Here is a 57,671-nt window from a genome sequence, read left to right as displayed (position 1 = left end):
ATCTGCACGCCAGCCTGCTACCGCTGGCCTTCCTCGTCGGGACCTGGCGGGGCGAGGGGGTCGGCGGCTACGAGGGCCTGGACGGATTCCACTACGGCCAGGAGATCACCTTCGCCGCGGACGGCCGCCCGGCGCTGGGATACGTGTCGCACACCTGGTGGGCGGACGAGCCCCGGGACGGCCGCGAGCCCGGCAGCCCRCTGGCGACCGAGACCGGGTTCTGGCGGGTCCAGCCCGGAGAGGACGGAAAGCCGGTCGTCGAGGTGATGCTGGCCCACCCGTTCGGCATCGCCGAGATCTACGTCGGCACGGTGACCGGCACCCGTATCGATCTCGATCACAACGTCCTGATCCGCACCGCCACCGCCCGTGACGTCACCCGGTCGGTGCGGCTCTACGGCCTGGTCGAGGGCTGCGATCTCGCCTATGCGATCGACATGGAGGCCGAGGGCAAGCCGATGCAGTCACACCTGTCCGCGCGCCTGCACCGCGTGTCCGACTGAGCCGACTCCGCGGAGGCGTCTCCAGCTGCCCGTCTACCAAGAGGTGCCCGTCCACCAAGAGTCACACTTCATTCACGGTATGACGGAGCCTTTGCGGAAGACATCGCACGCGCAACGACAGACCACGAACGGAACACGCGAAAACGTGTTCGGGCCTTCCCGGGATGCGCTTTCATGATCGCATGATGGCAGAGTCCGACGTACTCTTCGCGGTCGTCCTTTTCGCCGCCGCCGGCCAGCGTGCGGTCGACCGGATCATCGCGCCGTTCCCCGATCGGGGCTCCGCAGTGGCGTTTGCCCGCGACAACGGTCTGCACTGTTTCTCGATCGGCCCGATGGCCTTCGCCGTACCGACCACGGTTCCGCCACCGGCGACCACGGTTCCGCCACCGGCGAGCACCGTTTCGGCCGTCGTGTCACCGGCGGGAAACAACCGCGGTGGCCAGGTCCGGGCATGAGCACGGGGGCAACGTGAGCACGGGGGCAACGTGAGCACGGGGACAGCGGAAGAAACCCGCTGTCCCCGTCCGGCGAAGGAACGCGACGTCAGGCCGCGACCTCGACCTGGGTGTCGACCGGCTCACCCTGACGGGCGACGACCTTGCGCTCGCCGGTCGCGCCGGGGACAAGAGCCCGGACGGTCCACTGCCCCGGCCGCGCGAAGAAACGAAACTGACCCGTCGCGGACAACGGAACCTCGGCGGTGAAATCGCCGCCTTCGTCCAGCAGGCGGGCATAACCGGTCGAAACCGGCTCCCCGCCCTGCACCACGACCCCCTGGATCACGGTTTCCTTGGCCACGTCAATTCCCTCCACAGATGGTCCACCGCTGATGGCGCCGCACATGGCTCACGCGCCCTTCTCGATCGGCACGCCGACGAGCGAGCCGTACTCGGTCCACGAACCGTCGTAGTTTTTCACGTTCGGCAGGTCGAGCAACTCGTGCAGCGCGAACCAGGTGYGCGCCGAACGCTCGCCGATACGGCAGTAGGCGATGATGTCCCTGGACAGGTCGACCCCGGCCTCGGTGTAGAGGBCGGTCAGCTCGTCATTGCTCTTGAACGTGCCGTCCTCGTTCGCGGTCTTCGCCCACGGGATGTTCTTCGCCGTGGGGATGTGCCCGGCCCGCTGGGACTGCTCCTGCGGCAGGTGCGCGGGAGCGAGCAGCCTGCCGGAGAACTCGTCGGGCGACCGGACGTCCACCAGGGCCTTCTCACCGATCGCGGAGATGACCTCCTCACGGAAGGCCCGGATGTCGGTGCGCGGCTCCGGGGCGGTGTAGCTGGTGGGCTGGCGCGGGGTGGCCTCGGTGGTCAGCTCACGGCTGTCGAGCTCCMACTTCTTGCGACCACCGTCGAGCAGGCGGACGTCGGCGTGGCCGTAGAGGCTGAAGTACCAGTATGCGTATGCGGCGAACCAGTTGTTGTTCCCGCCGTAGAGCACGACGATGTCGTCGTTCGAGATCCCCTTCTCGGAGAGAAGCTTCTCGAACTGCTCCCTGTTGATGAAGTCACGAATGACCGGGTCCTGAAGCTCGGACTTCCAGTCGAGACGCACCGCCCCCGGGATGTGCCCCTTGTCGTACGCGGAGACGTCCTCGTCGACCTCGACCAGGACGACCTTCGGGTCGTTACGGTTCGCTTCGACCCACGAGGCGTCGACCAGCGCCTTCTCACGACTCATGTGCGTGCTCCTTTCACGGCTATCGAATGGAGAAAAAGATACAGCTGGCACCCGAGACAGAACTCGAACGCCGCATTGAGGAGGGCCGCCACGAAGGCCAGGGCCACCGCGACGTAACCGAGTGCCGGCATCCCCGCGAAGAATCCCACGAGACCCACGACGCCGAAGATCGCGCCGACCAGCTGGGCGAACCGGGGCGGCGCGGCGTCCTCGGTGGCGGCCGGCGGCCCCAGCCTCGGCCGGATCAGGGAACGGAACACCAGCCCGTAGGGCGCGTGCCGGACCCCGGCCACCGCCCCCACCCCGAACACCACGGTCTGCGCGAGCAGCAACCAGCGGCTGCCGGCGAGCAGTATCACGGCGAGCATGATCGTGGTGACGGCAGCGGCGAACCGCATCCCACGAGGATCTACCACGAGAGCCTTCTCCTGACTTCCGGCTTGGACTACCCGCTCGGACGTGGCGATGCACCGGGGCCAGCCGATCACGGCTGAGGAACATCAACCCACGATCAGGAAAGACAACACAGACAGCTGTGTACGCGGCACAGATCGACCGCGCGGCGCTTCACAAGCTGTATCTGGGACATGGTTCGTGTCACGGTAGCAGTGAACGTCACGTCTGTGTTAACCCGCCGACGATGAATCCGAAGGATCACCATCTGCCCGATTGATCCCACCGGAAACGATCTCTTCGAGAGTGGCGAACACCGCCGCACGCGTCGGCGGGGCACCGCTCGCGCGCCGCACCTCCCTGCCATGACCGTCAACGATCAGTACCGTCGGAGTCCGCCTGATCCCCAGCCGACGGACGAGGTCGAGATGCGCCTCCGCATCAACCTCGACATGGCGTACCCCGGGCACGACCTCGGCAACCCCTGCCAGCACCCGACGGGTGGACCGGCAGGGGGCRCAGAACGCCGTGGAGAACTGCAGCAGCGTCGCCCGCTCCCCCATCGTCTCGCCCAGCGACGCGAACTCGGCCCGCAGCCCGCCGTCTACCGGCCGGAACCGTCCGTCCCGGACCCGCATGAGCACCCCCAGCCCGAGAGCAGCCACGGTCGCCACCGACAACACCCACATTCCGGTCACGGCTTCTACAGCATCCGACAGGCCCCGGCTCTTCCCGTCCAGGCCCCGCCGCGGCCCGACGATCGACTCACGCGGGCAGATGCCGGCCGACGAAATACACCAGTGGCGCCGCGGAGGCCAGCGGCAGGATGGCGGTGAGCAGGACGTCCGCGACCAGYGCCGAGGTGGCGACCGGGCCGACCCGCGGCTCGGCGTCGCGGGCCCGCGCCAGCACCAAATCGATGACGGCGGCCACGGCCGCTCCCGCCGCGGCGATCGCGACGGCGGCCCCCACCGCCAGGCGATCGGGGTCGAGGGCACCGAAGCCGGCCCCCAGCGCCGCGCCGACCAGAACGCCGACCGCCCCGGCCGGCACCACCGGAACGCCCGCCCATCCCACCAGCCGGCCCGCCACGACCGTGCCACCCGCGCCGAGAAGGCCGGCGATGACCAGCAGATCGGCCGGATGGTGCGCGCCGGACCCGACACGCAGCGCAAGGTAACCGGCGAAAAGCGCGCAGAAGATGATTCCACTCAGCGCCGCGGCGAGATCCGCACCGACCCGCACGGCAGGACCGGGCGGCGGACTCGAACCGTTGGCAGACACCGGGCTCGAACCATTGGCAGACACCGAGCCTGCCCCGGATACGGGAGCTGACCGGCGTCGGGCGAGCTGGTAGAGGATCATGACCGCCACGGCGATCCCGACGACGCCGGCCAACGATCCGTAGCTGGGCCGGTCCGAGGCCAACAGGACCACGTCACCGAGGACACCCCAGGCCGCCACGAGCAGGGTGGTACCGGTCGACGCCCGGAGTATCCGGACCCAGGCCCAGGCAAACGCGATCTGTTCGACGATGAGGACCGCCGCGAGGGCTCCCGTGCCGAGGGCTGCGGCCGCCATCACCAGGCCGGTAGCCACCAGGGCCGCCAACGGCAAAGCACCCGGCGCCCATCGGGCTGCGGGGATGGACGCAGCCTCGTCCGGGACGAGGACGCCATGGGGCGTGCCGGGATCGCCTGCGCTCACCGGGCCATGCTGTCATGTCCGGCTCGGGCGGCTCACGTCGCGCCGTCCCAGCCGGGCGCGACCCCGGGCCGGGCGGCGAGGACCTCCGCGTCAACGGTCTCCCCAGCGGCGATAGCCTCCGGACCGACGATCTCCGGACCGACGACGAACAGCGTCATCCCCCGGCGAAGGGTGGGAGGGCCTCGACTACGCAACCGTCACGCAGGATGACCCCCGCCGGATCCCGCCGGCCCACGGGCTGGTCGTCGACGAGGTAGGAGCACCGTCGCAGCAGCGCCGGCAGGGTCCCGCCGTGGCGGGCCGCGACGACATCGAGCAGAGCGGCCAGCGTATCCGCGCCGATCTCCTCCTGGGACACCCCCGCGGCGTCCCTGGCGGCGGCCCAGTAGCGGACGGTCACCCGCGCGATCGACGCGGGCCGGCCCGCCCCTGCGGTCTCGTCCGTCACCGTCCTTCCGGCCCTTCGTCCGTCCTCGCGGCGGCGGTCCTCGCGGTCCTCGCGGTCCTCGCGGCGGCCAACGCGCGCGGATGTCTCAGCGTGAAATACCCGTCACGACAGCCGTGGACGATGAGCGGCGAGGTCGGTGCGACCGAACCAACTATCTTCACCGGAGAAGCGGGAATTGGTACGAACGCGTGGGGGCCGATACGCACCCGTAACAGGCGCCGTGCCACCATCCGGCCGGTGGGCCGCTCGGCCAGCCGATGGATCCGGCGCATCCGAGCGGTGTCCCGCACGAACCACCGGCTGGCCGCGCTCGCATTGGCTACCGCCTCCGGGGGATGCCGACGGCGATGGCTGTGGGCGGGCTCGCCCACCTGGATCAGCACGCCGTGCCGCGGCACGGCGGCACCGTCCACCGACCATCCCATCGACCATCCCGTGAGGCAGACCCGCTGGTAGCCGAGTCGACGGGCCGCGCCGGCAGCCACGCCGACGGCCGCACCGACATCCAGCACCTCGGGGTCACCGAAAGTGCACAGTCTGGTGGATCGGTCGTACGCTTGCAGATCCATGACCTGGACATCGGGATGTGGACGTAATCCGACCATCACTGTTTGCAGCGCCAGGCGTGACGTCGAACAGGAGAAGCCATGGGTGACCACTACAGCCAGATTGYGTGACGCACCGGGCACCCGACCGCTCCAGCGATCATGACTCGTGGTCGGGATCTCACCATCCGCCGTAGGTAGTGGCCCGTAGACGGTAGGAGCCGAGTAGGACACTCCGCTATCCTCCCCACATACCGGCCTTCGTTTCATGCCCATGACGGTCGTGAGACRCCCAGCGCCGGGCATCGAGTTACTCACCGGGTCGACGCTGCCCCACCACACACCACCTGGAGGAGTCGTCTTGAGCGTCGTCCTTTTGCTCACCAACGCCCCCGGTCCGTCCGCCGAGTCGTTTCCGTCGCTTGGGCTTCTCACCCACACCGTACGGGTCGCCCCGCTCGAGGCGAGCGCGCTGCTGGACGCCCCGCCGGTGGATGTGATCGTGGTGGATGGCCGCCGGGAGCTTGTGATCGCCCGCGGTCTGTGCCGGCTGCTACGCACCACCGGGCTCACCACGCCGCTGCTGGCGCTGGTGACCGAGGGTGGGCTGGCGGCGGTGTCCGCGGACTGGGGGGTTGACGACGTCGTCCTCGATTCCGCGGGTCCCGCCGAGGTCGAGGCCCGGTTGCGGCTGGCCATCGGTCGGGTCGCCGCCGCCGGCGGCACGGCCGAAGCCGGTGTCATCCGGTCCGGCGACCTGTCGGTCGACGAGACCACCTACTCGGCCAAGTTGCGGGGCCGGCCGCTCGAGCTCACCTTCAAGGAGTTCGAGCTGCTGAAGTACCTCGCGCAACACCCGGGCCGGGTCTTCACCCGCGCCCAGCTGTTGCAGGAGGTCTGGGGTTACGACTACTACGGCGGCACCCGCACGGTGGACGTCCACGTCCGGCGGCTGCGAGCGAAGCTCGGCCCCGAGCACGAAGCGATGATCGGTACTGTTCGGCACGTCGGGTACAAGTTCGTCGCGCCGCCCATCGCACCGCTGCCGGAGAACACCCCCGGGGAGGTCGGCCGGATCGGCCGTGACGAGTCCCGGACCCCCGAGCGGGTCTGACGTCACCGCGGACACCCGTCCGCCGCGTGGCATCCCGGCATCCCGGCACCCCGGGCACCGCCAGTAGGACGGCATCGCCGGCGCGAGGCCCAAATCCTGGCTCCAGGAGCCAGGATTYGGCCTCGCGTCCGGGGCCTCGCGACCGGGGCCTCCCGACCGCACCGTCGAGGGCCGCCCAGCGTCATACGGTCGTCCGGTGACCTCGCTGAGCTGGCAGCAGACCCTGAGCGCCATGGACGTGGACGACATCGTGAGCCTCCTCGCCGCCGCGGAGCGGGCGGACGGCACCGGGCCGGTGTCCGAGGACGTCCGGCTGGCCCTCCGGCCCGGACTGCGGATCGGCGCCGGCCGGCACCTGCTGGCCGTGTCGGCCGCCGCGGACACGAGCGGCCCGAATGTCCCGGACACCCCTGGTGACCAGAACGCCGCGGACACGTCGACCATGCCGGGCCGCGTCCCCGCCGGGCGGATCATCGGCTACGCCCATCTGGGCGGCGTGGACCAGGCACGGCAGGCCGAGGTGGTCGTCCATCCCGACCACCGCGGACGCGGCGTCGGCACGGCTCTGGTTGGCGGACTGACCGAGGCCCTCGCGGCGCCGTCGTCCCGCCTCGACATCTGGGCCCACGGCGACCTGCCGGCCGCCGCGGCACTGGCTACCCGGCTCACGTTCACTCGCACGAGGGTGCTGCTCCAGCTTCGGCGACCGCTGGCGGCCGGGACRCCCCTGCCGGACCCCCGGCTGCYGGCCGGTGTGACGGTCCGCACCTTCGTCCCCGACCAGGACGACCGGGCCTGGCTGGCCGTCAATGCGGCCGCCTTCGCTGATCATCCGGAGCAGGGCCGGTGGACCCTGGACGATCTGGCCCGGCGCCGGGCCGAGCCGTGGTTCGACCCGCGTGGCTTCTTCCTCGCCGAGCACGACGGCGCACTCGTCGGCTTCCACTGGACGAAGGTGCACGAGACCGACCAGACGCCGCCRCGGAACGCGCAGCCGGGGCCCATCGGCGAGGTCTACGTGGTGGGCGTGCTCCCGGGCGCGGGCGGCGCGGGACTCGGYCGGGCACTTACCCTGATCGGCCTGCGGCATCTGCAGGCCGAGGGGCTCGACTCGGTCCTGCTGTACGTGGACGAGGACAATGTCCGCGCCGTGCGGATGTACACCGGACTCGGCTTCATCACCTACGTCCRCGACGTCTCCTACCACTGGGAGAGGCCGTCCACGGGTTGATCCGGCCAGGGCCGGAAGGCCCCCGTGGCTCAGGCGCCCTGACGGGTCGCCAGGCCGCGCGCGGGGGCGGAGTCGCCGTGATCGACGTCTATCACGGCACTCAGGTTCGTGACATGCAGCAGGCGGTAGGCGTCCTCGTTGAGGTTACGCAGCACGAGACGGCCACCGGCCGAGCGCTGACGCTGGTGGGCGAACAGGATGACCGCCAACCCCTGCGAGTCGAGGAAGCTCACCTGCTCCAGATCMACGATGATCTCTTTTACTCCGGCGACCCGTGCGTCGAGCAGTGCCTCGCGCAGGGGATCCAGGGACGAATAGTCGATGTCGCCGGCCGGATGCACGACGATGGCATCACGGTCGGTCACCTCAACCCGCACGCTTGGCTCCATGGCTCCGCTTGCGACCGGACGGCGTGAGCGCCACGAGAAGCCGGCCGGGCTGCCTCCCGTGTCGCGCCGCGCCTTTGGGCAAGCGCGACCATGGCCCCGTACCCCGAYCGAGGTACTTCCACACGCGGCCGACCTCGCCAGGGGCGACTTCTCATCGCGCGTCCGTCAGCACGCTTGTCCGCGCCCCGCCCGTCGTCATCCGCCCGTCGTCATCCGCCCGTCCGTCCCGCATGCTCCCCGCCGCGCGGGATGGGATGACGAGCTGCCCGATGAGAGCGTCTACGCATGGACATCGACCCGCCCCGGACCCCGCCCCGGACCCCGCCCCGGACCCCGGATGACACTCCCCCGGACGTCATCACCTTCATCGGCCGGATCGACGGCACGGTCATCACCGTGGGAACGCAGCCCAGCGTCCCGCGGAGAACCCCGGTCGTCGTTCTCCGCACCCAGTCGGCCCTGCTCGACGTTCTCTGCGTCGCGCATCYCGTGCCGGACGAGGCGCACCGGCTCGCCGCTCTGTTGTCCAGCGCCGCGCTCTCCAGCGTGGGGCGCTCCGCGTCCCGGCCCTCCGGCGCTGCACCGCCGCCTGCCGACCTCGCCTGCGGGGTCCGCTCGCGGCACATCATCTCCGCTGAGGAAGGATCGAGCGCCGCGGAGCTCCGTCACGCGCTGGCTCTGCTACCGGCGGGGGCACGGCTCGTCGATTTCGTCTCCGACACCGACGTCGCCCTCATCTTCAGTGTCGACGATCCACCCTGGCCGACGATCAATCTGGGCGGGGGGCCGTCCGGGTGACCGAAGGTCCGAGGCCTGACCATGCGCCGCTTTGATCATCGAAAGGACGGCCAGAGCCGTGCGGGCAGCGGGCCGATCCTACAGGCACCCAGCAGGGGCAGACACCCAACAGGCCACGCCGCCGTCCCGGCCAGGTCCGGAATCCCACGAGGAGGAGCACTAGCTTCACCGAGAGTGATTGATCGTACAAGTCTGTTCGCATCCCCGGCCCAGGACAGCCCGACGACGCCGGTAGCGACACCGATGACGCTCGCCCGCGCCGCCACCGGACTGCGCCCAGTAATCAACGCTACCGGCGTCCTGCTCCACGGAGGGCTCGGCCGAGCTCCCCTGTCCGCGGCCGCCCGCGCGGCCCTCGACCTGGCAGCCGGCACGACCGACCTCGAGCTTGACCTCGGGACCGGACGGCGAGGACGACGAGGACGTACCACCCTGGCCGCGTTGGCAGCCGCGGTGCCCGCGGCGGCGGGCGTGCACATCGTCAACAACAACGCGGCAGGGCTGATCCTCGCGGTGACGGCGCTGGCCGGGCGGCGGGAGATCGTGGTGAGCCGCGGGGAGCTGGTGGAGACGGCGGACGGGTTCCGGCTGCCCGAACTGCTGGTCTGCACCGGGGCTCGACTGCGGGAGGTCGGCACCACCAACCGCACGACGCTCGGGGACTACGCCGACGCGATCGGGCCGGAGACCGGGCTCGTGCTGCACGTGCATCCGTCCAGCTATCAGGTGGTGGGGCTGACTGACACCCCTGCGATCAACGATCTTGCCGCGCTCTGCGCCGATTTCGAGATCCCCCTCGTCGGTGACTGCGGCTCCGGGCTGCTACACCCCGAGCCGCTCCTCGCCGATGAACCCGACGTCACGACCTGGCTCGGCTTCGGCGTCAACGTGGTCACGACCAGCGCGGACAAGCTGCTCGGCGGGCCTCAGTGCGGCCTGCTGCTGGGACGCGCCGACCTGATCGACCGGATACGTCGGCATCCGATGGCCCGGGCAATGCGGGTCGGAAAGCTCACACTCGCCGCGCTGGAAGCCACCCTCAGCCATCCCGACTCCCCGGTCAGGCAGGCGTTGCACGCCCGACCGGAACGGCTGACGACGCGGGCCGAGACGCTCGCCGCGTGGCTACGGCGTTCGGGCATCGCAGCCTCGGCTGTGGCGAGTCGTGCGGTCGTTGACGGTGGCGGGGGTGGATCGTCGCCGCTGCCGAACGACGCCGCATTCCGTCGATCGGGCGGCCACCGGCGCGAGGGCGCACGAGACGAAGACGGCATGGCCCCGGCGGGCCCGGAGAGTGGTCTGACGATCAGAGGGTTCGGCGGCTTCGGCCCGGAGCTGCCAAGCGCCGCGGTGGCCCTGGACGCAGTCATCGCCGCCCCCCTGCGCCAGGGCGAGCCGTCCGTGTTGGGCCGGGTGGAGCAGGGATGCTGCCTGCTCGATCTGCGGACCGTTCCGGTGGAACTCGATCCCGTCCTCGCCGCCGCCGTGCTGGCTGCCGCGGCCGAAGCCGGCGCGACCACGATCACCGACGCCCCGACCGAGCCGCACATCGCCGAGGATGCCGACGTCATGACGATCGAATCCATGGCCATCCCGCGCGCCACCGTGCCCGGCCGACGGGCGCCGTGAGCCTCGGCCGCCCCTACGACTCCCCGGCGTTCGCCGTCGCGGTGAGACGGCTGGGCTCGGTCGCCGCCGCGCCGACCCTGCTCTGCTACGGGCTCGTCCACCTGCTCGTCTGGCCCGGCGCACCCACGGGGACCCCGGATGAACGGTACCGGTGGAACGGGGAGTCCACGCTGCTCGACTCGTTCACGATCAGTGGACGGCCGATCCAGACCTCCACCTAACGCTAAAACAACGGAGAAATAAGCGATTCACGGTTCGCTCGGCGACGGCGGGGACCCGCATCGCTTCTTCGCACGTGGCGGGCCCGCCGACGGGCCCAGACATCAGGGCATTATAGCGCAAATGTTTCAAATCCGGCATATAACTCAAACTTCCGATTCAGGAATCTTGATTACCCATCGGCATCGATATACCGCTTACTGGGACCAGAGGCCGTAGAGGTGGTTCAGTACATCGTTGTGTACTGGTTGTGCTGATTGTGATCCTTTAAGGAGTGYGGCGGATGCAGTCGGCCACCTCGGATAGCGGCGTCCAAGGAGTCACGCAATGAGCGGGTACGACTATTCGGTTGCCATCCTCGGTAGCGGCATCGCCGGCTCGACGCTGGCCAATATCCTCGCCCGACACGGTCACCGCGTGGTTCTGATTGACAGTGGCACGCATCCACGTTTCGCGCTCGGGGAGTCGACCATCGGTGAGACGACCTATCTGCTGAAGTTGCTCGCCCAGCGGTTCGACGTCCCCGAGCTCGGCCATGTGAGCAGCTTMGAGGGCGTCCGCTCCCACGTCACCTCGGCCTGCGGAGTGAAGCGCAACTTCGGATTCGTCTACCACCACGAGGGTGCGCTCCAGAACCCCGAAGAGGTCACTCAGTGCAGCGTTTCGGAGTTTCCGAACGGCCCGGAAATGYACATGCACCGCCAGGACATCGATGCTTACCTCTTCTATACGGCCGTCCGTTACGGAGCCGAACCGCGGCAACGCACGATGGTGGAAAAAGTCGACTTCGCCGACGACGCCGCGACGCTGACGACAGGGGCCGGCGAACGGATCCGCGTTCGCTACGTCGTCGACGCCTCAGGACGCAACTCCGTGTTGGYGAACCAGTTCGCCCTGCGAGAGGATCCCTGCCGGTTCCGGACGAACTCCCGCACCCTGTTCACCCACATGGTGGGGGTCACCCCCTTCGACGAGGTGACCCTCMCGAGCGGGCAGCCGTCGCTGTGGCACCAAGGCACCCTGCACCATCTGTTCGACGGCGGCTGGCTGTGGGTGATCCCGTTCGACAATCACCAGCGGGCCACCAACCCACTGTGYAGCGTCGGGCTCAACCTCGACTCGCGACGCTTCCCCAGGGATCCCTCKGTACCCGCCGAGCAGGAATGGAACGCTTATCTTGAGCGGTTCCCCAGTATCGCGCGCCAGTTCGCCGGTGCMCGGCCCGCCTGGGACTGGATCTCCACCGGTCGCACCCAGTACTCCAGCTCGCGGACGGTCGGTGACCGCTGGGCGATGATGTCCCACGCAGCCGGGGCGATCGACGCGCTGTTCTCCCGTGGCATGGCCAACACCATGCAGGTCATCTACGCYCTCGCACCAACCCTGATAGAGGCCCTCGCCGACGACGACTTCTCGGCGGAACGCTTCGGCCACATCGACACGCTCAACCAGACGATCCTGGACGTCAATGACAAGCTCGTACACGGCTCCTATGTCTCGTTCCGCGACTTCGACCTGTGGCGGGCGTGGTCGAAGGTGTGGTTCCTGGGCTGGAACATGGGCATCTCCCGGATCGTCGGAACCTACTTCGGCTATCTGGAAAAGGGCGATCCGGCGCTGTTCGACCGCCTGCTCGACGCGCCACATCTGGGCACTTTCTGCCCCGATCTGCCGGAATTCCAGCCCTTCTTCGACTCGCTCAGCGCCGTGATGGACGAGGTCGAGGCCGGCCGGCTGGCCCCGGCCGCCGCCGTCGAACGGCTCGCCACTCTGCTGGGCGGCGCCGACTTCCTCCCCGCTCCGCTCCGGCTSGGCGATGTGCTGCGCCGCTGGCACGACGGCTCCTTCGAAGCCCAGCGCCGCATGTACGAGTGGGGGCGCACGAGTTCCCCCGAGCCGCTCCGCCGCTGGTACGAGTACGACCTCGACGACCTGCTCACCCGCACGGGTGGGGTGCCCACTCCGGCAACCCTCTAAAGGTCGGGCCGCTGAGGGTCGGGGCCATCCCGCCTCCATCCGCGACGGGATCGTCCTGATCGACGGCACCCGCGGAACGGCGAGAACAGCCCGCAGAACGGCGAGAGCAGGGAGGACGGAGGACGGCGATACGATCGGCGCCCTCGCCCTCTGCCTGGGCCAGGGGCATGGAGGGAGCCGCGGTGATGGAGACAATCATCCAGAATCGGGAGGACTGGATCCGGACGACGCCGGATCCGGCGTCGTCGTCCGTCCGCACCACGCCCCATTCACCGGCCTGCGCCCTGCTGGCGGCACGGGTCATCGAGGAGATGCTGGGCGAGCTGACGTTCCACCATCTCGGCATCCTCGTCGCGGACCTCGACGCTGCCCGGGAACGGTATGCCGTCTCCCTCGGGGTCGATGCGTGGGAGTCGCGGGTCGTCTCCGGCCCCGCCGTCTGGCGCGATCGACCGATCATGATCGAGGACGTCCGGATCGCGTTCGGYCGCTTCGGCAGCAGCCTGGTCGAGCTGGTGGAACCCGGCGAGCGGCCGTGGACAGGGCGGGAAATTCTCGACCAACGTGGCGAGGGGTTGTTCTCCATCGGCTACGAGGTCGACGACCTGCCGGCGTGCCTGCACCGGGCGGTCGCCGCGGGATGCCTGGTCGAGCAACTCCGGCCGGACGCTCGGAACCCGCGACGGGCCTATCTCGACGCGGGTTCCGGACTACTGATCGAACTCATCCCCGGGGGTGCCGGACAGAACGGTTGGTGATCACTGTCCGAAACCTGCCGTCCTCGCGGGCTTGTCCTGGCGGCCATCCAAATGTCATCATCAATCGAGRCCGCCCGGCACCCCCCGAGCCGGGCGGCCTCCCTGCAGGTACGGGCCTTCCGATGTTCCGCGGGCGCCGCTATGTTGCCGTGCGCATCTCCCCCGTCACTAGCAGCCAGCGTAAAGGCGAGAACCTCCAAACCGCCGGCGTCGAGAGATGAAGCATTAACAACACTCGTTGACAACATCCGTTGACAACACCCGTCACCCGTTCCTCGAACCAGAAAAGGCCAAGCCGTCAGGAGCCGTGAACGGCAATCCCGATGATCACACCGATGAGCGTCGTCGCGATGGCGACGAAGGTTGCAATCTTCCCCCGTCCGCTGCCCTGGTTCGGCCTGGTCACCGGTCCCGACCGGCAAGATGCTCCGCGACAAAGCGTTCCATGCCGGCGACGAAGGCACGCGCGTCCTCGGCGGGCCAGTCGTCGAGCATGCGCTGGAAGACGTCGGCCAGCCGACGCCGAGAGCGATCGATGGCGGCCCGGCCCTCGTCGGTGAGCGTCAGGCGGACCGCGCGGGCGTCATCGGGATCGGCCGAACGGCGCAGCAACCCGAGCGCCTCGAGACGATCACTGTGCCGGCTCACCACCGAACGGTCGATGCCGATCTCCATGCTCAGCTTGCGCGCCGTGGTCGGGCCCGTACGGGCCAGACCGTTGAGCACGGGGTAGACAGCCTCGTCGAGTCCGACGTCCGCCGAGGAGAGCAACTCCCCGAACAGACGCGTCCGGTTCGGCCGGGTCAGGAGAAGTCCGAGCGCTGTCGCGAGCCTCGCGCCGTCGTCTGAACCCACCACACGACCCTACTCTGCGTGCACCATGCACCAATTCGTGCGGGGTGCGGATCCACGCGGGGGCACCGACCCACGCGGGGCGTCGGTGGCGCRCGGGAGCGACGAAGACGCACGGAAGGAGGAAGTGCGATGGCTCACACCCGACCCGGCGGAAGGGTGCGACTGCCGGGCACGGCAGAATTGCCGGGGCGGCCCCGTGCAGAACCACCGCAAGGCACCAGGCAGGCGCCAGCACGCGACCGCGGATCCGGAAGGCACACCGTGACGGGCATGCTCACAGCACAGCGGACGAGTCCGATCGAGCAGATCACCGCCGATCATCGACGGGTCTCGGTGGACCTCGGCTCACGCAGCTATCCGATCGATATCGGTCCCGGGGTCCGCCGAATCCTKCCCGACATCGTCGCGCGGATCGGCGCCCGGCGGGCCGTCATCGTCTCGGCGCGGCCGCAGGACGCGGTTCCCGACCCGGGCGTGCCGGTACTGCGGCTGGCCGCACGGGACGGCGAGGCGGACAAGAACCTGTCGAACGTCGAGGCGCTCTGCGGCCGGTTCGCGGCTTTCGGGCTGACCCGGTCGGACGTCGTCATCTCCTGCGGCGGGGGAACCACCACGGACGTCGTCGGGCTCGCCGCGGCATTGTACCACCGCGGCGTGGCGGTGGTACACCTCCCGACATCCCTGCTCGCCCAGGTGGACGCGAGCGTCGGCGGGAAGACGGCGGTGAACCTGCCCGCCGGCAAGAACCTCCTCGGTGCCTACTGGCAACCCAGCGCCGTCCTCTGCGACACCGACCACCTGCGGACCCTGCCCCGGCGGGAGTGKATCAACGGCTACGGCGAGATCGCGCGGGCCCACTTCATCGGCACCKGGGACCTGCGCGGTCTGCCGGTGACGGAGCAGATCACCGCCAGCGTGGCGCTCAAGGCCGCCGTCGTCGCTCGGGACGAACGGGACTCAAGCCTGCGCCACATCCTCAACTACGGCCACACCCTGGGGCATGCCCTGGAGCGCGTCACCGACTTCGTGCTGCGCCACGGTGAGGCGGTGGCGATCGGCACCGTGTTCGCCGGCCGTCTCGCCGGGGAGCTCGGCCGGATCGGGGACGATCGGGTCCGCGAGCACCTGGACGTGGTCCGCGGCTACGGGCTGCCGACGGCCCTGCCCACCGAGGCGGACGCCGCCGAACTCGTCGCCGTGATGCGTCTGGACAAGAAGTCGACGAACACCGGCCTCACCTTCGTGCTCGACGGTGCGGACGGCCCACAGCTGGTGGGCGACATTCCGGAGGACCTGGTCATGAAGACGCTCGGCGACATGCCGCGCGGGCCGCTGGCCTGACGCCCGTGCCACCGGCCGCGCATGCTGTCACGGGCGCCACCCGTCTGTTCGCCGTCGTCGGGGATCCCGTCGAACAGGTACAGGCGCCGTCGTTACTCAATCCGCTGTTCGACGAACTCGGGCTTGACGCCGTCCTCGTACCGGTGCACGCCCGGCAGGCGGACTTCCCCGCCGTGCTCGATGGACTCCGGCGCATCGAGAACCTGGACGGCATCCTGATCACGATTCCGCACAAGGCCGCCGCCTGCGCCCTTGCCGACGAACGCAGTCCGGCGGCCGCGATCAGCGGGAGCGCCAACGCACTGCGCCGCGGCCCGTCCGGGCGCTGGCAGGCCGACAACTTCGACGGAGCGGGATTCGTCCGGGGACTGACGGCCGCCGGACGTCCGGTGGCCGGAACGCGGGTCTCGCTACTGGGCGCGGGCGGCGCCGGCAGCGCCATCGCGGCCGCGCTGCTCGACGCCGGCAGCACACGGCTGTCGATCTACGATCCGGATCGGGAGAAGCGCGACGGCCTGCTCGCCCGCCTCGACGAGCATTGGCCGGACCGCGCCGTCGGCGTCGCGACACCCCTGCTGCACGATGTCGATCTCGCGGTGAACGCCACGCCGCTCGGCCTGCGTCCGAACGATCCGCTCCCCTTCCCGCCGGATGGGCTCGCGGCGGGCTGCGTCGTGGCGGACATCATCATGAAACCGCCCRACACCCGCCTGCTGCGGGCCGCGGCCGCACTCGGCCTGCCGACCCATCCGGGCATCCACATGCTCGCCCACCAGATCGGCTTCTACCGCTCGTTCTTCGATCTCGTCCCGGCGGCACCCGCCTGACGACCTGCGAGGGCTCATGCGTGCACCATCCCCAACCGGCTGTCTGGGTATCGACGTGGGCGGCACCAAGGTCGCGCTGCGCATCGAGGCCGCACAGGCCGGGACGGCACAGGCCAGGACAGCACAGGCCAGGACAGCACAGGCCGGGGCCGCACAGGCCGGGACGAACCCGATGGGAGGCGACGAGCAGATCGGCCCGAGCAGGCCGAGCGGACCGGAGGGTCCCGTCAGGCCGGTGGAGACAACCTTCCAGTGGTCGCCGTCGGCGACCGCCACCCAGGACATCGACGATCTCGCCGCACACGTTGCCGCGCTGACTGCCCGATGGGGCGGTCGGGTTGACGCCGTCGGCGTGGCGATGCCCGCGACCATCGACGCCRCCGGCCGGGTCACAACATGGCCGGGCCGGCCGGCCTGGACCGGGCTCGACCTCGGCGCCGCGCTGCGGGATCTGCTGCCGGGCAGCACCGTGGTCTGCGGCGACGACGGCGATCTGGCCGCGCTCGCAGAGGCGGACGCGGCCGGCTGTGAGAACGTGGTCTACCTGGGAGTCGGGACGGGCGTCGGCGGCGGGATCGTGCTCGGCGGCCGGTCCTGCCCGGGGCCCGGTCGCGGCTCCAGCGAGATCGGACATCTGATCATCTCGTCCGACGGGCCCAGCTGCGACTGCGGCCGCCGCGGATGTGTGCAGGCAACCGCGTCCGGGCCGGCCACCCTGCGCCGGGCCACCCAGCGGCGTGGTGCGGAGGTGACCTTCGCCGAACTGCGCGCAGCCTGGCTCGCGGCCGACGCMTGGGCGGTGCGGACGGTGGGCGAGAGTGCCGCGGCGATCGCCACGGCCGTCATCGGGCTGACCGAACTGCTGCATCCCGCGATGGCGGTGGTCGGCGGCGGGTTCGCGGCCGGCCTGCCTGGATTTCCGCGGGCGGTCGCCGAGCACGCCCAGACCCTTGCCCGTCCGGGACATCCGCCCGCGCCCGTCCGCCCAGCGTTGCTGGGCGGCCTGTCCTCCCTGTTCGGAGCGCTCCTGGCGGCTCAGTCGCCGGCGAGGATCGGCCGGCTGGCCTGAGCCGCGGGGACACCGGCGGTGCCGGCGGGTTCGACCGGGTGCGGCCGGAGAAGGGACAGCAACTCCGCGGGCCGGCGCAGCACCGCGTCCGGCCCGGCCGCGACCAGCTCGGCGCCGTCCGCCTCGCCCCACAGCGCGGCCACCGCCATCACGCCGGCCGCACGCGCGCTCTCCAGGTCGGCGACCGCGTCCCCGATCATCATCGCCTCATTCGGCGCCACGCCCAACAGCTCAAGTGCCCGGTTCACGATGTCCGGCGCCGGCTTGGGACGGGCGATCTCATCAGAGCCGATGACATAATCGAAGATCGGCAGAATGTCGAGCTCACCCAGCAGGTGCCGGGCCCGTGGACCCGCCTTGCCGGTGGCGACCGCGAGCCCGAGGCCGCGCTCGTGCAGGCTCCGCAGCAGCGCGGCGACCCCTTCGAAGAGCACCACCTGGTGGGCCAGCCGATAGCTCTCGCGGACGAACGGCTCCTCCATCTCCAGCGGCAAATTCATAATCCGCATGATGTCCGGGAAGTAGCGTCCCAGGTGCCGGTTGTACTGCTCGAACGGGGGCTCGCCGGGACCCACGACCTCGGCGTAGGCGATCGTGAACGCCTGCCGCATCACTCCGAAGCTGTCGACCAGCACCCCGTCGAGATCGAAGATGACCGCACGTTTCCGTGTTCCGGACGCCGCACCGGTCCCGATGGTCGTCCCCGCACCGGTCCCGGTGGTGGTCATGGCCGACCAGGGTTTCAGCTCAGTTCCCACGTGCCCCCCCGGGCTCGACGTTGGGTGCCGTTCGATATTCGTGACACAGGTCGTGACACAGGTCGTGGATGCGTGACCTCAGCGAGTCGCGTGCGCGAGCGGCGCGACGGACCGGTGCGAGCGCGCGGAGTCGTAGAACCTCTCGATGGCGGCGATCGTCGGGCGGACCTCCTCGATCGCCCGCCCCCGGGACGCGGGATCCGCCAGCAGCGCGGGCAGTTCATCGAGCTGGCGGCGGTACTCCGTTCCGATCGGTTCGTCGGGCACAGGCACCGCCACGGTCTCGCCGGCCCGGGTGCGGGTCAGAACCGAACGATCCTGCCGGTTTGGACCGAAACCGAACGTGCAGCGCAGCGACGCGGTGCCCGCGGCACCCTCGACGTTGATCAGGGTGACGTCCCGGGCCTCGTGCGAGGCCCAGCTCGCCCGCAACGACACCGAGACCCCGTTCTCGGTGACCAGGAAGCCACGTGCGGTGTCCTCGACGTCACCGCCGACGCCGACAGCCGGCCCGGTGCCATCGTCGTGACGCCAGGAGGCCGCCCAGGAGCCGTCGCTGACGAAGTCGTCCGAGATCGTCCCGACCACCTGCTGGAAACGGACGCTGCCCAGCAGCGGGGTGAGGGTGTCGAGCAGGTGCCAGCCGAGGTCTACCAGGGCTCCGCCGCCGGAGAGGTCCCGCCGGGTGAACCAGCCACCGGCGTCGGGAATGCCCCGGGCCCGGATCCAGGCGAGATCGACGTGCCGGATGGCACCGAGCCCGTCGGCGAGCTCGTAGAGCCGGCTGACATCCGCCCGGTACCGCGCGGCGCTCCCAGCGAGCAGGATGGTGTCGCCCGCGCGCTCGGCCGCCGCGAGCCGGTCGGCCTCGGCCGAGCTCAGGCACACCGGCTTCTCCAGGAAAACCGGAATACCGGCGCTCAGCAGCCGGGCTGCGATCTCGGCGTGCCGGTGGTTGGGCACCGCCACGACCGCGAGGTCGACCTGAGTCCGGTCGATCTCGTCGACGTCGGCGAGCACGGCCAGGCCCGGGTCGGCCCCGGCCGCCGCCCGGCGGGCCCCGGAATCGGAATCGACGGCCGTGACCACGACGAACTCCGGGTGTTCTCGCAGCCGGGGAAGCCAGATCGACCGGCCGGCCCAGCCCAGCCCCACCACGGCGACCCGCAGCGGAGTCCGCGTGGGGTTGCCGGTCTCGCCTCGGCTCACAGCTCGGCCAGGGTCTCGGCCACGATGGCCGCGACCTGGTGCATCTGTTCTTCGGTGCCGAGCAACGTCCGATGGTGCAGCCAGACGCCGTCCGCGCTGATCGCCTCGGTGTTCGGGCAGCGCTTCGCGATCTCGTCCACCGTTTCGTCCGGGGCACCGGTCTCCCAGAAGCCGTTGGACCGGTAGATCGCCCGGAACGCGGCGAAAGCGGGCAGCCCGCGGTCCACAAGGGCGTCGACGAACGCGTTGCGGCGCTCCTCACTGAACCCGGGCAACCGGAACATCGCCATGTAGTGCGGATTGCGGTCACACCGGTCGTCGCGGCCCTGCGGGACGACACCCGGGATGTCGGCAAGCGCGCCCGCCAGCACCGGCCAGCGCTCCTCACGCGTGTCAATCTGGCCGGCCAGGCGGCCGAGYTGGGCACGCAGGACCGCGGCGGAGAACTCGTTGAGCCGGAAATTCGACCCGGAGGTCTGGTGGAGGTACCGGCGGTCCGTGCGTGGCCGCCCGCAACTGTGCCGCAGGAAGCCGAGTTCGTACAGCTCGGCGTCGGGGAAGGTGACGGCGCCGCCCTCGCCGGCGGTCATGAGCTTGCCGTTCTGGAAGCTGAACGCCGCCACCGAGCCCAGCTCGCCGAGCTTCTTACCCTGCCACTGCGCACCGTGCGCGTGCGCCGCGTCCTGGATCAGCGGAACCCCGGCATCCGCGGACAGCTTCGCCAGGGCGTCCATGTCGCAGACCTGGCCCGCCATATGCACCGGCATGATCGCCCGAGTGCGCGGGGTCACCGCGGCCGCCGCGGCGGTGACCCCGATGCAGTACGTGCCCGGGTCGATGTCGACCGGCACGGCCACCGCGCCGAGGCGCTGGGCCGCCTGCGAGGAGGAGATGAAGGTGAACGCCGGCACGATGACCTCACTGCCGGGTCCGACCCCCAGGACCTGCAACGCGAGCTCCAACGCGTGCGTCCCGTTGGTTACGGCGAGGGCGTAGCCGGCCCCGTGGTAGGCAGCGAATTCCCGCTCGAAAGTGTCGACCTCACTGCCGCCCATGCGCCACCACTGGCCCTGTTCCAACGCCCGGATCAGACCACCGCGCTCCTCGTCGGAGTACTGCGGCCAGGCCGGCAACTCCGGCGCTGGCCGTGCTCTACCGATCATGATCCCCACCCTTTTCTTGCCCGTGACCGTATCGTTGTTCTTCGCGCCGGGATCGAGGTTCCGTCGGCGGTTCCATTATCGCGATCGGCGAAGGAATCTACGCGAGAGGATGCATGACGGACGGTACCTCGGTACCCCCGGGTTCCCCATCGCCCTCCGGACATGACACGCTAATATCAACGGACAGACTACAGATAGACTTGATAAGAACACCCCAGCTGGCCCTTTCTGCTTGCAGGTGTCCAGCAGGTGGCTTTGCTATAAATGTGGGGTTCCGGATCAGAAACGCCGACCATCGAGCCGGCCAGCATGTCTGTGAGGCGCCGTGACCACGCTACTTCTCCTGAATGGCCCCAATCTGGGCATACTCGGCCGACRCCAGCCGGAAGTCTACGGCACGGCGACACTGGCCGATATCGAGGCGGCCGTCGCGGCTCGGATCTCGGACCGCGGATGGAAACTTGTCTCCGTACAACGTGAATCCGAAGGTGAATTGATCCACACCATTCAGGATAATTACGACTCGATCGGTGCGATCGTCAATCCAGGTGCGCTGATGATGTACGGCTGGAGCCTTCGTGACGCTTTGGCCAATTATCCGAACCCGTGGATCGAGGTCCATCTCTCCAATGTCTGGGCTCGGGAGTCCTTCCGGCACGAATCCATTCTCTCGGCGCTCGCCCGGGGAGTGATCGTCGGCCTGGGGGCCCTCGGATACGAGCTTGCCGCTCAGGCACTGCTGGACCTCGTCCCCACGCCGAGCTGAGACGTCCCGCCGGACCGGGAACGACTCTTCGGATGACTGGTCACGCGAAGTGGCGTTCGTATCCCCTTCCCGACGTGACCAGGCCACCCGCGACGTGGAACTCCCCCGCGCCGGGCCGGCCGGCGTCGGACGCACGAGCGCCCTCGGCCCGGTGTCATCTCCTCGGCCGTGTCGGTTCCTCGGCCGTGTCGGTTCCTCGGCCGTGTMGGTTCCTCGGCCGTGTCGGTTCCTCGGCCGTGTCGGTCCGGCTCGGGCTTCCCGGCAGGCCGAAGAAGCAGGGTGGCGCATTGCTGGAATATGGCCGTATGACCCTTTAGGATATTTTTGAGTGATATGCCGCAAAGATCGGACCGGGGCCGTCGTACTTCCGCATCCGCAATGCCGGCGGGAGAGTGCCGCCCATGACAACGCACCCCGTTCATCCCGTTCATCCCGTTCATGAGGAACGGTCCTCCCAACGGACGATCATCCGCCGGGATTCGCCGATGGGCCTGGCAGTGGACCTGTCGGTGGGCCTGGCAGTGGCGGGCCCCACCACCCCCTACCAGGTGACCACCTCCAGGCGACCACCTCCGCCGGGAGCGCGGTGAGCTACTCCTGCGCGGTGAGGGCGTGGGTGGCTGCCGCGGCAACGGCGGGGGCTAGCCGTGGATGGTCGAGGGGAGGCAGCACGCTGCCGGGCGGCGTCTGACCGACGAGGGCGTGCACGGCGGCGAGGCGGGCAGCGGGGGTGACCGGGCGGCGAGTGGTGACGACCGCCCGCAGCAGTCCGGGCAGCGCGTGCAGCGGACGCGGGCCCGAGGTGGCGCGGGCCAGCGGAGGGGGCGTCTCCGGGYGGATCCGCAGGACGGGAACGCCCTTGGGCGGCGCCGCCAAGCCGATCAGGTCGACGATCAGATCGAGTTCGGGGGCAAGCAGGTGCAGCGGCTGGATGCCGTAGTCGACCGGATCGTAGAGGGTGATCTCGTGGAGGCCGACACCGATCAGTAAGCCGGCGAGATCGCCGCCCCGAGCCGGGTCCACGACGGCGACGCGGGCCCGCCCCGGCGCGATGTCACGCGCCCGGAGATGGTTGAGGACCGCGGCCGCGGCGGCGACGGCGAGACCGTCGTTGACGGTGTCGAGCAGCAGATGCGGGGCGGCGGACCGCAGCGCGGCGCGGGCGGCGTCGATGCGGCGGACATGCGTGTGGACCAGGACGGTGGCGGCGAATCCCGGAGCGATCATGCCGATCGCCGCGGCGAGCTCGGCGGCGGTACGGGCTGCGATCGGCATGGGGATGACGTCGAACCCGGTCGCCCGGTGCAGGTGGACCGCCTGGGACTCGACCGCTGGCAGGGCCGCCTCGGCGGCCAGCGGCTCAAAGTCCAAGACGGCGCTGCCGTCGGTGAGCAGCGCCACTCGGCGCGGCCGGCCGGTGAACCGGTCGGTGTGCGTCGGGTGCATGGCCAGGTGGCTGATGACGCGGCGGTCGGCGTCAGCGTCCAACAACGCAAGATCGTGACCGGTCGTGACCGACGCGCGGAGACACTGGGCGAGTTTGCCGGTCGACGCGACGGTGAAGACGGGATCCTCGGTCTGCAACAGGTCGGCACCCAGCCGCTCCCGCAGCGCCCGGACCAGCCAGGTCAATGTGGACCCGCTGTCGGCATCCAACGTGATCCGCCGGCCGCCCCCGGGATCCGGCTCGTCCGCGTAGCACGTCACGGGGCCGGGGGCTGCGGCGACGACCGCCTCGATGATCATCGTGGCCCGGTGCGGAACACGGACCGTGACGCTGTAGGCGGGGTTGACCCCGGCTGAACCGGCCGGACCGGCCGGACCAGGGGGCGTCACGCCGGCTCCACCCGTGCCCGACTCCGTCCGGTGCGCGCCGGTCCCCCAGCCGGCCCCTCGGCGGGGCTCCCCTCCGCGGGAGTCCCACCTGCGGGAGTCCCGGGCATCGGTCCACCACATTTCATGCTCATGAGGAGCTTGTCTCCGCTTCGCGCAACTCGGCCAACAGTCCGGCCTGCCCGGCCGCCATCTCGGTCAGAATCCGCCGGGCCGCGCGCATCAGCTCCGCCACGTCCCCGCCCGCGAGCGCGTACACCACCGTCGGGCCGTCCCGCGTCGCGGTCACGATCCCGGACCGGCGCAGCACCGCGAGCTGTTGGGRAAGGTTCGACGACTCCACCTCGATCGCGGCCAGGAGATCCCGCACCGGCATCGGCCCGTCCTGCAGCAACTCCAGCACCCTAATTCGCACCGGATGGCCAAGCATGCGAAAAAACTCCGCTTTAGCCTGGTACAGCGGAACCCGCCTCGTCACGAGCCACCTCCCGTCGACCCCACGCAGCTCCGGCCGAGGCCTACCGGCCGAGGTACCGGCCTGGCCGGAGTACCGGCGACCGCCCACCCAGAGATCACGCCGGCACGGTGAGTAGCGCCACGACCCGTTCGCGCCCGATGGCGACCTCCCCGCCAGTTACAGAATTTATCAACTGTTCGTTACCACACTTCGGAGTCGRGAAACAGCTCTTTATCGCACGGCACGGCTCTGCGGGGGCCGCTGTGTCCGAGATCTCGCCCACTCCATACTTTTTAGCATGTAAATTGAAGAAACCTTCAATTTTTCATCCCAGTATATGGGAGGATCGGATCCGCATCGAGATGACGACGGGGCAGGCCGAGGACCCCCGGCCCCACTGCCCCGCCCCCATAAGGACGGCCCCGTCACGCTGGCCCAGGCCACTCGGCCGGCTGGAACTCGGCCGGCTCCTGCCCGGCCGGGCCGATATCGAGAGCATGCGCCGCCAGCCAGGCCGTGACCTGCTCGCGGGGATGACCGTCGCGGTGGTCGCGCTGCYGCTCGCGCTGGGATTCGGGGTCTCCTCCGGCCTCGGCGCGGCCGCCGGACTGGTGACGGCGATCGTGGCGGGTGCTCTCGCGGCGGTCTTCGGCGGGTCGAACCTGCAGGTGTCCGGGCCGACCGGCGCGATGACCGTCGTGCTCGTGCCGATCGTGCACCGGCACGGGCCGGCTGGTGTGCTGACCGTCGGGCTGCTCGCCGGGATGATCCTGCTCGCGCTCGCGGTCCTGCGGGTCGGCCGCTCCGTGCGATATGTGCCGGCGCCCGTGGTGGAGGGATTCACCGTCGGCATCGCCGCGGTGATCTTCCTTCAGCAGGTTCCCTCGGCCCTGGGGGTGCACGCCCGAAACGGTGACCGGGTGACCGGCGTGGCCTGGGCGGCCGTGGCCGACTTCGTCCACCGGCCGCACTGGCTCGCGCTGGCGCTCGCCGTCGGCGTCGCGGCGACGATGCTGGTCGGCGCCCGGCTGCGGCCCACGGTCCCGTTCTCGCTGCTCGCCGTGGCCCTCGCGACGGCCCTCGTCACGGCCCGCGAGTGGGACGTCACGACCCTCGGCGCAATCCCCGCCACCCTGCCCGGTCCCTCGCTCGGCTTCCTCGACATCACCGCGATCCCGACGCTCGCCACGGCCGCCGTCGCCGTGGCCGCGCTCGCAGCCTTGGAGAGCCTGCTCTCGGCCAGTGTGGCCGACGGGATGACCGTCGGCCAGAACCACGACCCCGACCGGGAGCTATTCGGCCAAGGGCTGGCCAACCTCGCCGTCCCGCTGTTCGGCGGGGTGCCCGCCACCGGCGCGATCGCCCGCACCGCGGTCAACGTCCGCTCGGGTGCCTCGTCCCGGCTCGCCRCCCTCGCGCACGCCGTGGTCYTCGCCGGGGTGATGCTCGCAGCCGCTCCCCTGGTCGCGCGCATCCCGCTCGCCGCGCTCGCCGGTGTTCTGCTCGCCACGGCGGTGCGGATGGTCGAGGTCTCCTCGTTGCGCACCCTCGGCCGTGCGTCACACTCCGATGCCCTGGTCATGGCGCTGACCGCCGGGGCGACCCTGGCGCTCGACCTCGTCATCGCCGTCGTCCTCGGCCTCGCGGTCGCCKGCGCCCTCGCCCTGCGCGCAATCGCCCGAACCGCGCGGGTCGAGGAGGTGCCGCTGGACCCCGGCGATCATCACGATTCCGAACACGCGCTACTCGCCGAGCACATCGTCGCCTACCGTATCGACGGCCCCCTGTTCTTCGCCGCCGCCCACCGCTTCCTGCTGGRGCTCACCGAGGTGGCCGACGTCGAGATCCTCATCCTCCGGCTGTCCCGGGTCAGCGCCGTCGACGGCACCGGCGCCCTCGTCCTGCGCGACGTCATCGACCGGCTCGAACACCGCGGCGTCAAGGTGTATGTGTCGGGGCTGCGACCCGAGCATGCCAAAGCGGTGGCCGCCGTCGGTCTGGTGGACCGGCTGCGCGGCCAGGGACGCCTGTTCGACTCCACCCCGTCGGCCATCCAGGCTGCCCGGGACCATCTCCACCACACCGGCGCCCTGGCTGCCGTCCCCACCTGAGCCCACGCGGCGTTAGCCCACGCGGCGCTAGCCGCGGTCGCGCGGCTCGCGACGCAGCCCGCCCCACAGGGGACTCTGGTCCCACCAGCCGGAGGCTGGCGATCGACATGACGGATGTGCCCCAGGCAGGAATCGGACCTGCGGCCTACCGCTTAGGAGGCGGTCGCTCTATCCACTGAGCTACTGGGGCCGGCGAGGGACACCGGGTCTGGCTCGTGCAACAGATCATACGGGGCCGCGGAGCAGCCGGCCCGAGGGGACACCATGGATTCCGATCGGCAAGGCATCCGCACACCGTCCACAGCCCGTCGGCACGCTCGATCTACCGCAACGACCGATTATTACCGAAGGCTAATGACCGCCATCGAGGACCGTGGCCGCCCGGCACTGTGTACCGGCACAGCGCGATCAGCCGAACTGCTCGGCCATCTCGACGAGTTCCTTGCATTTCGGACAGATCGGGAAACGCGAGGGGTCCCGCACCGGTTCGAACTTGTAGCCGCACAACGCCGTAACCCGGCCACCCTCGATGGACGCGCGAACGATCTCCTCACGACGAGCGTAGTGAGAGTGATCGTCACCTTCGTCCGTCTGGGTGTTCGATGTCTCGGGCGCGATCTGAGTCGTGCTCATGGCGTCGAGTCTAGTGCCGCGGGCGCCGATGCCGGCCCTGGGTGCAAGCCCRCGCGCGGGACGGGTGCCGCACGAGGACACGCCGCCGGACCGAGGCCATACCCGCCGAACCGAGGCCATGGAACACGTCGTGGAACACCGACCCCGGTCCGGGGGAAGGGGCCGACGGGACATCGAAACCGGCCAGCCGGCATGGTCTTCGGGGGGCAGATGGCTCTTGTGAGTCCCAGGCTGAGCGTACCCTGGAGAGGACGAAGGAGACCGGTGACTGGATTGATCGACAGTACCGAGATGTACCTCCGAACCCTGTACGAGCTGAGGGAGGAGGGCATCCCCCCGCTGCGCGCGCGTCTGGTGGAGCGCCTGCATGTCAGCGCGCCGGCCGCRAGCGAGTCGACGGCTCGTCTGGCCAACGAGGGGCTGGTGTGCCTCGCCGACGACCGGACCGTGCAGTTCACGGAGAAGGGCCTGCTGCGGGCCACCGCCGTCATGCGCAAGCACCGCTTGGCCGAGCTGCTGCTCACGAAGGTCATCGGGTTGGACTGGGCGCTGGTACACAACGAGGCCTGTCGGTGGGAGCATGTAATCTCCGACGAGGTCGAGGCGCGCCTCACCGTCCTGCTCGGCGATCCGAAGCGCTGCCCGTTCGGTAACGAGATCCCGCCTTCCCAGCAGCACCACACCACGGCACGGCCGGCTTCCGCCCCGGTGAGCCTACTGGCGTCGGCCGACCTCGCCTCGTCCGGCGGTGGCAGGCCGGTCACGGTGAGCTGGATCTCCGAGCGGTTGCAGACGGACGAAAGCATCATGCGCCGGCTTCAGGACGCCGCGATCGTCCCCGGTGCGCAGATCACGCCGGGCTCCCGCGGCAACCTGATCCACATCGTCACTCCCAACGGCCAGACCGACGCGGAGATCAGCCGTAGCACCGCGGCTCTCGTTTACGTCGACCGCTGAGTCGACCGCTGAGTCGTCGCCCACGGCACCGTCGCCGTCGCCATCCTGATCGCTTCCGCCAGCGGCCGATGGTGTCACGCTCCCGGCCGCACACCCCCCCGGAAGCTCGACCACCAGATCTTCTCCACCTTGACCACCTCCCCGGTCCGCGGAGCGTGGATCATCTTCCCGCCCCCGATGTAGATCCCGACATGATCAAGATCGGCATGGAAGAAGACGAGATCGCCGGGAATGAGGCCCGCCCGGTTCACGCGGCGCCCCTCATTCCATTGTGATCCGGTGTAGTGGCTCAGCGAGACCCCGGCCTTCCCCCAGACCCACTGCGTCAGGCCGGAGCAGTCGAAGGACTTCGGCCCCGCCGCAGCCCACACGTAGGGCTTGCCCAGCTGGGCGTATGCCTCCTGCACCGCGCGCGACGCGCCACCGCCGCCCGTCGGCGGGATGGGTGCCGGGGTAGTCGGGGCCGCGGCGAACGCCCGGCCCGCGGCCGCGACCGCGGCCGACTCCTTCCGATAACGGACCCGTTCGGCCGCGGCCTTCCTGGCCGCCGATGCCGCGGCGGCGGCCGCCGCCGCCCTGCGGGCCCGCGCGGCGGCGGCTTGGCGCTCCCTGGCCCGCCGCTCCAGCGATGCGTAGCGGGATTCGAGCCGCTGCAGCAGGCTGCGCTGCTCGGCGGCGGACGCCTCGATGGACCGCTTCCGTGCGGCGAGCCGCATGACGATCTTCCTCTTGCCCGCAAGTGCCACGTCAGCGCTCCGGCGTGCCTCGGTGAGATCCCGACGCGCGAGCCGCAGGCCAGTGTCCGCCACGCGTTGCCGGCGGGCCAGCGCATCGACCGCACCGGCCCGGTCGAGTACCTGTCGGGGGTCGCCGGTCAGCAGCAACGACAGTTGCCCGAATCCCCCGGCCCGATTCGCCGACACCGCCAACCCCCGGTGTTTGTCCGAGGCCTGCCGTACAGCGTCGTCAGCGCGGTCGACCCGCCCGGCCGCGGCAGCCGCGGCCCGCTCGGCCTCGACCAGCCGAATACGTTCGGCGTTGAACACCTCAGTGGCAATCGCCGTCTGACGAGTGGATTCGTCCAGCCGTACCCGGGTACCGTTGATCTCCGCCTGCAGGCTCTGCAGGCTCTGCAGGCTCTGCGGGCTCTCCGGGCTCTCCGGGCTCTCCGGGGCCGACCCGGAGGCCGGAGTCGTCGGCGCCGCCCAGGCGGATCCGGCAAACCCCCAGACAACCGGAGGTCCGGCGACGAGAATGCCGACCAGTCCGAGAACAATGGGCGCTCCGGCTTTCGGACGCCATCCGGTCGGATCGTTCCCGGTCGGCTGGGGATCGTCGGTCGGGCCGGCGGCGGGAGTCTGCCTTGCGACGTGTTTCGAAGTTCGCCGGCCGAACCCGGATGGCGGGACATCACGGGGACGGCGGGGCCCGGGGCGCGGTTCGCCGGCGCTATGCCAGCCCTCCGTGGGGACACTGCTCACACTGCCGGACGGTAACTCTATGCAGTTATACAGTCACGGAAGCACGCCGTGACGAGCGGAGAGTCTCCAAGCACCCACCGCCAGCCGATGAGATCGGGTCACAGGCCACCCAATTTAGCGATTTCACATGCCAGAAACAGCTAAGACACAGGTCGGGAACAGATCTTGCCGACTCTTCGGACCCGAGGATCCGGGACGAGCGCAGCGTGGCCGGGGACCGGGTGAGCGCAGTCCGCGCATCGCGCGGGGAATGACAGGAGAGACATGGACAAATTGAATTCGGGCGATACCGCGTGGATGCTCATCAGTTCCGCGATCGTGCTGTTCATGACGCCCGGACTGGCGTTCTTCTACGGTGGCATGGTCCGAGCGAAGAACGTGCTCGGAATGATCATGCAGAACTTCTTCTGCATCGGGATCGTCACGCTGATCTGGTCGGTCATCGGGTTCAGCGTCGCGTTCGGCGAGGGTAACGGCTTCTGGGGCGGATTCGACTTCTTCGCTCTCCAGGACCTCTCCGGCAGCGACGGCGCGATCCCGTACGTCGTGTTCGTCGCCTTCCAGCTGATGTTCGCGATCATCACGCCCGCCCTCATCACCGGCGCGATCGCCGATCGCATGAAGTTCAGCGCCTTCGCGATCTTCATCCCGCTCTGGTCGCTGCTGGTCTACTCGCCGATCGCACACTGGGTGTGGGCGAGCAAGGGCTGGTTGTTCGAGCGCGGCGCGATGGACTTCGCGGGCGGCACGGTCGTCCACGCCAACGCCGGTATCGCGGCGATCGTGCTGGCGCTGGTCCTCGGAAAGCGGGCCGGTTGGCCGACCGGCGACTTCCGCCCCCACAACGTCCCGTTCGTTCTCCTGGGCACCGGCATCCTGTGGGTCGGATGGTTCGGGTTCAACGCGGGTTCCGCGCTGGGCGCCAACAAGGTCGCCGGATACGCCCTGCTCAACACCCAGATCGCGACCGGCGTCGCGATCCTCGGATGGCTCGCGGTCGAGCAGCTGCGCGACGGCAAGGCGACCACCCTGGGAGCCGCCTCCGGCGCGGTCGCGGGTCTGGTGGCCATCACCCCGGCCTGTGGTTTCGTCTCTCCGATGGGTTCGATCGCCATCGGCGGCATCGCCGGCGTCGTCTGYGCCCTGGCCACCTCGATCAAGGGCAAGGTCGGCATCGACGACTCGCTCGACGTCGGTGCGGTCCACCTGGTCGGCGGTGTGCTCGGAGCCCTGCTGACCGGCCTCTTCGCCACCGTCGACACGAACGAGGCCGGCAAGGACGGTGTCTTCTACGGCGGCCCGTGGAGCGTCTTCGGGGAACAGGCGCTCGCCGTCGGCGCGACGCTGGGCTACTCGGCCGTCGTGACGGCGATCATCGCTCTCGCCCTGAAGTACACCATCGGTCTCCGGCTGAACGCCGACGACGAGATCGCCGGCATGGACGAGGCGTTGCACGGGGAGACGGCGTACCGCTTCACGTCCATCGGCGGTAGCGGCTCGCTGTCCACGAGCAGCATCAGCCCCGTCAAGGTGCCCGAGGAGGCCCAGGCATGACCAAGCTCGTCACCGCCRTCATCAAGCCGTTCAAGGTCGACGACGTGAAGGCGGCGCTCGAGACCCTGGGCGTGCACGGACTGACGATCTCCGAGGTCCAGGGCTACGGCCGGCAGAAGGGCCACACCGAGGTCTACCGCGGCGCCGAGTACAAGGTCGACTTCGTGCCAAAGATCAAGATCGAGGTGGTCGTCGCGGACGGGGCGGTCGACGATCTGGTCGCGGCGATCACGTCGTCGGCGCAGACCGGCAAGATCGGCGACGGCAAGATCTGGGTCGTTCCGGTCGAGTCGGTGGTACGGGTCCGTACCGGCGAGCGGGGGGCGGACGCGCTGTAGTAGTGCCGGGCGTGGCAACGCCACCGCGGCACGGCTCCATCGCACCACCCGGCACCCGGCACCCGGCACCACGCACCCCCGGCACCCGGCACCCGGCACCACGCACCACCCGCGACACCGCACGACCTGGTACCACCCGAGACCACAGTTGCGCTGGTGCGCGTTTCTGTGTCCTCGGCTCGGCGCTCCACTGGCCGTGATCGATCCGGACCCGAGATCGATCACGGCCAGACGGCCGAACGGAGGAGGACAGCCATGACGGACCGCCTGGAGATCCTCAAGGGCCGCTCCGAGCACCTGCCCACGGCGACCGGCCCACGGCTGCGCCGCATCCTCACCGACCTCGCCGACGATGCCCTGGTCGACCTGTTCGGCGATCCCGGACCGGGAATTGCCCTGGTGGCCGTCGGCGGCTACGGACGCGCGGAACCCGCGTTCGGCAGCGATCTCGACCTYGTCCTCGTCCACGACGGCAAACGGAACGACATCTCCGCCGTCGCCGACGCGGTCTGGTATCCGCTGTGGGATTCGGGGGTGGGTCTCGATCACAGCGTGCGCACCGTCGACGAGGCCATCATGGTGGCCGACGGTAACCTCAAGGCCGCGCTCGGCCTGCTCGACGCCCGCCACGTCGCGGGTGACGCGACGCTGGCCACGCAGCTTGCCCAGCGGGCTCGCGCCCGCTGGCGGTCCCATGCTCCGAAACGACTACCCGAGCTCGCCGAGGCCGTCGCGGAACGGGCCACCCGACTCGGTGAGGTCGCGTTCCTGCTCGAACCCGACCTGAAGGAATCCCGCGGCGGGCTGCGTGACGTCCATGCCCTGCACGCCCTCGCGGCGGCCTGGGTCGCCGAGTCCCCCCCCGCGCGGGTGATCGCCGCCGGTCAGGTGCTGCTCGATGCCCGCGGCGAGATCCGCCGGCTGAGCCGGGGACGAGCCCACGATCGGCTCCTGCTCCAGGACTCCGAGTCGCTCGCCACCATGCTCGGCTACGCCGACGCGTTCGCGCTCGCGCACGCGGTYGCCGACGCCGGACGCGCCATCTCCTGGACCTGGGACACCACCTGGTACCGGGTCGCGGCCGGCCTGCGGTCGGTGGCGCGGTGGCGCGGTGGCGGCCGGCGGCCGGCCCGCCGCCCCCTCGGCGAAGGGGTGGTCGACCAGGACGGCGAGGTCCAGCTCGCCCGGGACGTCGATCCGGCGAAGGACCCGGTCCTGGTGCTGCGGGCCRCCGCCGCGGCCGCACGAAGCGGGCTCCCGTTGGGCCGCTACGCCGTCGACCGGCTGGCCCGGGAGGCCCCACCGATGCCCGACCCCTGGCCTGACGCCGCCCGTGACGCGCTGGTCGCGCTGCTGGCCRCCGGCGACGCGGCCGTGGGGGTGCTGGAATCCCTCGACCAGGTGGGGCTGCTCGTCCGGCTCATCCCGGAGTGGGCGGCGGTGCGCAGCAGACCGCAACGCAATCCCTACCACCGCTATACCGTCGACCGGCATCTGATGGAGGCCGCGGCGCGGGCCGCCGCGCACACCCGCGAGGTGGACCGGCCGGATCTGTTGCTGCTCGGCGCCCTCCTGCACGATATCGGTAAGGGCTTCCCCGGCGACCACACCGACGCGGGCATCGTGCAGATCGAACGGATCGGCCCGCGGCTGGGCCTGCCGCCCGAGGACGTCGACGTGCTTGTCGCCATGGTCCGCCACCACCTGCTTCTCGGCGAGGCCGCGACCAGGCGGGACATCGACGATCCCGGGACAATCGCGAGCGTCGCCGCGTCCGCCGGCAGCGTGCGGATCCTCACCCTGCTGCACCGACTGACCGAGGCCGACTCCCGGGCCACCGGTCCGACCGCGTGGAACGCCTGGAAGGCGCGGCTGATCGGTGACCTCGTCGAGCGGGCCCGAGCCGTCCTCGGCGGCGAGCGGGTCCCGTCTCCCCCGAGCCTCGACGATCGGCAGCGTGGCCTGCTCGCGCTGCCCGACGAGCACGTCGTCCAGGTCAATCCGCTGCCGGACGAGGGCATGTTCGAGATCGTGGTGGTCAACGCCGACCACGTCGGGCTGCTGGCGATCATCGCTGGTGTCCTCGCGCTGAACCGATTGGACATCCGGCGGGCCTCGGCCCGGAGGAACGGCGGTCGGGCGCTGCTGCAGGCCGCCGTGGCGGCGCCGCACGAACGGGTACCGGAACCGGCGCGGTTGCTCGCCGACCTGCGGGCCGCGCTCGCCGRCACCCTCGACGTCGCCGGTCGGCTCGCCGCCCGGGAACGCGACTACGCCGGGGCCAGGCGGTGGACCACGCYCGGCGCCCCTCAGGTGATCTTCGATGACGACCTGGGATCGATGACCGTGATCGAGGTGCGCGCCCCAGACCAGGCCGGCGTGCTGTACCGGATCGTACGGGCGCTGTCCGGGTTGCGACTCGATGTCGCCACCGCCATCGTCGCGACCCTCGGACTAGACGTGGTGGACGCCTTCTACGTGCGGGAGGCCGATGGTGGTCCGGTGGCGGACGGCGGACGGCGCCGTGAGATCGCGGACGCGATCCTCGCGGCCCTGGGACCGATGGAACCCATAGACCGCGCGGAATCGGCGGGCCGGACCACACAGACGTGATCCAGCCCGCCGGGATCCGCTCGGACCGAGCGTCAGCACCGTCGTGGGAGACGCTATGATGAGCAGGCACGTTGGGAGGCTTCGCCTAGTCCGGTCTATGGCGCCGCACTGCTAATGCGGTTGGGGGCATACACCCCCTCCGGGGTTCAAATCCCCGAGCCTCCGCGTCGACCAGGCGTTTTGAACATACGTTCGAGACGCCCGGTCTTTCCTTAAGATCAGGATGGCCGGCGGATGGAACGTGGATGGAACAAACGGCGTGGATCTTCATCCGGCGCCTGCTCTCCGGCTCCGCCGGGGGACGAACTCCTCGATCGCCACCGCCGCAGCCTCCRCCAACTCCTCGGCCACGACCGCGTAGACATCTCGGGTAAAGTTCGACGAAGCGTGACCGAGCACATCGGCGACCAGCTTCATGTCAACTCCGGCCGCGAGGAGCATCGTTGCCGCCCCGGGTCGAAGGTCGTGAAAGCGGATCGGGGGAAGGGGCATCGCCGCGGCGTCTGTACTGCTTCTTCGCCATCGAGGTCGGCTCCCGCTCCGTCCACATCCTCGGGGTCACCGCCCACCCCGACGGACCGTGGAGCACCCAACAAGCCCGGAACCTCCTCCTGGACCTCGGTGACCGGGCGGCCGACTTCCGGTTCCCGGTCCGTGACCGCGCCGGACAGTTCACCGCGTCGTTCGACGCGCTCCTCGCCGACGCCGGCATCACCGCGATCAGGATCCCACCCCGGACCCCGCGGGCGAACGCCTACGCGGAACGGTTAGTCCGAACCGTCCGGACCGAGGTCACCGACCGGATGCTGATCTTCGGTGAACGGCACCTGCGCGTTGTCCTGGCCGAGTACGCACGGCGCTACAACGGACGACGCCCCCACCGCGGCCGCGACCTTCAACGACCACGGCCCGACCACCCCGCCGCGGACCTGAGCCAGGAACGGATCAAACGTCAGCCCGTCCTCGGCGGCCTGATCAACGAATACGAACGAGCCGCCTAAAAGACCAGGCCAACGCCGGTGGCCGAGTTCTCGCACCCCACACGCGGGCCTTCACCCCCGGCCTGAAGACCGGAGCACTGGCCCGCACTCTGGTAGCAAGGAGTGGGAGGGCTCTGTAGCGGTCGGCGGCGACGTGTTCGAGAGTTTCTTTAGGGGCCCCCGTCACAGGTCATCTTCAACGGGGGCTGTYTGGTCTTTGTGGGCGCCGCGCATGGTGGGGAAGAGGACGACGTCGCGGAGGGTCGGGGCGCCGGTGAGCAGGGCAACGAACCGGTCGATGCCGAGCCCGAGGCCGGACATCGGGGGCATCCCGTATTCCATGGCCTCGATGAAGTCCTCTTCGAGCATCATGGTCTCGTCGTCGCCGGCCTCCCGCAGCGCGGCCTGTTCCTCAAGCCGCTGCCGCTGCTCGGCGGGGTCGACGAGTTCGGAGTAAGCCTTGACGATCYCCACGCCGTTCACCACGACCTGGAACATGTCAAGCGCGGTGGGGTCGGTGTCGCTGCGCCGGGCCAGCGGGACCAGTTCCGCCGGGTGGTGCACGAGGAAGCACGGCTGGACGAGATCGGGTCGGACCGTCTTCTTGTAGAGCAGGTCTACCAGGCCGGCGTAGGACGGGGAGGTCCCGACGTCCAAGCCGAGCTCGGCCACTCGGGCACGCAGAGTGGGAAGATCGCGGACAACGGTGAGGTCGATGCCGGTGCGCCGCTCCACCTCGGCCCGGTAGTCGAWCTCCGGCCAGTCTGCGCCGAAGTCGAGCTTGACACCCTCGTAGGTAACCGCCCGGGTGCCGAGGACGTCGTCGAGGACCGTGAGGATCAGTTCGCGGACGAAGGCCATGTTGTCGCGATAGTCCCAGTAGGCGGCGTACCACTCCAGCATCGTGAACTCCTGGAGGTGCGAGGAGTCCATGCCTTCGTTGCGGAAGTTGCGGCCAAGTTCGTAGACGCGGTCATAGGCGCCGACGACGATCCGCTTGAGATAGGTCTCGGGGGAGATCCGCAGGTAGAAGTCCTCACCGAGGGCGTTGTGCCTGGTGATGAACGGGCGGGCCGCGGCACCGGACGCTGCCTCTTGCAGAATCGGGGTTTCGACTTCGAGAAAGTCGTTGTCGTCAAGGAGACGGCGAATCCGCCTGATGATGTTCGCTCTGGTCTGGAAGCGTTCCCGGGACTCGGCGTTGACAAGCAGGTCGAGGTAGCGGCGGCGGTAACGAGCCTCGACGTTGGACAGGCCCTGCCACTTGTCCGGAAGGGCACGTACGGTCCGGTTCAGCACCGTCATCTCGGAGATGGCGACGGTCCGTTCGCCGCGGCGGGTGGTGTAGAGGCTGCCGGCGATCCCGACGAAGTCGCCGATCTTCACGGCCCGGGACCATTCCTTGACGACCTCGGCGCCCAGATCGGTCTTGGACAGGGAAACCTGCACCCGGCCGCTACGGTCCTGGAGATGCCCGAAGATCAGCCCGCCCATACGGCGCCACAGGACCACGCGGCCGGCGAGACGGACAGCCGTCCCGTCGGGAGCGGCTGCGGCATCGGCCGCGACCGCGTCGGTCCGGTAGCCGGACCGCGGCCCCGCCGCCTCGGTTACCCCGGACTCCTCGATCGACATCAACACACCCTCTTGCCGCAGAAAGCACCAGCTAGCCACGAGGGTGGCGTTTCGTGAACGCTCCCGGGCGGGCCAGATGACGGATCGCCATCCTGCAGATGACTACTCCAGAGATGACTGCCCCAGCCTACCGACCCTCAGCGAACCGCAGCCGGCGTAGCCCATCCCGACAGTAGTCGATCATGGCTTCCACCAGATGCCGGTCCCGACGCCGGGCCGGTCGAATGGGTCGCCTGCCGCCGGCGCGGCGGCGCGTCCGTCCATGTCGTGCGCGGGGGGACTGGCGCGCACGGGCGGTTGCTGCGCCGGGTACGCCCCGATGTCCTGCACGTCAACCGGTGTGTGCCGTGGGCGTGCGCGCCGATGCTGGCCGCCGGCCTGACGGCCGGAGTGGCCGGTTGCGATCTGCGGGTCGTCGCCGTCGATCAGCTTCCGCAGCAGTGATCGACGGCGCGACCGGGCTGCTCATGCCCGCCGGCGACCCGGCCGCCCTGGCCGCTGCGCTGTGCCGGCTGCGGGATGATCCGGTCCTGCGCCACCGGCTGGGGAATACGGGCACGCCAGGCGGCCGTGAGCACCTTCACTGACCACCAGATGGCCCGCGCCTACCTCACGCTCTGGGAACGGTGCCGCTCGCAGCCGCGGGCCTCTCGCCTGCGGCCCGAACCGCCGCGCCCATGACCTTGAACTGACCGCGCATCTGCGGAGCATGTCGGCGAGACGCTCGCCAGCACAGGCCTGGGCGGGTTCGAGTTCTCACCATGCCGGCAGTCTCGCGCTTTCCAGCAGGCCCGAGAACTTGTCCTGGCAGCCGACCGCCAGACACCTGCGCGTAGCGGACCGCGGGCTCGGCACCGTAGGCTCCGTTCAGGATGGCAGTACGCACCGTGCCGGGCTGCAAGCGCCGCCCGGGCGACACGCATCATGGCCGCGTTCCTGCGGGAGCACGCCGGCTGGGTGAGCACGGTGTTGCTGCCGGCTTACACGCCCGAGCTGAATCCGGCGGAGGGGTGTGGTCCCAGCTCAAGCGCACCGCCCTGGTGAACCTGGCCGCCCGCAGCCTCGACGATGTCCACCAGGCGGCCAAACACGGACTGAAACGGCTGCGGTACCGGCCCGCGTTGCTGTTGGGGTTCCTCGCCGAAACCGGCCTGGGCTGGGAGGAGCTGCGGCCAACATGACTCCAGGCATTGAAGCTCAGTACCTGTGAGTGATGGCTGGCGTTGCGCCACTCGCGTTATCCTGACCCGGCTGAGTAGCGATCAGGTATGGCTGATGGGGACGTTTCGGGTATGACTGACGGGGACGTTCTTGACGGCAACCGGGCAAGGCGGCGTGAGCCGCGCCGTGGTCCGGAGCCTTTCGGCTCAGGCCGGGACCAGCCGCGCGACCCAGACCGGGAGCAGGCGAGCACGGCACACGCCAGGCCAGGGTGGCCGCTTCCGCCGGTTCCTGCCGGGCACCGGTGAGAGGGGTGGGTGTGAGTGCGGCGCCGCGTGCTGCGGAAGGGGGCCATGCCCGGCGAGCCGCCGGCCGCCGGCCACCGTTGATTCATCCGCTGAATCCTCACCCCGGCGGACCTCGATTCCGCTACTTTCCCGGTCGTCGGAATATCTCGTCGATGAATATCGGGGAGAGATCAATCACGGGTCCGGCTCCCCGACGAAACCTCCCGACGCCCGGTCCCGGGGCCTGGCTGAACTGTTGGCTGGCGGAGGAAACAGGAGGCTGGTAGGCACCGTGTTCTATGATGTTCTGCTGATCATTTTTCGGAACATGGAAGGCGCCGTGGTAGTCGTGTCCTCCCGGATGCGCCACCCGGTGCGGACCGTCCGCTGGATGTTCAACGGACTGTTCCAGCCGCCCGCCGGCTGGCGACGCCTATGTCTRCTTGCCGCGGTTTCAGCATTCAGTCTGGGGATGGTCGGGCTCTGGCAGCTGTCCCGAAGCCCCGGCGCCGGCCTCAGCGCCACYGACATCGCCTACGGCAGCCTGGGGCTTTTCTTCGTCCAGCCACCAGACCTACCCAATGATGTCGGTCTCCCGATCTCCTTTGAGATCGCCCGCTTCCTGGCGCCTGCGGCCACTGCTTATGTACTCGCGGATACGCTGGTCAAACCGATGGCCGCCCTCCAGGCCACGCTGTCCCGGGGGCACGCGGTCATCTGTGGCAGCGGACCGACGGCGCTTGCCTTCGCGGAACGCCTGCGGGCCGCGTCCCGCCAGGTTGTACTGATCGATGACGTCGACAGTATCGAAATCGCGGAACACGCCCGCCGTCTTGGTCTGGTCCTGCTACGAGGAGATGCGCGTCGCGGGGATGTGCTACGGCGGGCTGGCGTGGCCCGGGCCGACCAACTGTACGTGTGTGGGACTGCGTCCGGATATAACGCCGCTGTCGTCGCGGCGGCGGAGCAGGTGTCACGCCAGCGCCACCGCCCGCTGACATGCTACGCGGAGGAGTCGGATCCTGACGTGCTCGACGCCCTGTGGACGCTTCTGCTCGGCAGGGAACACATCGRTCGTCTCACGGTCGAGTTCTTCAACACCGCCCGTCTCGGTGCAAGTCTTCTGCTCGACGACGAACGGATCGCGTTCGCGCCCCTTGGTCTGTCCGTCGTGATAGTGGGCATGGGCCCGTTCGGCCGGGAGCTGCTCCTGGAACTCGCGCGGCGCCGCAGAGAGGTAGGTGCGACGTCGCGGATGCAGGTGACCCTCATCGACAAGAATGCCAGCGGTGTACTGAGGCTGCTGCAGACCCGCTATGGCCTCGTCGAGGCGATGGTAGACACCATCTGCCAGGATACGGGTTCCGACGAGGTCGACCTGAACGGTCTTCTGGATGGATACGCCCCGGAAGGAGCCATGCAGTTGGTGTTCATCTGCTACGAAGACGAGGAACTGGCGTTACGCAAGGCTCTTGCGGTGTCCCGGCTGCCCGGACACCGCAAGGTGATCGTTCGGGTGGATCGCATGACTCCCTTCGGGCAGGCCTTCGGTAGCGGTGACGGCGCGCGACCGCTGGACATCCTCTACCGTGGCCTCACCGTTTTTCCACTGCTGGACCGCGTCTGCGATCCCGACCAGCTACAGGATCCCCAGGTCGAACAGCTCGCCAAAGGAATACACCGAGACTACTGCCGGCGGCGGATGGAAGCCGGCGAAAGACCGGAAGAAAACCGCGCGCTCGTCGCCTGGGAAAATCTCTCGGAGGATTTTCGCAACGCCAACTACGAACAAGCCCGCGACATCCGCCGAAAACTCGACATGATCGGCTGTGGAATCGTTGCCGGCGCTGTCCGAGACGATCCTTTTTCTTTCAGTGTGACCGACGCGCAGCACAACGAGGTTGAAATTCTCGCGAAGCGGGAACACGAGCGGTGGATGGTCGAGCGACAGGCTAACGGGTGGCGGTACGGACCCCACCGGGACAACGATCGAAAAACTCATCCCATGCTTGTACCGTGGGACGACCTTGATGCCCCCAGTCGCGAGAAGGACCACGAGACCATCAGGCTGATACCGATGATTCTGGCCGAGGCGGGATTCCATATTGTCCGTCGACGCAGCTGACCTGCCGACCGTTTGACCCCGACCTTCCGTGACCTGGATGCATTTCGTCGAGTCAATTTCTCCTTCGGCTATCCGATGGGCGATGCCGTTCCGGATGCCGCCGCCCGCCGCTTTTCGAAAATACTCCACCCCGGCGACATTCTCGGGCGCTGGGGCGGGGACGAGTTCGTCATCCTCACCGGACCCGTTACCGCGGCCGAGGCYGCGACCCTGGCCGAGCGGCTCATCTCCTCCCTGGACGGACCGCTGGACGTGCACGGTCATCGGATCAGCATGCCAGTGAGCGCCGGAGTGGCCCTGTCGGCCGGGCCGTCTCCGACCGGCCAGGCACGCTCACCCGAACCTGCGCTCGGTTTACCGATCCCGGCCGACGCTGCCGAGGTGGGTGACGCCATGGTGGAGCTGACGGGTACGGAGGTGATGCGCACCCGGGCGACGGCACGCACGGTCGGGCGGGAGCATCGTCCTCGCGACTCGCCATGAATCGTCATGGTGGTTTCTGCGCCACCACGTATTTCGACCACAACACCAAGTAGAAGAACTCCCCGTCGGCCGGTCCCGCTTCCCGCTTTTCCACGCCGTATCTTCCATACATGCGTTTCACCCTCACCGTCCGCGATGCCACCCGGAATTCCAGCACGGACGTACTACTGACCGCCGCCCCGGAAACCCCACTCCGTGCGGTGGCCGGGGCGATGGCCGCCGCTGTCCGCCCGCAGCGGCGTACTCCCACACCGGCGCGGGCCGGGCCCTCGATCAACGTCTCCGGTACCGTCCGTCCGCTCGACCCGGAGACGACCCTGGCCTCCTCGCCGCTGCGTGAGGGTGCGGTGGTGAGCCTTGATGCCGCGGTGTCCCGGCGGGTCCGCGGGACGGGCCTGGTCGACCTGATGATCATCGGCGGACCCGGGGCGGGCGACATTCATCACCTGCCGGCGGGTGAGTTCACCGTCGGCTCGGGACCCGGCTGCACTGTCACGCTAGGGGGTCACAGCAGCGACGAGCCCGCGCTGACCATCCGGATCGAGGTCGACGGTCGGTGCACCGTCACAGCCGGTCCGGGTGCGGCCGTCCTCGGCGACCACCCATCGTTGCCTGCCGGCACCATCCTGGCCGCGGTGCGGATCGCCCCGGTGACGTTGCTGCTCGTGCGGCCCGCACCGCTCACGGTGCTGACCCGCCCGTCCGTCTCCGCTCCTGGCATGCTCGACGTCAACCGTCCGCCTCGCCTGCATCCGCCGGAGCGGGAGTCCGTCTTTGTCCTGCCGGCCGCACCCGCCGAACCCCGCCGTGTTCAGGTTCCGGTGCTCACGACGGTGCTGCCGCTTGTCGCCGCCCTGGGCATGGCAGCCCTGCTGCGGACGGTCTACGTTCTGCTCTTCGCGGTGCTGGCGCCGGTGAGCCTGGCCGCCTCCGTGGTGAGCGGCCGACGGMGGGAGGGCCGGGAGTTCCGTGCGGCCATGGCCCGCTACCGGCAGGAGCGGGACGACGTCGAGGCCACGGCTCGTGCCGCGCTTGCGGCGGAATGCGCCGAGCGTCGTCGCAGCCACCCCGATCCGGCAAGTCTGCTCGCCACCGCTCAGGGACCGACTGCGACGCTGTGGGAGCGGCGTCGTCATGACCCCGACCACCTGCACCTGAGGTTCGGCACGGCCGACCTGCCAAGCAGGGTCCGGACCACGGACCCCTCCCCTGCCGCCGTCACGCCCCGGCAGCCCCCGGCCTGGGTCGCTCCCGATGTCCCCGCCGTCATTGCTCTGGCCGAGCGGGGAGTGCTCGGCGTCACCGGTCGGGGCATGTTGCCGCAGCTTCTCGGCAGCTGGCTCGTGATCCAGGCCGCTGTCCTGCACAGCCCTCGCGATCTCCGGATCTGTCTACTGATTGGCTCCACAGGCATCGTCGATGCCTGGCGATGGATCCGCTGGCTGCCGCACTGTCGGCCGTTGGTAGAGGAGAAGGCCATTTTCGTCGGAGCCGACGAGGTCAGCCGCTCCCGCCGGATCGCCGAACTTACATCCTTGATCGAGAGTCGCCGCGCCCATCCGCCCGAGGCACCCAGATCCGCCCCCGACATCCTGGTCGTGCTGGACGGGGCCCGGATGCTGCGCTCCGTTCCCGGGATGACGACCGTGCTACGTGGCGGACCGGCGGTCGGCATCCACATCATCTGCCTGGAGGCCGACGTCCGGGACCTTCCGCCCGAATGCCGGGCCGTTGTCGAACAGGACGGCGACGAGTTGTTGATGCGGCAGGATCGGTCAGCCGTGATCAGACATGTCTGCCCAGACCTTATCGGTCTCACCGGCCTGCCCAGTCTCACCGACCAGGCCGGTCTCACCGGCCAGGCCGGAGCACCGGCCGTCGATGCCGTGGGACTGGCCTCCGCGGCCGGCTGGTGTGAGTCGGTCGCCAGAGCCTTGGCGCCGCTGCGCGACGCCGGTGACGACGACTCCGAGGGCCTTCCCTCCGCCGTCCGGCTCCTGGACATCCTCGGCGCCGACCCACCCACGCCGAAGGTGATCCAAGATTTCTGGTCATCGGTGCCGCAGCCGCCCCGGGGCGCGGCGAGCAGGGCGGTACCAGTCGGGATCGGTGAGGGTGGGAGGTTCACGATCGATCTCTCTCGCGACGGACCGCACGGGCTGGTCGCTGGCACGACCGGGGCCGGAAAGTCCGAACTGCTGCAGACGATCATTGCTGCGCACGCCGTGATGTACCGCCCGGACGAGATGATCTTCGTGCTGGTTGACTACAAGGGAGGCAGCGCGTTCGCCGAGTGCGCCGCTCTCCCCCACACCGTCGGTATGGTCACCGACCTCGATCCGCACCTGGTTCGACGCGCGCTGAGCTCGCTCAGCGCCGAGCTTCGCAGACGGGAACGGATGTTGGCCGCGGCCGGAGCGAAGGACCTCGACGCCTTTCGACGTCTGCTCCCTCACCCCATCGAGCGTCCGACGATTCCCCGCCTACTTCTGGTCGTCGACGAATTCGCCACGCTAGCCCGCGAACTACCCGAATTCGTCGCCGGATTGGTCAACCTGGCCCAACGCGGACGGTCGCTCGGGATCCATCTCCTGCTGGCCACCCAACGCCCCGCGGGGGTGGTGTCACCGGAGATCCGGGCGAATACGAACCTGCGCATCGCGTTGCGGGTCACCGACGCGGCGGAGAGCGAGGACGTCGTCGGCTGCCCGGCCGCTGCCCTGATCAGTCCGGCCACTCCCGGTCGGGCGGTGGTACGCACCGGCCCGGGCATCACGACAGCCGTTCAGACCGGGTGGATCGGTGGACCGGATCCGGTCACCAGACCAGGCAGAGACGGCTCGTCCGGAATTCCTGTGCCCAGGGTCACCCCGCTACCGTGGCCGGAACCGGACGACGCTMCACGTCGGGATGYCGACACGTCCCAGGTGGTGCCGGCGCCGTCGGACGGACCGCCGTCGGAAGACGTGTCCCTGGCAGAGCCGCGCACCGACCTGGCTGCTCTGGTCTCGGCAGTACGGGAGGCCTCGACGAGGCTCGGGATCTCTCCGATACCCAGTCCGTGGCTTCCCCCGCTCCCTGAGCGGRTTACCCTCGACTCTCTCGTCGGGGCGACCGCCGGCCGCACCGGCCCGAGCGACCACACCGGCCCGAGCGACCACACCATCGCCGCGGATGGCTACGGCCGCCGTCCGGCGGGCTCCAACCGTCCGGCGGGCTCCAGCGGATCCCCCGGGCTCCACGCGGACGGTCTCGTTCGGCTCCCTCCCGTCGCCATCGGGCTGGCCGATCACTGTGACCGTCAGCTTCAGCTGCCCTTCACGATCGATCTGGAACACGGCGGCCACCTCATGATCGTCGGATCGCCACGGACCGGGCGCTCGACCGTGTTGCGCACCGCTGCCGGCGCCCTCGCCACCGCCCTGCCCGTCGGCGAGCTCCATCTCTACGGACTGGACTGCGGCGGCAACGCCCTGGCACCCCTCGAGGACCTGCCGCACTCCGGTGCCGTGGTGAGCCGGGACGATCCCGAGCGGGTCGCGAGGCTCCTCGCCCGTCTGGCCAATGAGATCAGCGAACGGCAGACGATCCTCTCCCGGAAAGGCTTCATGGATCTTGCCGAGGCCCGGCGGTCGTGGCGGCCRTCCCCCGGCGATGCGGGCGACGCCATGCGCCCATCGCCGTACCTGGTGCTGCTCGTCGACCGGTTCGAAGGATTTCTGGCCGCGTTTGAGGACGTCGACGGAGGAATACTCGTCGACCAATTTCTGCGGCTGGTGCGCGAAGGTCAGGCGGTGGGCCTGCGAGTGATCATCACTACCGATCGACGAGGGTTGATCGGGCGGCTGGCGTCGCTCGTCGACGAACGACTACTCCTGCGGATGRCCGACCCTTCCGACTACGCACTCGCCGGCCTGTCCCCGTTCGACGTGCCCGGGACGCTGCCCGCCGGACGTGGGGTCGCGGTCGGAGGTCGGTTCCCCAGTCCCGTGGAGACACAGATCGCGCTGCTCGACGCGGACCCCACAGGCCGGGCTCAGGTTGCGGCACTGCGGGCGGTGGGCTCTCGGGCGATGTCCCATGCGGGCCGATCTGTGGAGGTGCCGCGAAGGCTGCCGGAGCGCTTCGATCGTCGTCCTTTCCGGATCGACGCGCTGCCCTCCCTCGTCACATCCGAGCAGATGGAACGCGCGCCCGGGCGGTCGCGGAGATCCGTGGCGGCGGCCATGCGCCCAGAAAATCGATCTTCGCTGCACGTGCCGATCGGAATCGGAGKGGACGAGCTGGAGATCGTCGAGGTGGATCTGGATGCCGACAGTCCCGGTTTCATGATCAGCGGCCCGCCACGATCCGGGCGCAGTTGCGTTCTACTCACGCTGGCGTTGTCACTCCTTACCGAGGGTGCCCGAATCGTCGCGTTGACGCCGCGTCCGTCGCCCCTTCGTTCCCTCGCCCACCGACCCGGTGTCGTCGCCGTTCTGGACGGAACCATGAACCTCGTGGAGGAGGCGGGAAGCAACAGCACCGGCCGTCACGGCGGCCGCGGGCGGGGTGAGTCAGCCGTCACGCCGAAGACCCGTCGGACCGACACCGCCCGGTCGCTGACCGACCTGCCAACCGGCCTGTCAGGGGACGAACCTCTGGTCGTCCTCGTCGACGACGCCGAACTGGTCGGTGAACGGGCCGCGGCCGAACTGGCGGCCTTCTGGCAGGCCGCACGCGACGGCGGCGGCGTGTTGATCGTCGCTGGTACGACCGAGGAGCTGCTGGGCCAGTACCGCGGATTCCTCGTCGACGTCCGCCGCGGTGGGTACGGGCTGCTCCTGGCCCCGGGGCGGCCGGGTGACGGCGAACTGCTCGGAGTCCGRCTGTCCCGCACGATCGGCGGCCCCGCGCCTCCAGGTCGCGGGGTGCTGGTGCGCCGCGGAGCCGTCCTTCCTGTCCAGGTCGCCTGTCCCCCGACACCCAACCTGCTCACGTCCCCCTCTGCTCGAGTCCCGAAAGGAACAATGCCGTGCGAACCGTGACCACACCAGCGGCCCAACAGGCGGCCGGGCGGATGAGCCGACAGCTACCMGATCTGCAGGCGACCACGACAAATCTGATCAATCATGGCAATACGTTGGCGGACCCGCGAAACTGGGAGGGCCCGAAGGCACAGGTTTTTCGTGCTCAGGTCTGGCCGGAGGTGCAGAGCGCGCTGACCGACCTGCGGACGAACCTCGCCGAGCTCGCCCGCGGCATCACCGAGATCAACCGCCGAACCGCCGCGGCCGGAAGCTGACGGATCACCCCCGGGACCGTGCCCTCCCGGGACCACTGTCCACTGCGCCGTTCGCTCTCTTCCATGCCATCGAGGCGCTTTGCCGCCGAGACGGCCGTCCAGATCCCCGTCACCGGAGCACACCATGACCCAGCCGTCCGATGTCACCGTCCGCAGCACGCCACAAGCCGTGACCGCCATCGCCGATCTCACCACGATCATCAACGGCCCGCTRCTCACCCATTTCGACGAGCTCCGCGCCGCGGCGAAGGTACTGATCGACCCGGAGAGCTGGGACGGCCGTAGCGCGGTCGATTTCCGGACCACCGTCTGGCCGGGATACGACCGGACCCTCACCGAACTGCACACCCAGCTGGATCAGCTACGTGCGCGGCTCGCCGAGATTCAGAACGAGATCCAGAGTGCCGGATGACCAGACCACTCCGGGGTCGGTCCGGCCTCGGTGTGTGGCCAGCGCCGGTGTTCCGCGGATGCGGGAATGGACAAGGTGGTCGATCGAAGATACGCCTGCCCTGGTACGCCGCGACACTGGACACTTTTAGGGATAACTCAACGTAAGAATAAATTTGGACATTTAGCATCGGAACGACATCAGATGCCCACCTTGAGTAATGTATCATAGATCTTTCATCTCAAAATTTCCTCTATGCAACCACGCTGGTACGATTACAGCGGGTTCGTCCTTCTGTCGCCGTCCAGGCACAGCAGCGCGAGGAGGCCGGGTGTCCACTGCACGAGATCGACGTGCGGGCATCCAGGCGGCTCGGCGCCGCTCCCGCAAGTCCCGTCAGCTCGCCCCAGTCCAGAGCCTGGAGCGCCGGCATCCACGGCGGAGACATACCATCGACCGGATCCAGGTAATGGTCACAAGAAGGTCAGGGAACTGCTGCTTCGCCCTGGAAACCGGCTTCCAGCGACCTAGCATGAGCGCCACGCAACCGGGCACGAGGCCGTGCCCGGAGTGCCMATGCGCCCGACCCTGCGCCTGATCGGGGACGTTCATGTCCACGCCGCTCCCGCCACCATCGACACCACKTCGATCCGCGCGGCCGTCCTCGCCGCCGGCATCGATGACGTCCGCCTCTCCGGCGGCGGCACCGCGGTCACGACGGCGGCTTCCGCGTGCCGGCGACCCTCCCTATCGGATGGTCGATGACAGGGCCGGGAGTGTGCCGGCCCGCCAGCCGGTGCCGGTGGTCTCCGCGGAGCTGCGGTCTCGGGAACGGCTGCGCGCAGCCGGGGCCATCGCTGCGATCGCCGGTGTCGTCCTCGGCGTTCCGGTCGTACTGATCCTGGTACTGGGTCCACCGCTCCAGAGCAGGGACGGAACCGGCGCGGTCGTCCGAGCCATCCTGGCCCTGCTCTTCTGGGCCGCCTGGCTGCACTTCACCGCCTGTCTCATCGCGGAATGCCGAGCCGAGCTGCGCGGTACCGGCCTCGCCCCGCGGATACCGCTGGGCGGCGCCCCCCAGAACCTCGCCCGCCGTCTCGTCGCCACATCCGTGTTGTTCTCCGGGACGACGGTTCTGGTCGCCCCGATGACATACGCCCGGGCCCCCGCCGTTCCGCCTGCGCCCGGCCGGATGGGGACGGCAATGCCGGTATCGACGACCTCGGCGGCCCTGGTCRCTCCGCGGCCGGCTCCGGACGACAGGGCGCCCGCGCTCACGAGGGGTGATCGGGCTCCGGTGACCACGACAACGGATCCCGGCGCCGGCGCACCGACCCAGCAGACCTGGCCGTCACGGCCGGAACCGGGGAGCAGCCCGGCTGGCCCGGCTGGCCGCATGACACCGCGTGTCCGCCACGCCGAGTTGATCAGTCCGATCGCGGATCCGAACGGCCGGCTCATGCCCAACGGGCGCATGATGAAGCTCTACGAGGTGCGACCTGCCGAGGGACGCCACCACGACACCCTCTGGGGCATCGCGGAGCGCTTCCTCGGTGACGGTCTACGGTATCGGGAGATCTTCGACCTCAACGAGGGTCGTGCCCAGCCGGACGGCCGCACGCTGTCCAAGCCATCGCTCATCCATGCCGGCTGGGTGCTGCTGCTGCCCGCCGACGCGCAGGGCGAGGGCCTGCAGACACTGCATGTACCGGACTCCGTCCCGGGATGGCCTGCCGCCGAAACGGGTACCGCGCCCCCCACCCCCGGCGGCTACGACCTCACTGACCTCGACAACCACGGCCCCGGCGACCCGGGCCTCGATGATCCAGAACCCAGCTATCCCGATTTCGAAGACCCCGGGCCGGGGGACAGCGACGGTCGTCTCGGCGCCTCTCGTGCGCTGGCAGTCCTGGATGACACGGCCCCGGTCGTCTCGGCGCGGAACACCGCGGTGGTCACCGGTGGCCCCACTACACCCGGCCTGCTCACGTCCGACTCCTTCGGACCGTCCTCCCAGGGTCTGCTGGGGATAGCAGCCGCCAGCCTGCTCGCCGCCGGAGTCATGGTGGCGTTGTCCACACGCCGGGCGGGGCCGGCGAGCCCCCCGGAGGACGAGACAGAGCGCGCGCTGCTCCTGGCCGCCGACACGGATGCCGCCCGATTTGTCGACCGCTCACTGCGCGTTCTGTCTGCCGGCCTGACCGATCTGGGACGTCTGCTTCCCCCGGTGTACGCGGCGATCCTCACCGACGACCTGCTGATCCTGCACATGGCACCCGCGGAGGAGGAGCCTCCACCGCCCCCATGGACCGTTGGCGAGGCGCCCGGGTCCTGGCGGATCGAGCGGATGCCCGGTCTGCCCGGTGACCAGCCGGCCCAGATGATCGCCCAGATGACGGCCGGCGTGCCGGCTCCGTTCCCGGCCCTCGTCACCTTCGGCCGGGACGACGCCGGGTCACGCATTCTCGTCGACCTGGAAGGCGCTCCGGGCATCATCAGCCTGATCGGCGACCTGGACGTCGCGACGGAGGTCGCGATCGCCGTGGCGATCGAGCTGGGAACCAACGTGTGGTCGGATGATCTGCGGGTCTGTCTGGTGGGTTTCCCGGCCGACACCGGAGCCGACCTGACGACGATCGCACCCGCTCGGGTCTGGACAGCGGACGACCTGAGCGCCGTCCTCGACGAACTCGCCGGACCACAGGACGACGCCGGTCGCACCGGCGTCGATCCGGCACCGGCAGACCCGCCGACCGTCACCGCGGGCGGCCGCGATCGGGTCACCGGCAATCCACGGGCGCTGGCACCCGATCTACTCATTCTCGCGGCCCCTCCCGCAGCCGCCGACGTCGCCCGGTTGACCAGGATGGCGAACGGGCGGGACGACGCCGTGGGAGTCCTCACCGTCGGCGACACCCCGGCCGCCCGCTGGCGCTTCACGGTCGAGTCGGACCGCCGCGTGTCCCTCGGCGTTCTCGGCGTCCAGGTACGGGCGCAGGCTCTGAGCATGACCGAGTACACCTCGATCACCGCGCTGTTCCATCGGGCCGATGCGGCGGGATCTCCCGCCCGGGCCTCGGGCAGCCTGCCGGACGAGAGTCTGCCGGACGAGGGCCCCCCACCACCCCCCGTATCACAGCCGCCCGCCGGACCGATCGTCGCCGGACCCACCGCGACCGGGCCGGCAACTACCCGGCCCGACGAGCCGACAAGGCCACCCTCACAACGCGGCTCCATGCCCGGGGCGCTGCCCTGGACGCCGAAACTCTCAGCCCTCACCGGGCCTGCCTTCCCCCAGCCGCTCTCGACCGTCCCCACTCCGGCAGGCCCACTCCCCGACCCCGGCTCTGCCACACCGGAGCCACGCGGAGCGGAACCGCAGGACATGCACGGTCGCGCCGCGGTCCTGCCCGGCACCGGATTCCCACCCACCATTTCCCCATCGGACGACGATCCGACGCGACCGCCCTCGAACGGCCGCCGGCTCCCCACCGAACCCCCGCCGCCCACGCCCAAGCCTCCCAGCCCTCCGCGAAGGACCGCATCGGCCGGTCCCGTCCTACCGACCACCACGGACACCGGCGACGCCCCCGAAGCCGCCGGTCTGCTGGCCCATCCGGGGCGACCGCTCATCCACCCGACGGATATCCCACGGGTACCACCCGTGGTCTACTTCGAGACGCCCCGGATGCGAGCGAACCGGCAGGGCCGCGTCCCGGCCGAATCGATCCAGCCCGGGACGGAGGCACCACCTGGACCCCCTGCCCCCCCGCCGCCAACCACCGGGTACCGGACCGCGATCCCACCCCGGCCGCCGATCCCGCCTCCGAACGAACGGCTGGCGGCGGACGCGCACCGTGCACCGCCTCAGACTGCTCGGGCGCGCTACGCCGACGGAGATACCACCGTCCCGGATGTCGGCGTTTCACGGCCCCCGACGKGGACGTCCGGGGCGGCGCCACAGCGTGTGCCGCTCGAAACCACGCCGCCCGCCGATCCCACCGCGCCCGCCGAGGCGCAGGTCCGGATTCTCGGACTGCCCACCGTCGAGGGTCCCGGGCGACCACCCGCCGAGCGCATCGACCTGTTGACCGAGGTCATCGTCTACCTCGCGCTGCACCGGGAAGGCGTGGACAGTCGGCTCCTCGCCGAGGAGATCTGGCCATCCGACACCACGGAGGAGATCGCCGACGCCGCGTTGACCGAAGCGCGCCAGTGGCTGGGGACCGATGCCAGCGGCTTGCCTCGGATCATGATCGGCCCGGATGGCCGGTGGTGGCTGAGTCCGGATGTGCGCTGCGACTGGGAACTCTTCGTGGCCTACACCCACCGGGCCGGTCTGCCGGGCAGCGACGCCGAGGCGGATCTGACGACAGCCCTGCGGATGGTCAGCGGTCCCCTGTGGACGGATCTGCCTGCCGGGCGGTACCGCTGGGCGACCACCGGGCCAATCGCCCGAAGCACCCGGGCGGGCGTGGTCGACGTGGCGCATCGCCTCGCCCAGCTGACGTTGGACTTCGGTGACACGATGACGGCGATGGCGGCCTGCCGCACCGGGCTACGGGCCGTGCCGACCTCCGAAGTGCTCTGGCGGGACCTGCTGCGCACGGTCGCCGCACGGGGTGATCGCCGGACTCTGCAGGCTGTGGCAACGGAGATGTACCGAACTATCGGTGTCGGCGGGGTGCGTCGCGGCGGGCGGRCCGAGGCCGAGACGGACGCACTGGTGCAGACCCTCCTGCCCGGATTCCGTCGCGGCCGGCGGTAGTGCCCGTTTCCGCTTCCGGGGCAGCCGGCAGAGGACCCGGCCTGATGGCTGGTCGCTGGTCGCCGGTGACGCTAGCCGACCTCGGGGATCTTGGGTACCCCGGAGATCTCCGAGGTACCGGGGTCCGCAGTGAACTCGGCAGCCGCAGCAGGAGAATCGGGACCGCGCAGCGCCGACGCGCAAACCGTGATCGCAACGAGCAGGACGAACACGACGACCATGGCGAACTGCAGGCCCGCCAGCTCGGCGAGCCCACCGATGAGAGCCGGCCCGCACAACCATCCGACATACCCGACCGTGCCGACCACGGCGATGGAGCTGCCCGTCGAAGATCCAAGCCGCYCCGTCGCGGAGAACACCGCGGGCAGCACGCAGGCGGTGCCGACGCCGAGCGTTCCGAATCCGACGATTCCCCCGACCGTGCCGAACGCCGAGGAACCGAGCGCAAGCATGAGCGCGAATCCCACCATCGCGGTCACGGCGAGGCCGCGGACCGTTCGGGTCGGGCCGAACCGTGCCATGGCGCGGTCCCCGAACAGGCGCACGACGAACATGCAGGAGGTGAAGGCCACAAAGCCGATACCCGCGATTCCGACGGCCGCTCCGGCCACATCGGTGAGGTAGACGGCGCTCCAGTCCGCTGCCACACCTTCGCAGAGGAAACTACCGAAGGCGATGACGCACAGTGCGACGAACGGCYGGGCACGGCTGCCGGTGCCGACGGGACCCCGGGGCATCGCTCTGTCGCTGTCCCCGTCCCAGCCATCTCGCCCGTCCCCCGGCGCGACTTCCGGTGCAGCGCCGTCGGGCAGCATCCAGGCCGTGGCGGGTAGGGCGGCAGCGAGACCCAACCCGCCGAGCACCGCGAACTGCACGCCGATCGGGACACTCAGAGCGGCCGCCGCCGAACCGATCCCGGCCCCGGACAGGGCACCCGCCGTCCACGCCGCATGGGCGGAGGTCATGATCGGCCGCTGGTAGCAGCGCTCAATCCCCACGGCCTGGGTGTTCAGGGAGATGTCGAGGCAGCTGCTGGTCGCCCCCCACAGGGCGAGCAGGGYGAACAGAGACCAGGGTCCCTCGACGAGCGGGACCAGAAGACCGGTGGCGCAGTAGGCGGGCAAACCTGCTCGCACCATGGTGATGCTGCCGTAGCGGGTGACCGCCAGACCGATCAGCCACAGTGTCAGAACCGCCCCGATCGGGGCGCCGAGCAGGGTCAGACCGAGCTGCCCGTCGCCGAGTTCGAGCCCYTCCTTGATTTGCGGTATACGCGGCGCCCAGCTCGCAAGCAGCAGAGCCAGCAGGAACAGCGAGCTCATCGTCGCCGCCCGGGCACGGAACAGTACTTGGGCATCGAAGGGCTGGCTCCGAGTCGCGCGGCGCACGCCGCCCGGATCCATCAGGATGATCTCCAGCCGTCGATCTTCATGATGCGCACGCCGCGAGGAGAATTACCCTGCGCCCCGGATCGTTACGCATCATTGCTCCATGCGACGATACCCGATAAGATCGAACAACGCTCTGGCGGCATCCAATTATGCTTCGACAGATCTAATTACGATACATAAAATCTAATTAAGTTACATAAATCCAATTATGATCGACGACACCCGATGACATCCCGATGTCACTATGAGGACCGCTCGACCATGAGGACCTCTMGGCAGCGGGCGCGAACGTGCCCGCCCGATCGGGCACGATGGCGTTCCCGCGGCCGTCGCGTCGGATACTGGCGGGGTGCGTCTGGTCATGCTCTCGGACACGCACCTCCCGGTGCGGGCACGCGAACTGCCCGCCGAGGCGGAGGATCGCCGGCTCAGGGAGGTCGTACTGCGCCGCCTCCCGCCRCGGCGGACGGTCAGCGGTTGACCGTCCGCCGCGCGCCCCACCGGCAACTCCTCCTGCCGGTGCCGCAGCTGCCGATTCGACGATGACCCCACATCTGTCCACACAATAAGCACATGATGAACTACGGAAAGCTACATCCCCCTCGGGGGATCGGTGCCACCCGTCGGGTGCTGTAAGCTGGCACCGCCGGCCACCACGGTGGCAGATCGCGCTCGTAGCTCAACGGACAGAGCATCTGACTACGGATCAGAAGGTTGGGGGTTCGAGYCCCTCCGAGCGCACGCACGGTTGAGACAGGCCAGAGCCCCGCACCCCCATCCAAGGTGCGGGGCTCTGCCGCTTTCAAGACCTCGTGTACTGCAGTTCATACTGCAGTTGGCGAACGGTACTGCGGGACGACTCAGGCGGCACCCTCGTCTGCCTCACTCTCCGTAGCGGTGGTCGGGTTCCGGAGCCGGGTGAGGATGTCGTCCATGCTGCGGGCCGTCCCCCGCCGGACGTCYGCCAGAACGTCAACGTAGATGTCCGCGGTGGTGCCAAGGCGGGTGTGACGCAGAAGCGCGCSAATCTCGTTCAGGTCGACGCCGGCCCGGAACAGCATCGTCGCCGCCGTGTGGCGGAGATCGTGCACGCGGGTGTGCCGCACCTCAGCCCGCTCACACACCGCGTCCCACCACCGGTTGACGTTGCGCGGGTCGACCTTCCGCCCGAGTGCGGTAGTGAACACCAGTCCGGGGTCTTCCCACCGGATGACCTTCAGGTCCGCCGGAGTCCCGGACACCCCCTCGGGGAGGTTCTGCGCGGCCAGCGCCGCCAGGTCCTTTTCCRCCTGGTCCGCTTTGGCGCTGAGGTCGGCTTTCGCGTCGTCCTGCCGCCACCGGTGCTCACGGAGCATCGTGACGACCATGTCGGGCAGTGCGWGAACCGCCTTTGAACCCTTCGTCTTCAGGGCTTCCTCTTCGACGAGTTCCCAGCGCTGCCGGCCGGTCYCCGGATCAATTCCCGCCTTGCGACGCCGCTGCTTGCGCACCACGGCGACCGTGCCCGCATCAAGGTCGAGCGCATCCCAGCGCAGCGCGAGCGCTTCCCCCTTGCGCAGCCCGAGCGCCARCAGCACCAGCCACAGCGCGGACATCCGGTCCACGAGCGCGACCGCGACAACCCGACGGGCTTCTTCCTCGGTGAGCGCCCGTATCGGCGCATCGGCCTTCCTCGGCGGCTGGACGAGAGCGGCGACGTTCCGGGTCAGCAGTTCCTCCCGGACCGCGTCATTCAACGCCGCGGTGAGGATCACCAGCAGGTAGCGCACCGACCGGGCCGACAGCGGCTTGACGGGCTTGCGTTCGCTCGGTGCCRGAGCCTTCTTCTGTGCTGTCGCGCGTCGAGCCGGGCGAGTCTTCTTCTCTTTCGCGCGTTCTRCCGCCTTGCGGGCCGCCTCAGCCTCCCAGGCCGCGCACTGCGCCAGACCCGCGGACGACGGTTCCGTGAGCTTGCGCGTCATCCAGTGGCGGACGTGCGCGGTGGACAGCTTGCGCAGCTCGTGACGGCCGAGGATCGGCGTGATATGCAGCCGGACCTGATCGGCATACGACTCGGCCGTTGACTCGGYGAGCGTTCCGGCGACCACGCGGGAAGGCAGAACGATGGTCACCCACTGATCGAGATATTCGGCCACCGTCATCCGTGTCGTGACCAGCGGCACCMCGTCCTGCACCGCCCGGAGCGCGGCAATGATCTTCCCTCGGACGTCGTCCTTCGTCTTGCCGTAGAACGTCGGCCGGGTGCCGTCCGRCATACTGATCTGACCGGCCCAACCGTTGCGGTACCGGTAGATCGAGCCTTCGCCGTTGCCGCGTCTGCTGCCCTTACCCTCGGCCATCAGGCCACGTCCAGGGGGTTGCCGTCGGGCCATTCGACGGCGTCGCACCATGGGCAGCCGTAGGGGCTGTCTTCCATGTCGCAGGCGAACTTGGTCTCTCCGTCCGACTGCGGGTAACCGCGTCCCTGGCCGCGGTCGGCGCGGTCGAGGTGGTCATGCAGCGCCTGCATGAGGGTCACCCGCCGTGGGGTGTTGGTGGGCATGGTGGTTCTGGCTCCTTGCCGAAAGAACGGGCGCGGGTCGCGAGTCGCGTGGTCCGGCGCGAGTGGGGGTTTCCGTTCTCTGGCGCTGGGATGGTCTGCCGGGTCGCCGGCCGCGTCCAGGGCGCTATCGCGTCGCTACGCGATCGGCCTATGGCCGACCCTGGACCCGTCCACCGCCCCGACAGATTGAGGCGCCACCAGAGAACRGAAGAAAAATGGGTGGGGCAGAAGAACCGCTACGGGCGGGTTCCGCGTGCCGCCGCCGGTGCCGTCGGGGTGACGCCCCCGGTGGGATCAGGTTCCCTGCCGTCGGGCACTGTCCGGAAGACCATGGTCAGGTCGATGTCGCCGACGTGCTCGGTCAGGAAGGCGTCGACCGGCATGCRGGCGAGGACCTCGGCGATCTCGCGGGCATCAGCACCAGGACGCAGCGTCAGCGCATAGACGCCGGGCCGGACGATGCTGGCCACGATCAGCGRCACGTCTCCGCCGGGGGTTCGGTCGGGATCCGGGGCGTCGGACGGGAAGATGGGCATGGGTCTCTCTCCTGTTCGCGCAGGAAGGGGCCAAGGTTCCGGTCGGGTGTTGCCGCACTCGGCCGGAACCGCCTCAACGCGACTGGACGACCGTCCAGCGACATCCACGGTACACGTGGCGCTGGACGGTCGTCCAGTAGATTGCGGGGTATGACGCAACCGCTCATGGGAGCGGCGGAGATCGCCCGCCGGTTGGGGGTCGGGCGGACGCGGGTGAACCAGCTTCTGAAGGAAGACCCGTCGTTCCCCGCGCCGTATGCCTCCCTGGCCGCCGGTCACATCTGGCGGACCGTCGATGTGGAGGCATGGATTGCCGAACACCGCCCCGACCTGCCCCCGCCCGACGGCCAGTGAGGGTGATCATGCTGCCTGTCCGTCGTCGAGGCCGCGGAGCCGGTGGACGAAGGCGAGCAGCGAGGCGGAGGGGATCCGGCGGGCACGGCCGATGCGGACGGATTCGAGGTCGCCGCTGTTCAGCAGTTCGTAGACGGTGCTGCGGCTGACGCCGAGCAGGTCAGCGGCTTCCGTCGGGGTGAGCAGGAGCTTGGTCACGCAGGCTCTCCAGGGGCTTGCCGGGGTGGGGTCAGGCTGCGTCCGCCAGCGGCGGCCCTGTTGCCGAATCCCCGCCGGCCCCTTCCTCGGTGCCGATTCCGAGCTGTGCGCGCCAGGCGTGCCGTTGGGCGATGGCATGCAAGATCAGATGTTCGCGGCGGGGTGCGGCCGGGTCCCCGGGGCGTAGCAGCGTCCAGGCGATGCGGGTCGGATCGTCCTCGGGCGCGGCCGGTCCGGTGCCAGTGGCGCCCAGTGCCGCGAGCTGCTGGCGGATAAAGACGACCCGATCACGACGGTGGTCGGTGAGGGTCTTGCCAGACCAGCGGCGGGAGACCAGCACCCGCCGGCCGCCGAAGCCGAGGGTTTCGCGCCGGTGGGCTTTGCCGGTGCACCGTCCGGGGGTGAGGCCGCGCCGGGGGTTGCGGGGTTGGATGCCGTAGCGCAGCCAGTTCGCACAGGTCGGGGAGCAGGGTTCGTAGCGCAGGGCATCGGCGAGCCGCTCCACATGCGCCCGCTGCCGGTCACTGCTGATCTCGTGACAGGTGTCGAGGGTCTTCGTCAGGTACTTGGTGAGATAGCCGATCATCCGGCCGGTGTTCACCGAGTTCGCCGTCACCCCGTCCGCCTGGAGTTGCGGACCGAACCGCACGACGTGCGCGGGTTCGTCGTCCTCACCGATCGCGTCGAGCGCCGCATCCCACGAGGGCAGCGGGTCGCCGGCGTCGGGGTCGAGGTAGGCGCCGATGGTGTCGTCCCAGACGGGCAGATGCTGATCGTCGTAGACCGGCCGGTCCGTCGCTGGCCGCCAGACCTGGTGGTAGGTGGCTGCCGCCACCAGCCGCAGCATGGTCCGCGGGATGGTGCCGCGGATCGCGGCGTGYAGGTGCGGGGCGAGACGCCGTTGGGGTTCCAGCGCGGCGAAGTACTGGACATCCCAGCCGACCGCGCGGCGCAGGTTCTGCCAGAACCGATCCAGCAGCTTCGGGAAGTGGATCGCGTCCCGTGCCGCCTGCCGGTAGTCGTAGGAGGCCGGGTCCACCGGCGTGCCGTCGGAGTGCACCCGCCCGTACGAGGCACAGGTCAGGGTCAGGAACATCGACGGCCGCCACACCGTCCCGTCCGGCGCGGTGAACGTCCGCCCGACCGTGCGCCGCTCAACGGGCAGCCGGGGYAGATCGGGGGCATCCTGGCGACGACGGGTCGAGCGGACGCGGYGCGGCCGGTCCCGGTCGGCCGGCGCGATCCGGCCCCGCACGCCCAGATCTGACAGTTCCCGGTCCACCTGGCCGATCAGTTCGTCGATCTCGCCGACCTGCCCGAGGTCGCCGGCCGCCAGGACCTCACCGCGGRCTTCCTCCAGGTCCGCCCGCAGCACGGCAAGTGCCTTGGCGTCGTCGGACGGCGGATCCGGGTCGGGAAGGGGTTCGTCGTCGAGATGCCATCCGGTCTTGCACTGGGCCATCCGGAGCCGCCGCGAGCGGTCAGGGCTTCCGTCCTGCACCGCCGTAGACTCAGACGGTTTCCGGGTCCGTGGGTGGCGTGTCCGGCTTCCACAGCGGTAGGCGCACCACGCCCGGGTCGAGGACATCCGTCCCGTCGAAGAAGCGGCAGACGTCCGCGAGGCCGCGGAGAACGAGCGGCGCGGCCGTGGTCGCGTAGGTCTCGACGATCGCGCCGACCCCTGGGGGTGCCTGGTCGCCGGTCGCGTGGGACACGACCAGGTAGCTGCCGGACGGCAGACCGTCCAGCAGCCTGCGCACCAGCGCACGCGGTTGGTCGGCGCCGGTCAGGAAGTGCAGGACCGCGACGAGGAACAGCGCAATCGGCCGGTGGAAGTCGAGCACGCCGCGGAGCTCGGCGGCATCGAGGATGAGCCCGGGGTCCCGGAGATCCGCCGCCAGGTAGGCGGTCCGCCCCTGCTCCGACCCGGTCAGCAGCGCACGCGCGTACGCCAGCACAACCGGTACCACCCCTTGGTCACACATGGCAAGTGGTACTCGTGTGTCGGTCGTGAGCGCMGATGGGCGCGCCGCATGGCGGTGTTCYGGGCGCGTAGGCGACGGCGGTTCCTTGCAAGGGAGATTAGAGCGTGTCTCACGTCGAGTGCGGGAGCTTCTTCCAGCAGGTGATCGCGGCAGCCAGGCAGAGGAACCCGAGGAAGTTGTAGCCGTTGCGTT

General features: G+C 69.6%; 52 protein-coding genes, 3 tRNA genes and 3 pseudogenes (1 of these 58 running past the window's edge). 31 read left to right on the top strand and 27 right to left on the bottom strand.

Annotation, left to right across the window (positions count from 1 at the left end):
- Both Manayef4_RS14250 and Manayef4_RS14245 read left to right on the top strand, forming a co-directional pair.
- On the top strand, nt 1-503 hold the 3' portion of the coding sequence (locus Manayef4_RS14250) for an FABP family protein (RefSeq protein WP_011434916.1). It extends 64 nt beyond the left edge of the window; the window shows 503 of its 567 coding nt (coding positions 65-567); its start codon lies off the left edge, out of view; the stop codon is at nt 501-503.
- Nucleotides 504-688: 185 nt separating this feature from the next.
- Nucleotides 689-961, top strand: coding sequence for a hypothetical protein (locus tag Manayef4_RS14245; RefSeq protein WP_330218913.1), 273 nt, complete (start codon nt 689-691; stop codon nt 959-961).
- An 88-nt stretch (nt 962-1,049) separates the two neighbouring features.
- Here the strand turns inward: Manayef4_RS14245 and Manayef4_RS14240 are convergent, their stop codons facing one another.
- The 8 genes from Manayef4_RS14240 to Manayef4_RS14210 form a co-directional block, all read right to left on the bottom strand.
- Nucleotides 1,050-1,349: a DUF1416 domain-containing protein gene (locus Manayef4_RS14240; protein WP_011434914.1), complete on the bottom strand. Its 300-nt coding sequence runs from the start codon at nt 1,347-1,349 to the stop codon at nt 1,050-1,052.
- A gap of 3 nt (nt 1,350-1,352) precedes the next feature.
- On the bottom strand, nt 1,353-2,186 hold the full coding sequence (locus Manayef4_RS14235) for a sulfurtransferase (RefSeq protein ID WP_070131913.1): 834 nt from the start codon (nt 2,184-2,186) through the stop codon (nt 1,353-1,355).
- Nucleotides 2,183-2,602, bottom strand: coding sequence for a DUF4395 family protein (locus tag Manayef4_RS14230; protein WP_011434912.1), 420 nt, complete (start codon nt 2,600-2,602; stop codon nt 2,183-2,185). Before Manayef4_RS14230 ends, Manayef4_RS14235 begins: the two co-directional genes overlap by 4 nt.
- 210 nt (nt 2,603-2,812) lie before the next feature.
- Complete coding sequence (locus tag Manayef4_RS14225; RefSeq protein WP_035729470.1) at nt 2,813-3,268, bottom strand: thioredoxin family protein; 456 nt, start codon at nt 3,266-3,268, stop codon at nt 2,813-2,815.
- Between the two features lie 76 nt (nt 3,269-3,344).
- The gene (locus Manayef4_RS14220) at nt 3,345-4,286 is read right to left on the bottom strand and encodes a hypothetical protein (RefSeq protein ID WP_023839836.1); all 942 of its coding nucleotides are present in this window, start codon (nt 4,284-4,286) and stop codon (nt 3,345-3,347) included.
- Between the two features lie 32 nt (nt 4,287-4,318).
- Nucleotides 4,319-4,444: a hypothetical protein gene (locus Manayef4_RS26375; protein ID WP_023839837.1), complete on the bottom strand. Its 126-nt coding sequence runs from the start codon at nt 4,442-4,444 to the stop codon at nt 4,319-4,321.
- Nucleotides 4,441-4,695 (bottom strand): MoaD/ThiS family protein, encoded by a 255-nt coding sequence (locus Manayef4_RS14215; RefSeq protein WP_035729657.1) that lies wholly within the window; start codon nt 4,693-4,695, stop codon nt 4,441-4,443. The genes Manayef4_RS26375 and Manayef4_RS14215 overlap by 4 nt, the downstream gene beginning before the upstream one ends.
- A gap of 35 nt (nt 4,696-4,730) precedes the next feature.
- Nucleotides 4,731-5,303 carry a hypothetical protein gene (locus Manayef4_RS14210; protein WP_051623861.1) on the bottom strand — a complete coding sequence of 191 codons (573 nt, stop codon included), beginning with the start codon at nt 5,301-5,303 and terminating at the stop codon, nt 4,731-4,733.
- A 337-nt stretch (nt 5,304-5,640) separates the two neighbouring features.
- On the opposite strand from Manayef4_RS14210, the gene Manayef4_RS14205 reads away from it, so the two are divergent.
- Complete coding sequence (locus tag Manayef4_RS14205) at nt 5,641-6,393, top strand: response regulator transcription factor (protein WP_011434907.1); 753 nt, start codon at nt 5,641-5,643, stop codon at nt 6,391-6,393.
- Between the two features lie 196 nt (nt 6,394-6,589).
- On the top strand, nt 6,590-7,624 hold the full coding sequence (gene mshD / locus Manayef4_RS14200; protein WP_070131912.1) for a mycothiol synthase: 1,035 nt from the start codon (nt 6,590-6,592) through the stop codon (nt 7,622-7,624).
- Between the two features lie 29 nt (nt 7,625-7,653).
- On the opposite strand, the gene Manayef4_RS14195 is transcribed toward mshD, so the two are convergent.
- Complete coding sequence (locus tag Manayef4_RS14195) at nt 7,654-8,013, bottom strand: STAS domain-containing protein (RefSeq protein WP_035729468.1); 360 nt, start codon at nt 8,011-8,013, stop codon at nt 7,654-7,656.
- A 285-nt stretch (nt 8,014-8,298) separates the two neighbouring features.
- Between Manayef4_RS14195 and Manayef4_RS14190 the strand changes: the two genes are divergently transcribed.
- The 5 genes from Manayef4_RS14190 (at nt 8,299) to Manayef4_RS14170 (ending at nt 13,394) form a co-directional block, all read left to right on the top strand.
- Complete coding sequence (locus Manayef4_RS14190; RefSeq protein WP_070131911.1) at nt 8,299-8,811, top strand: hypothetical protein; 513 nt, start codon at nt 8,299-8,301, stop codon at nt 8,809-8,811.
- A 243-nt stretch (nt 8,812-9,054) separates the two neighbouring features.
- Nucleotides 9,055-10,440 carry an L-seryl-tRNA(Sec) selenium transferase gene (gene selA, locus Manayef4_RS14185; RefSeq protein WP_254665655.1) on the top strand — a complete coding sequence of 462 codons (1,386 nt, stop codon included), beginning with the start codon at nt 9,055-9,057 and terminating at the stop codon, nt 10,438-10,440.
- Nucleotides 10,437-10,661 carry a hypothetical protein gene (locus Manayef4_RS14180; RefSeq protein ID WP_070131909.1) on the top strand — a complete coding sequence of 75 codons (225 nt, stop codon included), beginning with the start codon at nt 10,437-10,439 and terminating at the stop codon, nt 10,659-10,661. The genes selA and Manayef4_RS14180 overlap by 4 nt, the downstream gene beginning before the upstream one ends.
- Before the next feature lie 325 nt (nt 10,662-10,986).
- The gene (locus Manayef4_RS14175; RefSeq protein WP_070131908.1) at nt 10,987-12,636 is read left to right on the top strand and encodes a tryptophan 7-halogenase; all 1,650 of its coding nucleotides are present in this window, start codon (nt 10,987-10,989) and stop codon (nt 12,634-12,636) included.
- 185 nt (nt 12,637-12,821) lie between these two features.
- On the top strand, nt 12,822-13,394 hold the full coding sequence (locus Manayef4_RS14170) for a VOC family protein (RefSeq protein ID WP_108913486.1): 573 nt from the start codon (nt 12,822-12,824) through the stop codon (nt 13,392-13,394).
- Between the two features lie 402 nt (nt 13,395-13,796).
- On the opposite strand, the gene Manayef4_RS14165 is transcribed toward Manayef4_RS14170, so the two are convergent.
- Nucleotides 13,797-14,249, bottom strand: a complete 453-nt coding sequence (locus Manayef4_RS14165) for a MarR family transcriptional regulator (RefSeq protein ID WP_011434900.1) — start codon at nt 14,247-14,249, stop codon at nt 13,797-13,799.
- Between the two features lie 270 nt (nt 14,250-14,519).
- Here Manayef4_RS14165 and Manayef4_RS14160 point away from each other — a divergent pair, with 270 nt between their 5' ends.
- Genes Manayef4_RS14160 through Manayef4_RS14150 form a run of 3 tightly spaced genes read left to right on the top strand, consistent with a single transcriptional unit; the run spans nt 14,520 to nt 17,486 of the window.
- On the top strand, nt 14,520-15,590 hold the full coding sequence (locus Manayef4_RS14160; protein ID WP_070131907.1) for a 3-dehydroquinate synthase family protein: 1,071 nt from the start codon (nt 14,520-14,522) through the stop codon (nt 15,588-15,590).
- 5 nt (nt 15,591-15,595) lie between these two features.
- Nucleotides 15,596-16,417, top strand: a complete 822-nt coding sequence (locus tag Manayef4_RS14155; RefSeq protein WP_070131906.1) for a shikimate dehydrogenase — start codon at nt 15,596-15,598, stop codon at nt 16,415-16,417.
- A gap of 16 nt (nt 16,418-16,433) precedes the next feature.
- Nucleotides 16,434-17,486: an ROK family protein gene (locus Manayef4_RS14150; RefSeq protein ID WP_070131905.1), complete on the top strand. Its 1,053-nt coding sequence runs from the start codon at nt 16,434-16,436 to the stop codon at nt 17,484-17,486.
- On the opposite strand, the gene Manayef4_RS14145 is transcribed toward Manayef4_RS14150, so the two are convergent.
- The 3 genes from Manayef4_RS14145 to Manayef4_RS14135 all read right to left on the bottom strand — a co-directional run bounded on the left by Manayef4_RS14145 (nt 17,453) and on the right by Manayef4_RS14135 (nt 20,616).
- A complete protein-coding gene (locus Manayef4_RS14145; protein ID WP_023839847.1) occupies nt 17,453-18,214 on the bottom strand; it encodes an HAD-IA family hydrolase in 762 nt (253 codons plus the stop codon). The two genes, Manayef4_RS14150 and Manayef4_RS14145, sit on opposite strands and share 34 nt — an antisense overlap.
- 108 nt (nt 18,215-18,322) lie before the next feature.
- The gene (locus tag Manayef4_RS14140) at nt 18,323-19,453 is read right to left on the bottom strand and encodes a Gfo/Idh/MocA family oxidoreductase (protein WP_023839848.1); all 1,131 of its coding nucleotides are present in this window, start codon (nt 19,451-19,453) and stop codon (nt 18,323-18,325) included.
- On the bottom strand, nt 19,450-20,616 hold the full coding sequence (locus Manayef4_RS14135; RefSeq protein WP_023839849.1) for a DegT/DnrJ/EryC1/StrS family aminotransferase: 1,167 nt from the start codon (nt 20,614-20,616) through the stop codon (nt 19,450-19,452). Before Manayef4_RS14135 ends, Manayef4_RS14140 begins: the two co-directional genes overlap by 4 nt.
- A gap of 325 nt (nt 20,617-20,941) precedes the next feature.
- Between Manayef4_RS14135 and Manayef4_RS14130 the strand changes: the two genes are divergently transcribed.
- Nucleotides 20,942-21,382, top strand: a complete 441-nt coding sequence (locus Manayef4_RS14130; protein ID WP_070131904.1) for a type II 3-dehydroquinate dehydratase — start codon at nt 20,942-20,944, stop codon at nt 21,380-21,382.
- A gap of 591 nt (nt 21,383-21,973) precedes the next feature.
- Here Manayef4_RS14130 and Manayef4_RS14125 read toward each other — a convergent pair.
- Together Manayef4_RS14125 and Manayef4_RS14120 are read right to left on the bottom strand one after the other, a co-directional pair.
- Nucleotides 21,974-23,218, bottom strand: coding sequence for a malic enzyme-like protein (locus tag Manayef4_RS14125; RefSeq protein WP_070131903.1), 1,245 nt, complete (start codon nt 23,216-23,218; stop codon nt 21,974-21,976).
- 127 nt (nt 23,219-23,345) lie between these two features.
- Nucleotides 23,346-23,693 (bottom strand): metalloregulator ArsR/SmtB family transcription factor, encoded by a 348-nt coding sequence (locus Manayef4_RS14120; RefSeq protein WP_256388620.1) that lies wholly within the window; start codon nt 23,691-23,693, stop codon nt 23,346-23,348.
- A 476-nt stretch (nt 23,694-24,169) separates the two neighbouring features.
- Between Manayef4_RS14120 and Manayef4_RS14115 the strand changes: the two genes are divergently transcribed.
- A complete protein-coding gene (locus Manayef4_RS14115) occupies nt 24,170-25,783 on the top strand; it encodes a SulP family inorganic anion transporter (protein ID WP_349257446.1) in 1,614 nt (537 codons plus the stop codon).
- Between the two features lie 117 nt (nt 25,784-25,900).
- On the opposite strand, the gene Manayef4_RS14110 is transcribed toward Manayef4_RS14115, so the two are convergent.
- Both Manayef4_RS14110 and Manayef4_RS14105 read right to left on the bottom strand, forming a co-directional pair.
- Nucleotides 25,901-25,973, bottom strand: a tRNA-Arg gene (locus tag Manayef4_RS14110).
- Nucleotides 25,974-26,191: 218 nt separating this feature from the next.
- On the bottom strand, nt 26,192-26,416 hold the full coding sequence (locus tag Manayef4_RS14105) for a DUF3039 domain-containing protein (protein ID WP_023839854.1): 225 nt from the start codon (nt 26,414-26,416) through the stop codon (nt 26,192-26,194).
- Nucleotides 26,417-26,680: 264 nt separating this feature from the next.
- On the opposite strand from Manayef4_RS14105, the gene Manayef4_RS14100 reads away from it, so the two are divergent.
- On the top strand, nt 26,681-27,373 hold the full coding sequence (locus tag Manayef4_RS14100) for a metal-dependent transcriptional regulator (RefSeq protein ID WP_023839855.1): 693 nt from the start codon (nt 26,681-26,683) through the stop codon (nt 27,371-27,373).
- A gap of 74 nt (nt 27,374-27,447) precedes the next feature.
- On the opposite strand, the gene Manayef4_RS14095 is transcribed toward Manayef4_RS14100, so the two are convergent.
- A complete protein-coding gene (locus tag Manayef4_RS14095; protein ID WP_070131902.1) occupies nt 27,448-28,854 on the bottom strand; it encodes a C40 family peptidase in 1,407 nt (468 codons plus the stop codon).
- A gap of 264 nt (nt 28,855-29,118) precedes the next feature.
- Here Manayef4_RS14095 and Manayef4_RS14090 point away from each other — a divergent pair, with 264 nt between their 5' ends.
- The 4 genes from Manayef4_RS14090 to Manayef4_RS14075 all read left to right on the top strand — a co-directional run bounded on the left by Manayef4_RS14090 (nt 29,119) and on the right by Manayef4_RS14075 (nt 33,524).
- Nucleotides 29,119-30,408 carry an ammonium transporter gene (locus tag Manayef4_RS14090; protein ID WP_011434887.1) on the top strand — a complete coding sequence of 430 codons (1,290 nt, stop codon included), beginning with the start codon at nt 29,119-29,121 and terminating at the stop codon, nt 30,406-30,408.
- Nucleotides 30,405-30,746, top strand: a complete 342-nt coding sequence (locus Manayef4_RS14085) for a P-II family nitrogen regulator (RefSeq protein WP_070131901.1) — start codon at nt 30,405-30,407, stop codon at nt 30,744-30,746. The genes Manayef4_RS14090 and Manayef4_RS14085 overlap by 4 nt, the downstream gene beginning before the upstream one ends.
- 255 nt (nt 30,747-31,001) lie before the next feature.
- On the top strand, nt 31,002-33,359 hold the full coding sequence (locus Manayef4_RS14080) for a [protein-PII] uridylyltransferase (RefSeq protein WP_070131900.1): 2,358 nt from the start codon (nt 31,002-31,004) through the stop codon (nt 33,357-33,359).
- Nucleotides 33,360-33,433: 74 nt separating this feature from the next.
- Nucleotides 33,434-33,524 (top strand) — tRNA-Ser (locus Manayef4_RS14075).
- 102 nt (nt 33,525-33,626) lie between these two features.
- Here Manayef4_RS14075 and Manayef4_RS23075 read toward each other — a convergent pair.
- A pseudogene (locus Manayef4_RS23075) lies at nt 33,627-33,848 on the bottom strand (tyrosine-type recombinase/integrase); the annotation flags it as partial.
- 8 nt (nt 33,849-33,856) lie between these two features.
- Between Manayef4_RS23075 and Manayef4_RS14070 the strand changes: the two are divergent.
- A pseudogene (locus Manayef4_RS14070) lies at nt 33,857-34,360 on the top strand (integrase core domain-containing protein); the annotation flags it as partial.
- A gap of 162 nt (nt 34,361-34,522) precedes the next feature.
- Here the strand turns inward: Manayef4_RS14070 and lysS are convergent.
- A complete protein-coding gene (lysS, locus tag Manayef4_RS14065; RefSeq protein WP_070131899.1) occupies nt 34,523-35,974 on the bottom strand; it encodes a lysine--tRNA ligase in 1,452 nt (483 codons plus the stop codon).
- A gap of 267 nt (nt 35,975-36,241) precedes the next feature.
- Between lysS and Manayef4_RS25035 the strand changes: the two genes are divergently transcribed.
- The 9 genes from Manayef4_RS25035 (at nt 36,242) to Manayef4_RS14025 (ending at nt 50,473) form a co-directional block, all read left to right on the top strand.
- A complete protein-coding gene (locus Manayef4_RS25035) occupies nt 36,242-36,418 on the top strand; it encodes a hypothetical protein (protein ID WP_157902454.1) in 177 nt (58 codons plus the stop codon).
- On the top strand, nt 36,415-36,561 hold the full coding sequence (locus Manayef4_RS24285) for a hypothetical protein (protein WP_173645823.1): 147 nt from the start codon (nt 36,415-36,417) through the stop codon (nt 36,559-36,561). The genes Manayef4_RS25035 and Manayef4_RS24285 overlap by 4 nt, the downstream gene beginning before the upstream one ends.
- A gap of 285 nt (nt 36,562-36,846) precedes the next feature.
- Nucleotides 36,847-37,155, top strand: coding sequence for a hypothetical protein (locus Manayef4_RS25030; RefSeq protein ID WP_011434881.1), 309 nt, complete (start codon nt 36,847-36,849; stop codon nt 37,153-37,155).
- Nucleotides 37,156-37,813: 658 nt separating this feature from the next.
- Complete coding sequence (locus Manayef4_RS14055) at nt 37,814-39,547, top strand: RyR domain-containing protein (protein WP_175443390.1); 1,734 nt, start codon at nt 37,814-37,816, stop codon at nt 39,545-39,547.
- 12 nt (nt 39,548-39,559) lie between these two features.
- The gene (locus Manayef4_RS14050) at nt 39,560-40,030 is read left to right on the top strand and encodes a GGDEF domain-containing protein (protein WP_070131898.1); all 471 of its coding nucleotides are present in this window, start codon (nt 39,560-39,562) and stop codon (nt 40,028-40,030) included.
- 110 nt (nt 40,031-40,140) lie between these two features.
- Nucleotides 40,141-45,057, top strand: a complete 4,917-nt coding sequence (locus tag Manayef4_RS14045) for an FtsK/SpoIIIE domain-containing protein (protein ID WP_254665652.1) — start codon at nt 40,141-40,143, stop codon at nt 45,055-45,057.
- 95 nt (nt 45,058-45,152) lie between these two features.
- Nucleotides 45,153-45,314: a hypothetical protein gene (locus tag Manayef4_RS26030; protein WP_254665651.1), complete on the top strand. Its 162-nt coding sequence runs from the start codon at nt 45,153-45,155 to the stop codon at nt 45,312-45,314.
- Between the two features lie 124 nt (nt 45,315-45,438).
- Nucleotides 45,439-45,726 (top strand): hypothetical protein, encoded by a 288-nt coding sequence (locus Manayef4_RS14035; RefSeq protein WP_011434875.1) that lies wholly within the window; start codon nt 45,439-45,441, stop codon nt 45,724-45,726.
- Nucleotides 45,727-46,459: 733 nt separating this feature from the next.
- The gene (locus tag Manayef4_RS14025; RefSeq protein ID WP_254665650.1) at nt 46,460-50,473 is read left to right on the top strand and encodes a LysM peptidoglycan-binding domain-containing protein; all 4,014 of its coding nucleotides are present in this window, start codon (nt 46,460-46,462) and stop codon (nt 50,471-50,473) included.
- Nucleotides 50,474-50,544: 71 nt separating this feature from the next.
- On the opposite strand, the gene Manayef4_RS14020 is transcribed toward Manayef4_RS14025, so the two are convergent.
- A complete protein-coding gene (locus Manayef4_RS14020; protein ID WP_070131896.1) occupies nt 50,545-51,876 on the bottom strand; it encodes an MFS transporter in 1,332 nt (443 codons plus the stop codon).
- Between the two features lie 656 nt (nt 51,877-52,532).
- Between Manayef4_RS14020 and Manayef4_RS14015 the strand changes: the two genes are divergently transcribed.
- Nucleotides 52,533-52,605: transfer RNA gene (locus tag Manayef4_RS14015), tRNA-Arg, on the top strand.
- A gap of 119 nt (nt 52,606-52,724) precedes the next feature.
- On the opposite strand, the gene Manayef4_RS14010 is transcribed toward Manayef4_RS14015, so the two are convergent.
- From Manayef4_RS14010 to Manayef4_RS14000, 3 genes are all read right to left on the bottom strand, one after another.
- Nucleotides 52,725-54,203, bottom strand: coding sequence for a tyrosine-type recombinase/integrase (locus Manayef4_RS14010; protein WP_254665649.1), 1,479 nt, complete (start codon nt 54,201-54,203; stop codon nt 52,725-52,727).
- Nucleotides 54,203-54,406: a hypothetical protein gene (locus Manayef4_RS14005; RefSeq protein WP_023839866.1), complete on the bottom strand. Its 204-nt coding sequence runs from the start codon at nt 54,404-54,406 to the stop codon at nt 54,203-54,205. The genes Manayef4_RS14010 and Manayef4_RS14005 overlap by 1 nt, the downstream gene beginning before the upstream one ends.
- Nucleotides 54,407-54,642: 236 nt before the next feature.
- Nucleotides 54,643-54,942 (bottom strand): hypothetical protein, encoded by a 300-nt coding sequence (locus tag Manayef4_RS14000; protein ID WP_070131894.1) that lies wholly within the window; start codon nt 54,940-54,942, stop codon nt 54,643-54,645.
- 150 nt (nt 54,943-55,092) lie between these two features.
- Here Manayef4_RS14000 and Manayef4_RS13995 point away from each other — a divergent pair, with 150 nt between their 5' ends.
- Nucleotides 55,093-55,296: a hypothetical protein gene (locus tag Manayef4_RS13995; RefSeq protein ID WP_035908376.1), complete on the top strand. Its 204-nt coding sequence runs from the start codon at nt 55,093-55,095 to the stop codon at nt 55,294-55,296.
- Between the two features lie 6 nt (nt 55,297-55,302).
- Here the strand turns inward: Manayef4_RS13995 and Manayef4_RS13990 are convergent, their stop codons facing one another.
- The 3 genes and pseudogenes from Manayef4_RS13990 to Manayef4_RS13980 form a co-directional block, all read right to left on the bottom strand.
- Nucleotides 55,303-55,494, bottom strand: a complete 192-nt coding sequence (locus tag Manayef4_RS13990; RefSeq protein ID WP_011434870.1) for a helix-turn-helix domain-containing protein — start codon at nt 55,492-55,494, stop codon at nt 55,303-55,305.
- A gap of 31 nt (nt 55,495-55,525) precedes the next feature.
- Nucleotides 55,526-56,977: pseudogene (locus Manayef4_RS13985) on the bottom strand (replication initiator); the annotation flags it as partial.
- 28 nt (nt 56,978-57,005) lie between these two features.
- Nucleotides 57,006-57,479: an SAM-dependent methyltransferase gene (locus tag Manayef4_RS13980; RefSeq protein ID WP_083282462.1), complete on the bottom strand. Its 474-nt coding sequence runs from the start codon at nt 57,477-57,479 to the stop codon at nt 57,006-57,008.
- Nucleotides 57,480-57,671 lie beyond the last annotated feature (192 nt).

Source organism: Frankia sp. CgMI4, assembly GCF_001756285.1.
Classification (GTDB): domain Bacteria; phylum Actinomycetota; class Actinomycetes; order Frankiales; family Frankiaceae; genus Frankia; species Frankia casuarinae.
The sequence above is the reverse complement of the archived record's forward strand: the minus strand, read 5'-3'. Positions and strand labels throughout refer to the sequence as shown.

Bases quoted from the DNA above. Each gene is read 5' to 3' on its own strand.
- Manayef4_RS14245 (WP_330218913.1), top strand. From the start codon at position 689: ATGGCAGAGTCCGACGTACTCTTCGCGGTCGTCCTTTTCGCCGCCGCC.
- Manayef4_RS14240 (WP_011434914.1), bottom strand. From the start codon at position 1,349: ATGTGCGGCGCCATCAGCGGTGGACCATCTGTGGAGGGAATTGACGTG.
- Manayef4_RS26375 (WP_023839837.1), bottom strand. From the start codon at position 4,444: ATGACGCTGTTCGTCGTCGGTCCGGAGATCGTCGGTCCGGAGGCTATC.
- Manayef4_RS14210 (WP_051623861.1), bottom strand. From the start codon at position 5,303: ATGGATCTGCAAGCGTACGACCGATCCACCAGACTGTGCACTTTCGGT.
- selA (WP_254665655.1), top strand. From the start codon at position 9,055: ATGACGCTCGCCCGCGCCGCCACCGGACTGCGCCCAGTAATCAACGCT.
- Manayef4_RS14145 (WP_023839847.1), bottom strand. From the start codon at position 18,214: ATGACCACCACCGGGACCGGTGCGGGGACGACCATCGGGACCGGTGCG.
- Manayef4_RS14105 (WP_023839854.1), bottom strand. From the start codon at position 26,416: ATGAGCACGACTCAGATCGCGCCCGAGACATCGAACACCCAGACGGAC.
- Manayef4_RS25030 (WP_011434881.1), top strand. From the start codon at position 36,847: ATGGCAGTACGCACCGTGCCGGGCTGCAAGCGCCGCCCGGGCGACACG.
- Manayef4_RS14005 (WP_023839866.1), bottom strand. From the start codon at position 54,406: ATGCCCACCAACACCCCACGGCGGGTGACCCTCATGCAGGCGCTGCAT.
- Manayef4_RS13995 (WP_035908376.1), top strand. From the start codon at position 55,093: ATGACGCAACCGCTCATGGGAGCGGCGGAGATCGCCCGCCGGTTGGGG.
- Manayef4_RS13980 (WP_083282462.1), bottom strand. From the start codon at position 57,479: ATGTGTGACCAAGGGGTGGTACCGGTTGTGCTGGCGTACGCGCGTGCG.